Annotated in this window: 61 protein-coding genes, 3 tRNA genes and 2 pseudogenes; 58 read left to right on the top strand and 8 right to left on the bottom strand. The window is 61.8% G+C overall.

Going from position 1 to position 55,323, the window contains the following annotated elements; translation table 11 throughout:
- Positions 1 to 113 precede the first annotated feature (113 nt).
- A pseudogene (gene glgX, locus DDF78_RS03115) lies at positions 114 to 2,333 on the bottom strand (glycogen debranching protein GlgX); the annotation flags it as partial.
- Between the two features lie 438 nt (positions 2,334 to 2,771).
- On the opposite strand from glgX, the gene adhE reads away from it, so the two are divergent.
- The 32 genes from adhE to rsmD all read left to right on the top strand — a co-directional run bounded on the left by adhE (position 2,772) and on the right by rsmD (position 22,924).
- Entirely contained in the window at positions 2,772 to 5,510 is a 2,739-nt protein-coding gene (gene adhE / locus DDF78_RS03110) for a bifunctional acetaldehyde-CoA/alcohol dehydrogenase (protein ID WP_152580338.1), read from the top strand.
- Between the two features lie 410 nt (positions 5,511 to 5,920).
- Positions 5,921 to 6,667: a hypothetical protein gene (locus DDF78_RS03105; RefSeq protein WP_152580337.1), complete on the top strand. Its 747-nt coding sequence runs from the start codon at positions 5,921 to 5,923 to the stop codon at positions 6,665 to 6,667.
- A 365-nt stretch (positions 6,668 to 7,032) separates the two neighbouring features.
- Positions 7,033 to 7,341 carry a 30S ribosomal protein S10 gene (gene rpsJ / locus DDF78_RS03100; protein ID WP_003827292.1) on the top strand — a complete coding sequence of 103 codons (309 nt, stop codon included), beginning with the start codon at positions 7,033 to 7,035 and terminating at the stop codon, positions 7,339 to 7,341.
- Positions 7,342 to 7,358: 17 nt separating this feature from the next.
- Entirely contained in the window at positions 7,359 to 8,009 is a 651-nt protein-coding gene (rplC, locus tag DDF78_RS03095) for a 50S ribosomal protein L3 (RefSeq protein WP_152580336.1), read from the top strand.
- Positions 8,010 to 8,013: 4 nt separating this feature from the next.
- On the top strand, positions 8,014 to 8,679 hold the full coding sequence (gene rplD, locus DDF78_RS03090; RefSeq protein WP_152580335.1) for a 50S ribosomal protein L4: 666 nt from the start codon (positions 8,014 to 8,016) through the stop codon (positions 8,677 to 8,679).
- Between the two features lie 5 nt (positions 8,680 to 8,684).
- Positions 8,685 to 8,981 (top strand): 50S ribosomal protein L23, encoded by a 297-nt coding sequence (gene rplW, locus DDF78_RS03085; protein ID WP_152580334.1) that lies wholly within the window; start codon positions 8,685 to 8,687, stop codon positions 8,979 to 8,981.
- 35 nt (positions 8,982 to 9,016) lie between these two features.
- Complete coding sequence (gene rplB, locus DDF78_RS03080) at positions 9,017 to 9,847, top strand: 50S ribosomal protein L2 (protein WP_152580333.1); 831 nt, start codon at positions 9,017 to 9,019, stop codon at positions 9,845 to 9,847.
- Between the two features lie 15 nt (positions 9,848 to 9,862).
- Positions 9,863 to 10,141 (top strand): 30S ribosomal protein S19, encoded by a 279-nt coding sequence (rpsS, locus tag DDF78_RS03075; protein WP_024464333.1) that lies wholly within the window; start codon positions 9,863 to 9,865, stop codon positions 10,139 to 10,141.
- 16 nt (positions 10,142 to 10,157) lie between these two features.
- Positions 10,158 to 10,517 (top strand): 50S ribosomal protein L22, encoded by a 360-nt coding sequence (rplV, locus tag DDF78_RS03070; RefSeq protein ID WP_152580332.1) that lies wholly within the window; start codon positions 10,158 to 10,160, stop codon positions 10,515 to 10,517.
- A 2-nt stretch (positions 10,518 to 10,519) separates the two neighbouring features.
- On the top strand, positions 10,520 to 11,344 hold the full coding sequence (gene rpsC / locus DDF78_RS03065) for a 30S ribosomal protein S3 (RefSeq protein WP_152580331.1): 825 nt from the start codon (positions 10,520 to 10,522) through the stop codon (positions 11,342 to 11,344).
- Between the two features lie 5 nt (positions 11,345 to 11,349).
- Positions 11,350 to 11,769, top strand: coding sequence for a 50S ribosomal protein L16 (rplP, locus tag DDF78_RS03060; RefSeq protein WP_152580330.1), 420 nt, complete (start codon positions 11,350 to 11,352; stop codon positions 11,767 to 11,769).
- On the top strand, positions 11,769 to 12,026 hold the full coding sequence (gene rpmC, locus DDF78_RS03055) for a 50S ribosomal protein L29 (protein WP_152580329.1): 258 nt from the start codon (positions 11,769 to 11,771) through the stop codon (positions 12,024 to 12,026). The genes rplP and rpmC overlap by 1 nt, the downstream gene beginning before the upstream one ends.
- Before the next feature lie 2 nt (positions 12,027 to 12,028).
- Positions 12,029 to 12,295, top strand: a complete 267-nt coding sequence (gene rpsQ, locus DDF78_RS03050) for a 30S ribosomal protein S17 (RefSeq protein WP_152580328.1) — start codon at positions 12,029 to 12,031, stop codon at positions 12,293 to 12,295.
- Positions 12,296 to 12,366: 71 nt separating this feature from the next.
- Entirely contained in the window at positions 12,367 to 12,735 is a 369-nt protein-coding gene (rplN, locus tag DDF78_RS03045) for a 50S ribosomal protein L14 (protein WP_152580327.1), read from the top strand.
- A 1-nt stretch (position 12,736) separates the two neighbouring features.
- Entirely contained in the window at positions 12,737 to 13,072 is a 336-nt protein-coding gene (gene rplX / locus DDF78_RS03040) for a 50S ribosomal protein L24 (protein ID WP_152580326.1), read from the top strand.
- Positions 13,069 to 13,641: a 50S ribosomal protein L5 gene (gene rplE, locus DDF78_RS03035; RefSeq protein ID WP_152580325.1), complete on the top strand. Its 573-nt coding sequence runs from the start codon at positions 13,069 to 13,071 to the stop codon at positions 13,639 to 13,641. Before rplX ends, rplE begins: the two co-directional genes overlap by 4 nt.
- A gap of 1 nt (position 13,642) precedes the next feature.
- Positions 13,643 to 13,828 carry a type Z 30S ribosomal protein S14 gene (locus DDF78_RS03030; protein ID WP_024464342.1) on the top strand — a complete coding sequence of 62 codons (186 nt, stop codon included), beginning with the start codon at positions 13,643 to 13,645 and terminating at the stop codon, positions 13,826 to 13,828.
- Positions 13,829 to 13,922: 94 nt separating this feature from the next.
- Entirely contained in the window at positions 13,923 to 14,321 is a 399-nt protein-coding gene (gene rpsH / locus DDF78_RS03025; protein ID WP_152580324.1) for a 30S ribosomal protein S8, read from the top strand.
- Between the two features lie 16 nt (positions 14,322 to 14,337).
- Positions 14,338 to 14,877, top strand: coding sequence for a 50S ribosomal protein L6 (rplF, locus tag DDF78_RS03020; RefSeq protein ID WP_152580323.1), 540 nt, complete (start codon positions 14,338 to 14,340; stop codon positions 14,875 to 14,877).
- A 1-nt stretch (position 14,878) separates the two neighbouring features.
- Positions 14,879 to 15,250 (top strand): 50S ribosomal protein L18, encoded by a 372-nt coding sequence (gene rplR, locus DDF78_RS03015; protein ID WP_152580322.1) that lies wholly within the window; start codon positions 14,879 to 14,881, stop codon positions 15,248 to 15,250.
- Positions 15,247 to 16,050, top strand: a complete 804-nt coding sequence (rpsE, locus tag DDF78_RS03010; protein ID WP_152580321.1) for a 30S ribosomal protein S5 — start codon at positions 15,247 to 15,249, stop codon at positions 16,048 to 16,050. The genes rplR and rpsE overlap by 4 nt, the downstream gene beginning before the upstream one ends.
- Entirely contained in the window at positions 16,050 to 16,232 is a 183-nt protein-coding gene (gene rpmD, locus DDF78_RS03005) for a 50S ribosomal protein L30 (RefSeq protein ID WP_152580320.1), read from the top strand. The genes rpsE and rpmD overlap by 1 nt, the downstream gene beginning before the upstream one ends.
- A 2-nt stretch (positions 16,233 to 16,234) precedes the next feature.
- Complete coding sequence (rplO, locus tag DDF78_RS03000; protein WP_152580319.1) at positions 16,235 to 16,693, top strand: 50S ribosomal protein L15; 459 nt, start codon at positions 16,235 to 16,237, stop codon at positions 16,691 to 16,693.
- Positions 16,694 to 16,887: 194 nt separating this feature from the next.
- Positions 16,888 to 18,219, top strand: coding sequence for a preprotein translocase subunit SecY (secY, locus tag DDF78_RS02995; RefSeq protein WP_152580318.1), 1,332 nt, complete (start codon positions 16,888 to 16,890; stop codon positions 18,217 to 18,219).
- Between the two features lie 140 nt (positions 18,220 to 18,359).
- The gene (locus DDF78_RS02990; protein ID WP_152580488.1) at positions 18,360 to 18,920 is read left to right on the top strand and encodes an adenylate kinase; all 561 of its coding nucleotides are present in this window, start codon (positions 18,360 to 18,362) and stop codon (positions 18,918 to 18,920) included.
- A 148-nt stretch (positions 18,921 to 19,068) separates the two neighbouring features.
- On the top strand, positions 19,069 to 19,287 hold the full coding sequence (gene infA, locus DDF78_RS02985) for a translation initiation factor IF-1 (RefSeq protein ID WP_003808114.1): 219 nt from the start codon (positions 19,069 to 19,071) through the stop codon (positions 19,285 to 19,287).
- 36 nt (positions 19,288 to 19,323) lie between these two features.
- Positions 19,324 to 19,437 (top strand): 50S ribosomal protein L36, encoded by a 114-nt coding sequence (rpmJ, locus tag DDF78_RS02980; RefSeq protein WP_024464351.1) that lies wholly within the window; start codon positions 19,324 to 19,326, stop codon positions 19,435 to 19,437.
- 132 nt (positions 19,438 to 19,569) lie between these two features.
- The gene (gene rpsM / locus DDF78_RS02975) at positions 19,570 to 19,947 is read left to right on the top strand and encodes a 30S ribosomal protein S13 (RefSeq protein ID WP_152580317.1); all 378 of its coding nucleotides are present in this window, start codon (positions 19,570 to 19,572) and stop codon (positions 19,945 to 19,947) included.
- An 87-nt stretch (positions 19,948 to 20,034) separates the two neighbouring features.
- Positions 20,035 to 20,433 (top strand): 30S ribosomal protein S11, encoded by a 399-nt coding sequence (gene rpsK / locus DDF78_RS02970; protein ID WP_024464353.1) that lies wholly within the window; start codon positions 20,035 to 20,037, stop codon positions 20,431 to 20,433.
- A gap of 78 nt (positions 20,434 to 20,511) precedes the next feature.
- A complete protein-coding gene (locus DDF78_RS02965; RefSeq protein WP_152580316.1) occupies positions 20,512 to 21,507 on the top strand; it encodes a DNA-directed RNA polymerase subunit alpha in 996 nt (331 codons plus the stop codon).
- Between the two features lie 83 nt (positions 21,508 to 21,590).
- A complete protein-coding gene (rplQ, locus tag DDF78_RS02960; protein WP_152580315.1) occupies positions 21,591 to 22,235 on the top strand; it encodes a 50S ribosomal protein L17 in 645 nt (214 codons plus the stop codon).
- 113 nt (positions 22,236 to 22,348) lie between these two features.
- Positions 22,349 to 22,924, top strand: coding sequence for a 16S rRNA (guanine(966)-N(2))-methyltransferase RsmD (gene rsmD, locus DDF78_RS02955; protein WP_152580314.1), 576 nt, complete (start codon positions 22,349 to 22,351; stop codon positions 22,922 to 22,924).
- 53 nt (positions 22,925 to 22,977) lie between these two features.
- On the opposite strand, the gene trmD is transcribed toward rsmD, so the two are convergent.
- Positions 22,978 to 23,847: a tRNA (guanosine(37)-N1)-methyltransferase TrmD gene (trmD, locus tag DDF78_RS02950; RefSeq protein WP_152580313.1), complete on the bottom strand. Its 870-nt coding sequence runs from the start codon at positions 23,845 to 23,847 to the stop codon at positions 22,978 to 22,980.
- Between the two features lie 171 nt (positions 23,848 to 24,018).
- On the opposite strand from trmD, the gene DDF78_RS02945 reads away from it, so the two are divergent.
- From DDF78_RS02945 to DDF78_RS02855, 18 genes are all read left to right on the top strand, one after another.
- Entirely contained in the window at positions 24,019 to 25,149 is a 1,131-nt protein-coding gene (locus DDF78_RS02945; protein WP_152587862.1) for a 3-deoxy-7-phosphoheptulonate synthase, read from the top strand.
- Between the two features lie 228 nt (positions 25,150 to 25,377).
- On the top strand, positions 25,378 to 26,577 hold the full coding sequence (locus DDF78_RS02940) for a 3-deoxy-7-phosphoheptulonate synthase (RefSeq protein WP_202613184.1): 1,200 nt from the start codon (positions 25,378 to 25,380) through the stop codon (positions 26,575 to 26,577).
- Positions 26,578 to 26,696: 119 nt separating this feature from the next.
- Positions 26,697 to 27,476 (top strand): 5'-methylthioadenosine/S-adenosylhomocysteine nucleosidase, encoded by a 780-nt coding sequence (mtnN, locus tag DDF78_RS02935; protein WP_152580310.1) that lies wholly within the window; start codon positions 26,697 to 26,699, stop codon positions 27,474 to 27,476.
- Positions 27,477 to 27,484: 8 nt separating this feature from the next.
- A complete protein-coding gene (locus DDF78_RS02930; protein ID WP_152580309.1) occupies positions 27,485 to 28,750 on the top strand; it encodes a sensor histidine kinase in 1,266 nt (421 codons plus the stop codon).
- 90 nt (positions 28,751 to 28,840) lie between these two features.
- Positions 28,841 to 29,545 (top strand): response regulator transcription factor, encoded by a 705-nt coding sequence (locus DDF78_RS02925; protein WP_152580308.1) that lies wholly within the window; start codon positions 28,841 to 28,843, stop codon positions 29,543 to 29,545.
- Positions 29,546 to 29,781: 236 nt separating this feature from the next.
- Positions 29,782 to 30,909 (top strand): phosphate ABC transporter substrate-binding protein PstS, encoded by a 1,128-nt coding sequence (gene pstS / locus DDF78_RS02920; protein ID WP_152580307.1) that lies wholly within the window; start codon positions 29,782 to 29,784, stop codon positions 30,907 to 30,909.
- A 161-nt stretch (positions 30,910 to 31,070) separates the two neighbouring features.
- Complete coding sequence (gene pstC / locus DDF78_RS02915; RefSeq protein ID WP_152580306.1) at positions 31,071 to 32,024, top strand: phosphate ABC transporter permease subunit PstC; 954 nt, start codon at positions 31,071 to 31,073, stop codon at positions 32,022 to 32,024.
- A complete protein-coding gene (gene pstA / locus DDF78_RS02910) occupies positions 32,025 to 33,032 on the top strand; it encodes a phosphate ABC transporter permease PstA (RefSeq protein WP_152580305.1) in 1,008 nt (335 codons plus the stop codon).
- 109 nt (positions 33,033 to 33,141) lie between these two features.
- Positions 33,142 to 33,921: a phosphate ABC transporter ATP-binding protein PstB gene (gene pstB / locus DDF78_RS02905; RefSeq protein WP_152580304.1), complete on the top strand. Its 780-nt coding sequence runs from the start codon at positions 33,142 to 33,144 to the stop codon at positions 33,919 to 33,921.
- A 433-nt stretch (positions 33,922 to 34,354) separates the two neighbouring features.
- Positions 34,355 to 35,713, top strand: coding sequence for an NCS2 family permease (locus DDF78_RS02900; protein ID WP_152580303.1), 1,359 nt, complete (start codon positions 34,355 to 34,357; stop codon positions 35,711 to 35,713).
- Between the two features lie 313 nt (positions 35,714 to 36,026).
- A complete protein-coding gene (locus DDF78_RS02895) occupies positions 36,027 to 36,692 on the top strand; it encodes a hypothetical protein (RefSeq protein ID WP_152580302.1) in 666 nt (221 codons plus the stop codon).
- A 221-nt stretch (positions 36,693 to 36,913) separates the two neighbouring features.
- Positions 36,914 to 37,306: a VOC family protein gene (locus DDF78_RS02890; protein ID WP_152580301.1), complete on the top strand. Its 393-nt coding sequence runs from the start codon at positions 36,914 to 36,916 to the stop codon at positions 37,304 to 37,306.
- Positions 37,307 to 37,567: 261 nt separating this feature from the next.
- Positions 37,568 to 38,917 (top strand): L-fucose:H+ symporter permease, encoded by a 1,350-nt coding sequence (gene fucP / locus DDF78_RS02885; protein ID WP_152580300.1) that lies wholly within the window; start codon positions 37,568 to 37,570, stop codon positions 38,915 to 38,917.
- Positions 38,918 to 39,496: 579 nt separating this feature from the next.
- Entirely contained in the window at positions 39,497 to 40,018 is a 522-nt protein-coding gene (rplJ, locus tag DDF78_RS02875) for a 50S ribosomal protein L10 (protein ID WP_152580299.1), read from the top strand.
- Positions 40,019 to 40,131: 113 nt separating this feature from the next.
- Complete coding sequence (rplL, locus tag DDF78_RS02870) at positions 40,132 to 40,512, top strand: 50S ribosomal protein L7/L12 (protein WP_152580298.1); 381 nt, start codon at positions 40,132 to 40,134, stop codon at positions 40,510 to 40,512.
- 304 nt (positions 40,513 to 40,816) lie between these two features.
- Positions 40,817 to 42,472 (top strand): variant leucine-rich repeat-containing protein, encoded by a 1,656-nt coding sequence (locus DDF78_RS02865; protein ID WP_162000927.1) that lies wholly within the window; start codon positions 40,817 to 40,819, stop codon positions 42,470 to 42,472.
- Positions 42,473 to 42,479: 7 nt separating this feature from the next.
- On the top strand, positions 42,480 to 46,109 hold the full coding sequence (locus tag DDF78_RS02860) for a PDDEXK-like endonuclease domain-containing protein (protein ID WP_152580296.1): 3,630 nt from the start codon (positions 42,480 to 42,482) through the stop codon (positions 46,107 to 46,109).
- Entirely contained in the window at positions 46,106 to 46,306 is a 201-nt protein-coding gene (locus tag DDF78_RS02855) for a hypothetical protein (RefSeq protein ID WP_152580295.1), read from the top strand. Before DDF78_RS02860 ends, DDF78_RS02855 begins: the two co-directional genes overlap by 4 nt.
- 236 nt (positions 46,307 to 46,542) lie before the next feature.
- On the opposite strand, the gene DDF78_RS02850 is transcribed toward DDF78_RS02855, so the two are convergent.
- The 5 genes from DDF78_RS02850 to DDF78_RS02830 form a co-directional block, all read right to left on the bottom strand.
- Positions 46,543 to 47,310: an SAF domain-containing protein gene (locus tag DDF78_RS02850; protein ID WP_162000671.1), complete on the bottom strand. Its 768-nt coding sequence runs from the start codon at positions 47,308 to 47,310 to the stop codon at positions 46,543 to 46,545.
- Positions 47,311 to 47,459: 149 nt separating this feature from the next.
- Positions 47,460 to 47,960, bottom strand: coding sequence for a hypothetical protein (locus DDF78_RS02845; protein WP_152580293.1), 501 nt, complete (start codon positions 47,958 to 47,960; stop codon positions 47,460 to 47,462).
- On the bottom strand, positions 47,953 to 48,183 hold the full coding sequence (locus tag DDF78_RS02840) for a helix-turn-helix transcriptional regulator (protein ID WP_152580292.1): 231 nt from the start codon (positions 48,181 to 48,183) through the stop codon (positions 47,953 to 47,955). Before DDF78_RS02840 ends, DDF78_RS02845 begins: the two co-directional genes overlap by 8 nt.
- A 358-nt stretch (positions 48,184 to 48,541) precedes the next feature.
- The gene (locus tag DDF78_RS02835; RefSeq protein WP_152580291.1) at positions 48,542 to 48,739 is read right to left on the bottom strand and encodes an FmdB family zinc ribbon protein; all 198 of its coding nucleotides are present in this window, start codon (positions 48,737 to 48,739) and stop codon (positions 48,542 to 48,544) included.
- Positions 48,740 to 48,876: 137 nt separating this feature from the next.
- Positions 48,877 to 49,500, bottom strand: coding sequence for a 5-formyltetrahydrofolate cyclo-ligase (locus DDF78_RS02830; protein ID WP_237564524.1), 624 nt, complete (start codon positions 49,498 to 49,500; stop codon positions 48,877 to 48,879).
- Between the two features lie 161 nt (positions 49,501 to 49,661).
- Here DDF78_RS02830 and DDF78_RS02825 point away from each other — a divergent pair, with 161 nt between their 5' ends.
- The 8 genes from DDF78_RS02825 to rpmG all read left to right on the top strand — a co-directional run bounded on the left by DDF78_RS02825 (position 49,662) and on the right by rpmG (position 54,364).
- Positions 49,662 to 50,324 carry a GNAT family N-acetyltransferase gene (locus DDF78_RS02825; protein WP_415482561.1) on the top strand — a complete coding sequence of 221 codons (663 nt, stop codon included), beginning with the start codon at positions 49,662 to 49,664 and terminating at the stop codon, positions 50,322 to 50,324.
- Between the two features lie 40 nt (positions 50,325 to 50,364).
- Positions 50,365 to 51,831, top strand: coding sequence for a hypothetical protein (locus DDF78_RS02820; RefSeq protein ID WP_152580290.1), 1,467 nt, complete (start codon positions 50,365 to 50,367; stop codon positions 51,829 to 51,831).
- Positions 51,832 to 52,124: 293 nt separating this feature from the next.
- Positions 52,125 to 52,418, top strand: a complete 294-nt coding sequence (gene groES, locus DDF78_RS02815; RefSeq protein WP_152580289.1) for a co-chaperone GroES — start codon at positions 52,125 to 52,127, stop codon at positions 52,416 to 52,418.
- A gap of 182 nt (positions 52,419 to 52,600) precedes the next feature.
- Positions 52,601 to 53,680 (top strand): histidinol-phosphate transaminase, encoded by a 1,080-nt coding sequence (locus DDF78_RS02810; protein WP_152580288.1) that lies wholly within the window; start codon positions 52,601 to 52,603, stop codon positions 53,678 to 53,680.
- 234 nt (positions 53,681 to 53,914) lie between these two features.
- Positions 53,915 to 53,996 (top strand) — tRNA-Tyr (locus DDF78_RS02805).
- Position 53,997: 1 nt separating this feature from the next.
- Positions 53,998 to 54,069, top strand: a tRNA-Thr gene (locus tag DDF78_RS02800).
- A gap of 4 nt (positions 54,070 to 54,073) precedes the next feature.
- A tRNA-Met gene (locus tag DDF78_RS02795) sits at positions 54,074 to 54,147 on the top strand.
- 46 nt (positions 54,148 to 54,193) lie between these two features.
- Positions 54,194 to 54,364, top strand: a complete 171-nt coding sequence (rpmG, locus tag DDF78_RS02790) for a 50S ribosomal protein L33 (RefSeq protein WP_024464311.1) — start codon at positions 54,194 to 54,196, stop codon at positions 54,362 to 54,364.
- 156 nt (positions 54,365 to 54,520) lie between these two features.
- On the opposite strand, the pseudogene DDF78_RS02785 reads toward rpmG, so the two are convergent.
- Positions 54,521 to 55,162, bottom strand: a pseudogene (locus DDF78_RS02785) (transposase family protein); the annotation flags it as partial.
- Between the last annotated feature and the right edge of the window lie 161 nt (positions 55,163 to 55,323).

Raw genomic sequence — 55,323 nt, 5'->3', positions numbered from 1 at the left:
ATATCGTAGTGCCGCAGCGTCGACGCCGCCACGCCGCCCCCCTACAAGATCTGCTGCATCAGGCTGATGCAACGCCCGGGGATATCCCAGCTCTGCGTGTGCCCCTGCGTGTGCCCGGCGAATGCCGCAGCCGCATCGTCGCCCGCCGAAGTCCACAGGCATCGCCAATCGCTGTCCGTGGGCAGGCGGAACTGCTGCGTATCCGCATCGCCGTTGATGACGATGAGGACGTTCACCTCGTCATTCGCGGTCAGGCGCATGGTGAAGGCGCGTATCTCGCTGTCGAACCAGTCGCGTTCCATCGGCGTGGTGCCGTCGGGCAGGAACCATTGCACGCGGCTGGACTGCTTGAACAGGCCCAGCTGAGTGAGCCTCGTGAAGAAGTCCTCGTGGTGGTAGAGGTCAAGGGATTTGCGAATCGAGATGAGCTGCGCAACCGATTGCATGCGTCGGGTCTGCGCGCCGGATTCGCCCTGCGCGAGCCAGTCCCATTGCAGCCACGAGATGTCGTTGTCCTGGCAGTACGGATTGTTGTTGCCTTGCTGCGTGTTGCCGAATTCGTCGCCCGCCTCCAGCATCGGCGTGCCGAGCGAGAGCAGCAGCGTGCCGAGCATATTCAACGCAGCGCGTTCGCGGCTCGCGCATATCGCTGTGTCATCGCTGGGGCCTTCCACGCCGAAATTGGCGGAATTGTTGATATCCGACCCGTCGGTGTTGTTCTCGCGGTTGGCCTGGTTGTGCTTGCGCGAGTACATGGTCAGATCGCTCAGCGTGAAGCCGTCATGGCTTACGACGTAGTTGATCGAGGAAGTGGCGCCGCGCCCTGGCTCGGTGGCGAACAGATCGGCTGAGCCGCACAGCCTGGTGGCCATATCCTGCATGCCCACGGTGCCGGCTGTGGCGGCTTTTTCGGCGTCGGAAAGCCAGAACTTGCGCGTGGCGTCTCTGAATCGGTCGTTCCATTCGGCGAAGGGCGAGCCGAACTGCCCGGTCTGCCACCCGGCGTTGCCCAGGTCCCATGGCTCCATGATGAGCTTGAGGTTGCCGAGCAGCAGATCGCTGCGCAGCGCGTACAGGAAGGGGTGGTGGTGGGTGAATTCGCCGTCGAGCCGCGCCAGCGAGGCCGCCAGGTCGAAGCGGAAGCCATCGATGCCGATGCGCTTGGCCCAGTAGCGCAGCGAGTCGATCGCATAGGTGATGATATGCGTGTTCGTGAAGTCCAGCGTGTTGCCGCAGCCGGTGGTGTCCTCAAGCAGGCCGGGATTGTCCTTCCTGCGGCGGTAGTACGAGAGCTCGTCCAAGCCGCGCCAGCACACGGTGGGGCCTTCCGGACCGCCTTCGCAGGTGTGGTTGTAGACCACATCCATGATGACTTCCAGCCCGGCTTCGTGCAGGGCGTGCACCATGTCGATGACTTCCTGGCGCACGGCTTTGGCGCCCTTGCTGCGCGCGGCCTCGGTCGCGTAGGAGGGCTCGGGCGAGAAGTAGCCCAGTGTGGAGTAGCCCCAGTAGTTGGTCAGCCCGTTCTCGCGCACGTGCAGCTCGTCCTGCTTGGCTTGAATGGGCAGCAGCTCGATCGAGGTGACGCCCAGCCGCTGCAGGTACGACAGCGTCTGCGGGTGCGCCAGCCCGGCGTAGGTTCCGCGCAGTTCCTTGGGCAGCCACGGCGCGTTCGCGGTGAAGCCCTTGACATGCAGCTCGTAGATTACCGTCTTGCTCCACGGCACATGCGGATGCGTGGGGTCGCCTACATGCTTGGAGGTGTCGCGGTCGTCGATGGCGACGGACATCGGCACCGAGCCCAGTGAGTCGATGGTGCTCATCCCGTCGAATGCGGAGCCTTTGACTACATTGTCGACAACGTCGCAGGCGTAGGAGAACGCCGCCGGAGTGAGGTCCATCTGCCCGTCGATGCCTTTGGCGTATGGGTCGAGCAGCAGCTTGTACGGGTTGAAGCGCACGCCGTGCTTCGGGTCCCAGGCCCCGTCCACGCGGTAGCCGTAGCGCATGCCGTCCCAGGCTTTCGGCAAGTGGACGTACCACAGGCCGTAGTTGGGGCCGCTCATGCGAAACAGCGTCTCGCGCACGCCGAGCGAGCGCACGATGCGCGTGCTGATATCGTGGGCGCGGATGTGTTTGAGTATGGCGGCGGCATCGCCGTCAAGTACCTGGATGGAGTCGGAGTAGAACGCGGAAGGCCGGGTGACCGGCTCGTAGACGCACAGCCATACCTGATCGGAGGTTTCCGAGCGGACGATGGCATCGGCGCCGCCGTCCTCGGTGAAGTACAGTCCTGGTCGTGTCGCGTAGCGGTGAAGTGGTGGATTGAGCATGCACCCATTGTAGATTGCGGAACTGTACCTTGCCGCAGCAAGGCGCGGCTGCGGTGTTGGCGGCGTTTTTGGCGCGCAATTGTCACGTTTCGGCGCGGTGCGACAGCGGCGAGGAAACAGCGAGGCAACGGCGTGAGCGAAACCGTTGCGATTATGTGAACTGTTAGCGTGAACATTGGTGCTATTCCAACAGACCGTATGCCAAATGAAACGAAACCGCTCATAGTTGATAGTAAATGAACATTTTTTATAACAAAAGATATACAGCAACGAACAAATGTCACTCGGCTTCACTCATGACACGCTCAAAAAATGGCAGCCTCGACAACGTGCAGAAGATTCGCTAATTTGTGATGCAAGTCACAGACGCATGCTCTGCGGCTGGACTCTCAAACTGCGTGCGAATGGTCGTATGACCATATCCAAAGGAGGACACAAGTGACCGACGCGAAGAAGAACAACACCGCAGCCAAACCCAGCGCCGAGGACAAGCAAGCTGCGGCTCAGTCCGAGGTCGATGCCTTGGTGAAACGAGGCCTGAAGGCGCTCGAGGAATTCGAGGAGCTGGACCAGGAGCAGGTGGATAGGATCGTGGGCAAAGCCTCGGTCGCCGCGCTCAAGAACCATCTCGTGCTCGCGAAGATGGCCGTCGATGAGACCGGGCGAGGCCTGGTGGAAGACAAGGCGACCAAGAACATCTTCGCCTGCGAGCATGTGACCCACTATATGGCGGGTCAGAAGACGGTGGGCATCATCAGCGAGGACGACGTGCTGGGCATCGACGAGGTCGCCGAGCCGGTCGGCGTGGTAGCCGGCGTCACCCCGGTGACGAACCCGACATCGACCGCGATCTTCAAGTCGCTGCTTGCCTTGAAGACCCGCTGTCCGATTGTGTTCGGCTTCCACCCCTTCGCTCAGAAGTCCTCGGTCGAGGCCGCACGCATCGTGCGTGACGCGGCGGTCGCAGCCGGCGCTCCGAAGGACTGCATCCAGTGGATCGAGCATCCTTCGATCGCCGCGACCGGCGCGCTGATGCAGCATCCCGGCATCGCCACCATTCTGGCCACCGGTGGCCCGGGCATGGTCAAGGCCGCATACACCTCCGGCAAGCCGGCCCTCGGCGTGGGACCGGGCAACGCTCCGGCCTATGTGGACAACGATGTTGACGTGGTGCGCGCAGCCAACGATCTGGTGCTGTCCAAGCACTTCGACTATGGCATGATCTGCGCCACGGAGCAGGCCATCATCGCACATGCCGACATCTACGATCAGCTGGTCGCTGAGCTCAAGCGCCGCAAGTCCTACTTCGTCAACGAGGAGGAGAAGGCCAAGCTCGAGCAGTACATGTTCGGCTGCACCTCCTACTCCGGCGGCACGCCGAAGCTCAATTCGATCGTTCCGGGCAAGTCGCCCCAGTTCATTGCCCACGAGGCCGGGTTCGAAATACCTGACGACGTGACGATTCTGGTCGCCGAATGCCGCGAGGTCGGTGAGATGGAGCCGCTGACGATGGAGAAGCTCTGCCCGGTCCACGCACTGCTCAAGGCGAAGGACAAGGAGCAGGCCTTCGAGATGTGCGAGCAGATGCTGGTGCACGGCGCGGGGCACAGCGCGGCTATCCACACGAACAACCAGGAACTCGTGCGCGAATACGGCCTGCGTATGCACGCCTGCCGCATCATCTGGAACCAGCCCTCGTCGCTGGGCGGCATCGGCGACATCTACAATTCGATCGCGCCTTCGCTCACCCTGGGCTGCGGCTCCTACGGCGGCAACTCCGTGGCGGGCAACGTCCAGGCCGTCAACCTCATCAACGTCAAGCGCATCGCACGAAGGAACAACAACATGCAATGGTTCAAGGTTCCGGCCAAAACATATTTCGAGCCCAACGCCATCCGCTACCTGCGCGATATGTACAACATCCGCAGGGCCGTCATCATCTGCGACAAGGTGATGGAGCAGCTGGGCGTCGTCGACAAGATCATCGACCAGCTGCGCGCACGTCCTGAGCTCGTCACCTTCCGCATCATCGACTACGTCGAGCCCGAGCCATCGGTGGAGACCGTGGAGCGCGGCGCCGCCATGATGCGCGACGAGTTCGAGCCCGACACGATCATCGCCGTGGGCGGCGGCTCGCCGATGGACGCCGCGAAGATCATGTGGCTGCTCTACGAGCACCCGGAGATCTCCTTCGACGATGTGCGTGAGAAGTTCTTCGATATCCGCAAGCGTGCGTTCAGGATTCCGCCGCTAGGCAAGAAGGCGCGGCTCGTGTGCGTGCCGACCTCCTCCGGCACCGGTTCGGAAGTGACGCCGTTCGCGGTGATCTCCGATCACAAGACCGGCTACAAGTACGCAATCACCGATTACGCGCTGACGCCGACCGTCGCCATCGTCGATCCCGTGTTGGCCCGCACCCAGCCGCATACGCTGGCGCAGGACTCCGGCTTCGATGCGCTCACGCACGCGATGGAATCCTTCGTGTCCGTGTACGCGAACGATTTCACCGACGCGATGGCGCTGCACGCCGCGAAGCTGATCTGGGACAATCTCGCCGATTCGGTCAATGCGGCTCCCGGCCTGCGCAGGACCGAGGCCCAGGAGAAGATGCACAATGCGGCTACGATGGCCGGCATGGCCTTCGGGTCCGCGTTCCTAGGCATGTGCCACGGCATGGCGCACACGATCGGCGCCCTGTGCGGCGTCGCCCACGGGCACACCAACGGCGTGCTCCTGCCCTATGTGATTCGCTACAACGGCAGCATTCCGCAGGAGGCCACGAGCTGGCCGAAGTACAACAAGTACGTCGCTCCGGCGCGTTACCGCGAGTTCGCGAAGGTGCTCGGCGTGGACCCGGGCGCCACGGACGCCGAGGGTGTGGAGAATCTCGCCCGTGCGGTCGAGGACTACCGCAGCAACAAGCTCGATATGGACAAGAGCTTCCAGGCGTGCGGCGTGGACGAGGACTACTTCTGGAGCATCCTCGACCAGATAGGCATGCGCGCCTACGAAGACCAGTGCACGCCCGCGAACCCGCGCGTCCCGATGATCGAGGACATGAAGGACATCGCCATCGCCGCCTACTACGGCGTGCCCCAGGCCGAAGGCCACCGGCTGCGCGCCGAGCGCCAAGGCGCATCCGCCACGGTCGAGGCTTCGCAAGTAGCCAAGGGCTGAGTCGAGCTGAGTCAGGGTTCGCTGAGTCTCTGAGTCCCGTTGGTGTTGCCGGCACAGTGTCATCGCTGTGCCGGCAACACCAACGGGACTCTTGCATGTTCTGCCCGTTCTGCCCGTACTAGGCGTCGGGCTCGGCCGGTCAGCGTACGTTTTCTGGCACGCTCACGCAGTCTGTATTGGAAAACGTACACTGAGTGCGGGTGAGCGTACGTTTTCCAATACAGACTGCGTGAGCGTGCCAGAAAACGTACGCTGACACGCGCTGCGTGGCGCACATGAGCACCCGCGGCGTTGGGGGGGCATCGTAATCGCGCTGGATGCCGGGCCCCGGCGTGTCGAATTGGCCAGCCTTCGACCACATTGGCCGGTTGCGCTATGCAGGGCAGGCTCGGCTCCGATAGCGTCGCAGTATGAGACGAAATACGAAACTTGAAGCCATATTCGCTGGGGCCGAGGCGAGCCGCCGCTGCCTATGGGCCGAGAACGATGCCCAGCGCCGGATGCTGCGGCGAAGAGCCGACTGCGGCGAGCTGGTGCAGCTGCATGGACACTACTATGCGCGGGCAGTGTATTGGGAGACGCTAGGCATGGGCGAGCAATACCGCCACGTCATCCGATCGCACGCAGTGCTCCAACCGAATTGGGTTTTCTGCGATATGACCGCCGCGGCGATGCATGGCCTTGCTGTCGGGCCAGCGGATACTATGGCACTGGCCGAAAATACGGCATCGCCTGATGGCCCTGATAGCACAGCGCCGAGCCATGCGAAGCTGCGTGCAGAGTCATGGCATGGTGCAGGGTCACGGCGTCGTGCAGAGTCACGGTGTAGTGCAGAGTCGCCAGCTGCACTGCCGCAGCACATGAATCAGCTGCATGTCACCACGACGAGAAACGGTCGGGCCAGGGACTGCGAGTCGATCAAGTACCATTACGCATGCGCGCTCCGCTACGAAACCGTCGACGGGGTCAAGGTAACCGGCCTGCGGCAGACGCTATTCGACTGCGCGCGGCACCACGAGCTCAATGACGCGCTCCCTGTCATCAAATCCGCGCTGCACGGCGGCTTCGTGGCGCAAGCTGACCTCGCCAACGATTTCGACACCCTGCCCGGCCGCCATCGCGCCCACGCCCTATCGGTCCTCCTCCATGCGATATAAGGTATGCCACGAAAAACGGCGATAAATGCGACACCGTTAAGCGGGCAGTCCAGTGGACTGCCCGTAGGTAACGCTGAGGCCCCGCTAAGGGGACGAAGTAAGAAAGACGATTTGCGCGACACGCGCAAATTCCTCATATACCCCCTCAATGCTTTAATAGAGAAGTTGCCTGTTTTGGGCTCGCATATTGGAATCAAAAAAGCGAGTGCGGCGGCGGGTTCATCGTGTGGATGCATATGGTGAACGTCGCGTGCTGCACACTGATGCGTTGGACCGCGGGGTCGTACCCGGGGGTCCCGTGCGCCGGTGTCCTTGAAGAGCAGGCTGGTAAACAGTAAACGAATCGCTAGAAAGGGCGGACGGCAATGGCGGGACAGAAAATCCGCATCAGGCTTAAGTCCTATGACCATGAGGTCATCGACCAATCGGCGAAGAAAATCGTCGAGACGGTTACGAACGCGGGCGCCACTGTGGTGGGCCCGGTTCCTCTGCCGACCGAGAAGAACGTGTTCTGCGTGATCCGCTCTCCTCATAAGTACAAGGATTCTCGCGAGCATTTCGAGATGCGCACGCATAAGCGCCTCATCGACATCGTGGACCCCACGCCCAAGGCTGTGGACTCCCTGATGCACATCGATCTGCCTGCAGATGTCAATATCGAGATCAAGCTGTAGGGGAGGAGGAAACCGCAATGTCGCAAAAGACTAATCGCACCGCGCTGCTGGGCAAGAAGCTTGGCATGTCGCAGGTCTGGGATGAGAACGGCTTCTTCGTTCCCGTCACGCTCGTCGACGTCTCCACCAACGTGGTCACGACCGTCAAGACCGAGGAAAGCGACGGCTACAACGCCGTGCAGCTCGGCTACGGCCAAATCGACCCGACCAAGGTGACCAAGCCCCTCGCGGGCCACTTCGCCAAGGCCGGCGTGACCCCGCGCCGTCACCTCGCCGAGGTGCGCACCGAGAACGCCGCCGAGTTCGAGGCCGGCCAGGAGCTGAGCGCCGAACTCTTCGGCGAAGGCGCTGTGGTGGATGTCACTGGCACCACCAAGGGCAAGGGCTTCGCAGGCACCATCAAGCGCTGGGGCTTCAAGTCCTATCGTCGTACCCACGGCTCGCACAAGAACGAACGTCGCCCCGGTTCCGTCGGCGCGTGCGCCACGCCGAGCCGCATCCTCAAGGGCAAGCGCATGGCTGGCCGCATGGGCCACGTCACCTCCACCGTGCAGAACCTCACCGTGGTTTCCACGGATGTGGAGAATGGCATCATCGCGATCAAGGGCGCCGTTCCCGGCCCCAAGGGCGCTATCGTGCTTGTCCGTTCCGCAGTGAAGGGAGCCTGAGACAATGGCTAACGTTACTTTGAACGTCACTGACGCCAAGGGCAAGTCCGCCGGATCCGTCGAAGCTCCTGCCGATATCTTCGGCATCTCCGACGAAGACGTGCAGGCGCATGTCCCGCTGATTCACCAGGTGGTCATCGCGCAGCTCGCGGCGGCCCGCCAAGGCACGCACGCCACCAAGAATCGCGGTGCGGTCTCCGGCGGCGGCAAGAAGCCATGGAAGCAGAAGGGCACCGGTCGTGCTCGTCAGGGTTCGATCCGTGCGCCGCAATGGGCTCACGGCGGCATCGCCCACGGTCCGGTTCCGCGCAGCTACGAGCAGCGCACCCCGAAGAAGATGAAGGCCAGCGCCCTGCGCTACGTCCTGTCCAATCGGGCCAACAACGATCGCATCGCCATCGTGGATCTGGGCATCACCGATACCCCGTCCACCAAGACCGCGATCGCCGCACTCACCCCTGTGACCGAGAACAAGTTCACCACGGTCGTGCTTTCGCGCGACAGCGTGAACGAGTGGCTCTCCGTGCGCAACATCCCCACCGTGCATGTGATCTTCGCCGATCAGCTCAACACGTACGATGTGGTCACCGCTCAATACATCGTCTTCACGAAGGAAGGCTTCGATGCCTTCGTCGCCGCGAAGACCGAGCCGACCGTCAAGGAGGTCTGATCACCATGGTCGCTATTCACAAGCCAGCACATGACATCATCCTCAAGCCTGTCGTCTCCGAGAAGAGCTATGCGGCATCCGATCGCGGGCAGTACACCTTCGTGGTGGCGCCCACCGCGAACAAGGTGCAGATCAAGCAGGCCATCGAGGAGATCTTCAAGGTCAAGGTGACGAACGTCAACACCCTCAACCGCTCCGGCAAGCGCCAGCGCACCCGCTCGGGCTTTGGCCAGCGTGTGAGCCAGAAGCGCGCCATCGTGTCCGTGGCCGAGGGCCAGACGATCGACATCTTCGGTAACTGAAGGTTAGCCGAGAAAGTCAAAGGAAGAACTACATTATGGCTATCCGTACATATAAGCCGACCTCTGCGGGCCGTCGCAACGCTTCGGTTTCGGATTTCTCCGAGATCACGCGCTCCACGCCTGAGAAGTCGCTCGTTCGCAAGCTGTCCAAAACCGGCGGACGCAATTCTTACGGCCGTATGACCTCCCGCCATCGCGGCGGCGGTCACAAGCGCCAGTATCGTCTCATCGACTTCAGGCGCTGGAACAAGGACGGCGTGCCGGCCAAGGTCGCTCACATCGAGTATGACCCCAACCGCTCCGCCCGCATCGCACTGCTGCACTATGCCGACGGCGAGAAGCGCTACATCATCGCGCCCGAAGGCATCAGCCAGGGCGACGCGATCGAGACGGGCGCCCAGGCCGATATCAAGCCGGGCAACAACCTGCCGCTGCGCAATATCCCGACCGGTACCATCGTGCACGCCATCGAGCTGCGCCCCTTGGGCGGCGCGAAGATCGCGCGTTCCGCAGGCGCCGGCGTCCAGCTGGTCGCCAAGGATGGAGCCTACGCTCAGCTGCGCATGCCGTCCGGCGAAATCCGCAACGTCGACGCCCGCTGCCGCGCCACCGTCGGTGAGGTCGGCAATGCCGATCACGCCAACGTGGAGCTCGGCAAGGCCGGTCGCGCCCGCTGGAAGGGCAAGCGCCCAATCGTCCGTGGCGAGTCCATGAACGCCGTCGACCATCCGCACGGTGGCACCACACGCGGCGGTCGTCCGCCCGTGTCGCCATGGGGCAAGGGTGAAGTCCGCACGCGTCATCCGAAGAAGGCTTCGAACAAGATGATCGTTCGTCGTCGTCCGAATGGTAAGAACCGCAAGTAAGGGAGTGTCGAGCAGATGACTCGAAGCATCAAGAAGGGCCCCTTCGTCGACGCCCACCTACAGAAGAAAGTCGACGTTCAGAATGAGAAGGGCACGCACAACGTCATCAAGACGTGGTCGCGCCGTTCGATGATCACGCCTGATTTCATCGGGCACACCTTCGCCGTTCATGACGGCCGCAAGCATGTCCCGGTGTTCGTCACCGAGGCCATGGTCGGCCACAAGCTCGGTGAATTCGCCCCGACCAAGACCTTCCGAGGCCATGTGAAGGACGACAAAAAGGCACGCCGCTAAAGGAGAGCAGAGACTTATGGAAGCTAAAGCAATCGCTCGTCACGTACGCGTGACGCCGCGCAAGGCTCGCCGCATGGTCGACCTCATCCGAGGCAAGCAGGCGACACAGGCCATCACCACCCTCAAGTTCGCCCCTCAGGACGCTGCCACTCCGGTGCGCAAGGTTCTGGAGAGCGCTATCGCGAACGCTCGCGTCAAGGCCGACAAGGCCGGCGAGGCGTTCCATGAGAACGATTTGTATATCACGGAGACGTATGTGGACGAAGGCGTGACGCTCAAGCGTTTCCGCGCTCGTGCACAGGGCCGGGCCGCTCGTATCAACAAGCGCACCAGCCATATCACGGTCGTTGTCGCCAACAAGGAAGGAGCCCGCTAAAGATGGGTCAGAAGATCAATCCCTTCGGATACCGCCTGGGCATCACCGAAGACCACCGTTCCAAGTGGTTCTCAGATTCCAACAAGGCCGGCGAACGCTACCGTGATTTCGTCCTCGAAGACGATGAGATCCGCAAGGTCATGAGCAAGGACCTCGAGCGTGCGGGAGTCTCCCGCATCATTATCGAGCGCACTCGCGACCGTGTGCGTGTGGACATCCACACCGCGCGTCCGGGCATTGTGATCGGCCGCCGCGGAGCTGAAGCCGAGCGCGTTCGCGCCAAGCTCGAGAAGCTCACGGGCAAGCAGGTCCAGCTCAACATCTTCGAAGTGAAGAACGCCGCGCTCGATGCGCAGCTGGTCGCTCAGGGCATTGCCGAGCAGCTGACCAACCGCGTCACCTTCCGCCGCGCGATGCGCAAGGCCCAGCAGGATGCTATGCATGCTGGCGCCAAGGGCATCCGTATCAAGCTCTCCGGCCGTCTCGGCGGCGCGGAAATGAGCCGTTCCGAGTTCTACCGCGAGGGTCGCGTTCCGCTGCAGACCCTGCGCGCCCTGATTGATTACGGCTTCTTCGAAGCCAAGACCACCTACGGCCGCATCGGCGTGAAGGTGTGGATCTACAAGGGCGACATGACCGAGCACGAGTTCGAAGAGCAGCAGGCCCAGCAGGGTGCGAGCCGCCCCGGCCGCCGTGGTGGCGATCGCCGCCCGCGCCGTGGACAGCGCCCCGCCTCGCAGCACAGGACCGACGCCGCGCCAGCGACCGAAGCCCCGGCTGCAGCTCCTGCCGCTGCGGCTGCTCCTGCTACAGAAGTGAAGGAGTGAGCTAAATGCTTATCCCAAAGAGGACCAAGTATCGTAAACAGCAGCGTCCGACCCGCCGTGGCATGTCCAAGGGCGGCAACGAGATCGCCTTCGGCGATTACGGCATTCAGGCGCTTGCTCCCGCATACGTGACCAACCGCCAGATCGAGGCCGCTCGTATCGCCATGACCCGCTACATCAAGCGTGGCGGTCGTGTGTGGATCACGATCTTCCCTGATCGTCCGCTCACCAAGCACGCGCTTGGCTCGCGAATGGGTTCAGGTAAGGGCGTGCCGGAGTTCTGGGTCGCCAACGTGCGCCCCGGGCGCGTCATGTTCGAGATCGGCGGCGTTACCGAGGACATCGCTCACGAGGCCCTGCGCCGCGCGATCGACAAGCTCCCGATGAAGTGCCGTATTATTGCTCGCGAAGGCGGTGACATCTGATGTCAGTCGGAACTGCAGACTACACCATCAAGAATCTCAACGAGAAGACCAATGACGAGATCGAGGGCTTCCTCAAGAAGTCCAAGGAAGAGCTGTTCAACCTGCGCTTCCAGAACGCCACGGGCCAGCTCGACAACTCCGCTCGTCTCAAGGCCGTCAAGCGCGATGTCGCCAGGATGTACACCGTCCTGCGCGAACGCGAGCTGGGCATCAGCCAGGCTCCTGAGGCAAGCGAAACCAAGACCGAGGAGAAGTAAGCATGGCTGAAAAGCAAGAGCGCAACTTCCGCAAGACTCGTAGCGGCTATGTCGTGTCCGACGCTATGGACAAGACGGTCACCGTCGAGCTCGAGCAGCGTTCGACCCACCCCCTGTACGGCAAGGTCGTGCGTACTACCCGTACGGTCAAAGCCCATGACGAACACAACGACGCCCACGTTGGCGACCTCGTGAGTATCATGGAAACTCGGCCTCTGAGCAAGACCAAGCGTTGGCGCGTCGAATCAATCGTCGAGCGCGCCAAGTAACAAGTTCGGCAAGGCTCCGCGAGACACCTGCAAGGGTGCTCGGGGAGAACCAGCTCGGCTAAGGAGAATCAATGATTCAGCAGGAAACGCGGCTTCATGTCGCCGACAACACGGGTGCCAAGGAGATCTTGGCCATCCGCGTGCTCGGCGGGTCGAAGCGACGCTATGCCGGCATTGGCGACGTGATCGTCGCCTCCGTCAAGGATGCGATCCCTGGCGGGTCGGTCAAGAAGGGCGACGTGGTCAAGGCCGTCGTCGTCCGCACTGTCAAGGAGCACCGTCGCACCGACGGCTCCTACATCAAGTTCGACGAGAACGCCGCCGTCATTCTCGGCTCTGGCCGTGAACCCAAGGGCACTCGTATCTTCGGACCGGTCGGTCGTGAACTGCGCGACAAGCGCTTCATGAGGATCGTGTCCCTCGCCCCGGAGGTGATCTGAGATGGTAGCCAAGATCAAGTCCGGCGATCAGGTCAAGGTCATCCGCGGCAAGGACCGCGGCAAGGAAGGCACCGTCACCAGCGTGCTGTCCAACGACCGTCTGATCGTCGAAGGCGTGCAAATCGTCAAGAAGCACGTGCGCGCCACGCAGCAGGGCCAGCAGGCCGGCATCGTCTCCGTCGAGGCACCGATCCATCGCTCCAATGTGATGCTGATCGACCCCGAGACCAAGGAGCCCACTCGCGTGGGCGTCGCGGTCAATGAAGAGGCGCGTGAAGGCAAGGTCAAGGTCGTGCGCACCCGCGTCGCCAAGAAGTCTGGAAAGGAGCTGGCATGAGCGCCACAGCAGTTGAAGCCTCAGCGACTCCGCGTCTGAAGCAGAAGTACAACGACGAGATCATCGCCGAGATGGAGAAGGAGTTCAACCACTCCAACCCCATGCAGATCGCTCGTCTGAAGAAGATCGTCGTCTCCATGGGCGTCGGCGCCGCGGCTCGCGACTCCAAGCTCATCGAAGGCGCCGTCAAGGATCTCACGCTGATCACCGGCCAGAAGCCCAAGGTCACCAAGGCCAAGAAGTCCGTCGCGCAGTTCCATCTGCGTGAGGGCCAGGCCATCGGCGCCTATGTGACGCTTCGCGGCGACCGCATGTGGGAGTTCCTCGATCGTCTGCTGACCCTCGCCCTGCCCCGCATCCGCGATTTCCGCGGCATCAACGGCAAGCAGTTCGATGGCCAGGGAAACTACAACTTCGGCCTCACCGAGCAGTCCATGTTCCATGAGATCGATCCCGATTCCATCGACCACCAGCGTGGCATGGACATCACCGTGGTGACCAGCACCAAGGACGACAAGGAAGCAAGCGCGCTGCTGAAGCACCTGGGCTTCCCCTTCAAGGAGAACTGATATGGCAAAAACCGCTCTTAAGAACAAGGCGGCCGCGAGCCCCAAGTTCAAGGTGCGCGGCTACACCCGCTGCCAGGTTTGCGGGCGTCCCCATTCCGTGTACCGCAAATTCGGCCTGTGCCGCATCTGCCTTCGCGAGAAGGCACACCGTGGCGAGCTGCCCGGAGTTACGAAGTCCAGTTGGTAAACATCGACGCTGAAGGTCCGTCCGGAGCGACGCTGCGCTTTATGCGCAGCGGAGAACCGGCGGAAACCACGGCGAGAAAGGGCGTACGCCCACAATGACAATGACAGATCCCATCGCAGACATGCTTACGCGTCTGCGTAATGCGAGTGCGGCAAAACACGAAACCGTGGACATGCCGTACTCCAAGTTCAAGGCGAATATCGCCGAAATCCTCAGGCGCGAAGGCTACATCAAGGATTTCTCGGCGAAGGAAGCCAAGGTCGGCCAGACCTTGGAGATCGCCCTTAAGTACGGCCCGACCGGGGAGCGCTCCCTGCAAGGCATCAAGCGCATCTCGAAGCCGGGACTGCGCCGTTACGCGAAGTCGGACTCCCTGCCCATGCCTTTGGGCGGACTCGGCATCGCCATCATCTCGACCAGCTCGGGATTGCTGACTCAGAAGGAATGCCTCGACCGGGGCATCGGCGGCGAAATCGTCGCCTACGTGTGGTGAGAAAGGAGAGCTGAACATGGCATCGCATATTGGCAAGCTCCCCGTCGCCATCCCGGCAGGCGTGGAGGTCTCCATCGAGGGACAGAACTTCTCCGTCAAGGGCTCCAAGGGCTCTGACTCCTACACGATTCCCGAAGGCATCACCGCTGCTCTCGAAGGCTCCGAAGTCATCCTGACTGCGGCCGACGACGAGCGCCAGACCCGTGCATACCACGGTCTGAGCCGTTCGATCATCGCTTCGATGGTCAAGGGCGTGCACGACGGGTACACCAAGACGCTTGACATCATCGGCACGGGCTACCGCGCGCAGATGAAGGGCAAGGGCATCGAGTTCTCGCTCGGCTACTCGCACACCATTACCGTGCAGCCGCCGGAAGGCATCGAATTCGAACTGCCGAACGCCAACCAGGTCATCGTGAAGGGCACCGACAAGCAGGTCGTCGGCCAGGCTGCGGCGAACATCCGCAAGCTGCGCGCGCCGGAACCCTACAAGGGCAAGGGCATCAAGTACAGCGACGAGCACATCCTTCGCAAGGCTGGAAAGGCTGGTAAGTGATATGAGCGTGAAGATTTACGGCAAGGGCAAGTACGTCGCACGACTTCGTCGCCACGCCCGCCTGCGTAAGCACATCTCCGGCACCGCCGAGCGTCCGCGTCTCGTGGTCACCCGTTCGAACCGCCACATGGTCGCTCAGATCGTGGACGACACCAAGGGCATGACCCTGGCGAGCGTCTCCACGCTGCAGTCTGACTTCAGCGATTTCGAGGGCACCAAGTCCGAAGCCGCCAAGAAGGTCGGCGAGCTGATCGCCGCGAAGGCGAAGGCCGCTGGCATCACCGAGGTCGTCTTCGACCGCGGCGGCAACAAGTACCATGGTCGCGTCGCAGCCGTTGCAGACGGCGCCCGCGAGGGAGGTCTGGCACTGTGAGTGACAACACTGTACGCGTCAACGATAAGGAAACTCAAGTGGCGCAAGATACGCAGAACACCCAAGGCTCCGCCCAAGGCAGCAGCGACCAGCACGGGGATTCCCGTGACGGCCGTCGTGGCCAGCGCGGCGAAGGCCAGCGCGGTGACGGTCGCCGTGGCGAAGGCCGCGGGGATGGTCGTCGTGGAGGCCGTGGCGGCCGTCGCGAGGAGAATCGCGGCGACGAGCTGCTCGACCGCGTGGTGACCATCAACCGTGTGTCCAAAACCCATAAGGGTGGACGTACCTTCAGCTTCGCCGCCCTCGTGGTGGTAGGCGACGGCAACGGCACGGTCGGCGTTGGCTACGGCAAGTCCCGCGAGGTCCCTGCGGCCATCGCCAAGGGCCAGCTTGACGCCAAGAAGCATATGTTCAACGTTCCGCGCGTTCGCGGCACGGTCACCCATCCGGTGATCGGCCATGACGCTGCGGGCACGGTCCTGCTGCGTCCTGCGGCCCCCGGCACCGGCGTTATCGCCGGCGGCCCGGTGCGCGCCGTCATGGAGTGCGCTGGCATCTCCGACATCCTCACCAAGTCGATGGGTTCCACCACGGCGGTGAACGTCGTGCGTGCCACCGTGGACGCCTTGAAGAACCTTGAGGAGCCCGAGGAGATCGCCGCACGTCGTGGCGTCGCCCTCGAGGAAGTGGCTCCCGATGCCATGCTGCGCGCTCGTGCGGCCGGCATCGCCGAGGCTCGCAAGGCCCGTGAAGAGGCTCAGGCCAAGAAGGCCGCCTCCGAAGCAAAGGATGGTGAGTGATGGCTCAGCTTAAGATCACTCTCGTGCACGGCCTGGTTAACAGGAAGCCCGCACAGCGCGAGACGGTCAGGACCCTCGGTCTTCACAAGATCGGCCAGAGCGTCGTCCGTGAGGATTCGCCCGCCAATCGTGGTCTGGTGCACGCCGTGCGTCACCTGGTCACCGTCGAGGAGGTCGACTGATTATGGCAAACGAAGAAAATGGCATCCTGCAGATGCATGATCTGCACCCTGCTCCCGGCGCCAAGAAGGACCGCATTCGTGTGGGCCGAGGCGAAGGCTCCAAGGGCAAGACCTCGGGCCGTGGAGACAAGGGCACGAAGAAGCGCTATCAGGTTCGGATGGGCTTTGAAGGCGGCCAGTTGCCGCTGTACATGCGCCTGCCGAAGCTGCGTGGCTTTAAGAGCCCCTTCAAGAAGGAGTTCCAGGTCGTCAACATCGCGACGCTTGCCGAGCTCTTCCCCAAGGGCGGCGAAGTGAGCGTCGAAGACCTGATCGCCAAGGGCGCTGTGCGCTCCGGCTACCCGGTCAAGGTGCTCGGCGACGGTGAGACCGAAGCCTCCTTCACGCTCAAGGGCGTCAAGGCATCGGCCTCGGCCAAAGCCAAGATCGAAGCCGCAGGCGGTTCCATCTCCGAGGACTGAGTGCCTCTGGGGATATGCTTGATATGAAGCAAAGGATATGGCCCTCCCCGCATTGCGCGGGGAGGGCCATATCCGTTTTTGCCACGCCTTGGCTAGGCATGCGTCTTTCGTAGATGCTCTACGCTAGACTCGCCGATTAGAGTCTGTTTGCATGGGTGCGTAAGCTGCGCACGATACAGGGAAGGAAACCCCAGGTGAGGACGTTAATCCAGGCCTTCAAAACCAAGGAGCTCAGGAACAAGATCCTGTTCGTCTTTGGCATGATCATCATCTACCGCATCGGTTCGTTCATCCCCACGCCGGGAGTGGATTACAAAGTGGTGCGCCAGTGCGTCTCCACGCTGTCCTCGAACCAGGAGAACTTCATCGGCCTGGTGAATCTGTTCTCCGGCGGCGCGATGCTGCAGCTGTCGATCTTCGCCCTTGGCGTGATGCCCTACATCACTGCATCTATCGTGATTCAGCTGCTGCGCGTCGTCATCCCGCGCTTCGAGGCGCTGCACAAGGAAGGCCAGTCCGGCGAGGCGAAGCTCACCCAGTACACGCGTTACTTGACCATCGGCCTTGCCATCCTGCAGTCCACCACGATTCTGGTCACCGCACGCTCCGGCGCGCTGTTCAACTACCAGTGCTCGCAGGTCATCCCCGACGGCTCGGTGTGGAACCTGACCGTCATGGTGCTGGTCATGACCGGCGGCACCGGCCTGATCATGTGGATGGCCGAGCTCATCACGGAGAAGGGCATCGGGCAGGGCATGTCCGTGCTTATCTTCATGTCCATCTGCTCCGGCTTCCTGCCGCAGCTGTGGGAGATCGGCTGGGGCACCAACGGCAAGAACGGCGACTGGGCCAAGTTCGGCATCGTCACCGCAGTGCTGCTGGTCATCCTCATCTTCGTGGACTTCGTGGAGCTGTGCCAGCGCCGCATCCCGGTGCAGTACACCCGGCGCATGATCGGGCGCAAGATGTACGGCGGCTCCTCGACCTACCTGCCGCTGAAGATCAACATGAGCGGCGTCATCCCGCCGATCTTTGCCTCCTCGATTCTCGCCATCCCGACGCTGATCGCGCAGTTCGGCAAGGACCAGTCCTGGGTCAAGTGGATCAATGCCAATCTGGCCAACACCACTTCCGTGTGGTACATCGGCCTGTACTCGCTTATGATCGTCTTCTTCTGCTTCTTCTACACCGCGATCACCTTCAACCCGGACGAGACCGCCGACAATATGAAGCAGTACGGCGGATTCATCCCCGGCATCCGCGCCGGCAGCGCGACCAGCCGCTACCTGAGCTACGTGATGAACCGGCTCAATACGGTCGGCGCCGTCTACCTGCTCTTCGTGGCGCTGATTCCGACGGTGCTGATCATGGCGCTTAAGCTTAATGCCAAGCTGCCCTTCGGCGGCACGACGATTCTGATTATCGCCGGCGTGGGCCTCGATACGCTGCGCCAGGCGAAGGCGCAGACCGAGCAGTTCCAATACACCGGATTCCTCTTCGAAGGCACCGACCACAAAGAGGGCTGACCTGCACGATGCGCCGGTTCGCTGCGGCTTTGGCTGTGGCGAACCGGCGTTCGTAACGGCCCCCGTCCGTAACGACAGACATTACAAGCGTTACAAGCATTACAAGCATGACAAGAACCACATCAAGCAAAGGATATGATATGCGACTGCTGATCATGGGCCCGCAAGGCGTGGGCAAAGGCACTCAGGCCGCGCTGCTGAGCGAGCATTACGGCATCCCGGCGATCTCCACCGGCGATATCTTCCGCTACAACATCAAGAACCAGACCGCGCTCGGCAAGGAAGCCCAGTCCTACACGGACAAGGGCGAGCTGGTGCCCGACGAGGTGACCAACCGCATCGTCAAGGACCGCCTGGCGCAGGATGACGTCAAGAACGGCTGGATCCTCGACGGCTACCCGCGCAACGCCGCCCAGGTGCAGGCGCTTGACGAGATGCTGGAAGCGCTCGGCACTCCGCTCGACTATGCGGTCGCGCTCGAAGCCGACCACGATGTGCTTATGGAGCGCATGAGCAAGCGCGCCGAGCAGGAGGGCCGCGCCGACGACACCCCCGAGGCGATCGCGGAGCGACTGGCGATCTACGAGCGCGAAACCGCGCCGCTGATCGATATCTACAGGAGCCGCAAGCAGCTGGTCACGGTCAACGGCGTCGGCGACATCAAGGAAATCAACGCCAAGATCGTTGAGCTGCTTGGCTGATTGACAGCGGCTTTATAGCATAGCAAACCACAAAACGGGAGACACGACACGCCCGGCGTGCCATGTCTCCCGTTTTGCTGTATGCTTTGAGCTTGGTGTGTTTTCGCAACACCCATAAGTAAGCAGGCCAAGGAACGGATTGAGGCTCATGGCAAAAGACGGTGTGATTGAAGTCGAAGGACAGGTAGTGGAGGCACTGCCGAACGCGATGTTTCGCGTCGAACTCGAGAACAAGCATATCGTGCTCGCCACCATCTCAGGCAAGATGCGGAAGAACTACATTCGCATTCTGCCGCAGGATCGTGTGGTTTTGGAAATGAGCCCGTATGATCTCAACCGCGGTCGTATTACGTACCGTTACAAGTAACTGTACACAGTAACTGTACACAGCAAAAGGAAAACCATGAAGGTCAGCCCTAGCGTGAAGAAGATCTGCGAGAATTGCCGCGTGATCCGTCGTCACGGTCGCGTCATGGTGATCTGCTCCAACCCGCGCCATAAGCAGCGTCAAGGCTGAGCAATCCCAGCGACAACTAAAATAATACGCTAAGTCGCAGCACTCTCGAAGTGCTGAACCCCGAGCTCGCAGGCTCGGGCCGGATATCCGGATGACTTGGTGCAAGACCTGCGGAAAACAGAAGGAATCGCAATGGCACGTCTTGCCGGAGTCGACATCCCCAATGAGAAGCGCATCGAGATCGCCCTCACCTATATCTTTGGTGTAGGCCGCACTCGTGCGAAGGAAACCCTCGCCGCGACGGAGATCAGTCCCGATACGCGCGTGAAGGATTTGACGGATGAGCAGCTGATTACGCTGCGCGACTATCTTGAGTCCAACTACAAGATCGAAGGTGATCTGCGTCGCGAGGTCGATGCGGATATCCGTCGCAAGATTCAAATCAATTGCTACCAAGGCCAGCGTCATCGTAGGGGACTCCCTGTGCGCGGTCAGCGCACCAAGACCAACGCCCGTACCCGCAAGGGCCCGAAGCGCACGGTTGCAGGGAAGAAGAAGGCCACCAAGTAGTCGGTGGCATGATCTGGGCCACGAGAGGCTTCATGCATCTCATCGTCCGGACAACCAAATAGTTCGTTACAAGGAAACGAGGGTCAGTTGGCAGCTCAAAAGCAAGCCACGCGCAAGCCGCGTCGCCGGGATCGCAAGTCGGTGCCGGTCGGGCAGGCGCATATCAAGTCCACATTCAACAACACCATCATCTCGATCACCGATCCGTCCGGGGCCGTCGTGTCCTGGGCGTCCGGTGGCGATGTCGGCTTCAAGGGCTCGCGTAAGTCCACGCCGTACGCCGCAGGCATGGCCGCGGAATCCGCAGCCCGCAAGGCGATGGAGCACGGCGTCAAGAAGGTCGACGTCTTCGTCAAGGGTCCCGGCTCCGGCCGCGAGACCGCGATTCGCTCCCTGCAGTCCGCAGGTCTTGAAGTCGGTTCGATCACCGACGTCACCCCGCAGGCACATAACGGTGTCCGCCCCCCCAAGCGCCGTCGCGTCTGAGCACTCAAGAATCCATCCATCCAACCCGCCTATGGCCGGTGAGTGCACCACCGATCAGAAGCTGAAAGGATAACCATAGTGCTTATCGCACAGCGTCCGACATTAACTGAGGAATCACTCAATCCGCAGCGTTCCCGCTTTGTCATCGAGCCGCTTGAGCCTGGCTTCGGTTATACGCTCGGCAATTCGCTGCGTCGCACGCTCCTGAGCTCCATCCCCGGAGCCGCTGTGACTTCGGTGCGCATCTCTGGTGCCCTGCATGAGTTCACCACTCTGCCCGGCGTCGAGGAGGATGTGACCGAGATCCTGCTGAATATCAAGGGCATCGTGCTCACGAGCGAATACGACGAGCCGGTTGTCATGTATCTGCGCAAGAGCGGCAAGGGCGAAGCGCTCGCAGGGGACATCACCCCTCCGGCCGGCGTCACCATCGCCAACCCTGATATGCATATCGCGTCGCTCGCGGACGATGGGGAGCTCGAGATCGAGTTCACCGTCGAGCGTGGCCGCGGCTATGTGCAGTCCCAGATGAACAAGTCGGATGGCGACGAAATCGGCCGTATTCCGGTTGATTCCATCTACTCCCCGGTGCTCAAGGTGAGCTACAAGGTCGAGGCGACGCGCGTGGAACAACGCACGGACTTCGACAAGCTCATCATTGACGTGGAGACCAAGCCGGCGATTTCGCCGCGCGATGCGGTCGCCTCTGCAGGATCCACCCTGGTGGAGCTCTTCGGCCTGTGCCGCGAGCTCAACACGCAGGCGGAGGGCGTCGAAATCGGCCCCGCGCCGGTCGCCGAGGAGACGAATCCGGAGATGGCCGTGCCGATCGAGGATCTCAACCTTACGCAGCGCAGCTACAACTGCCTCAAGCGCGAGGGGATCCACACCATCGGCGAGCTGGTCGCCCACACGGAGCAGGATCTGCTGGACATCCGCAATTTCGGTATGAAGTCGATTGATGAGGTCAAGGAGAAGCTGCAGACGCTCGGTCTGTCGCTCAAGGCCTCGCCGCTTGGTTTCGATACCAACAACCTTGAAGGGGGCACGTTCTTCTCGCCGGAAGACGAGTGACGCGCAGCCATTCATCAAACCGCCGTCGGATCCGGACGCTCGGGCAGCTGCCCACCTGGATCCCATGGCAATAAGGAGTAATAATGCCTACACCCAAGAAGGGCCCGCGTCTGGCTTCGAGCCCGGCGCACGAGCGCTTGATGCTCGCGAACATGGCGACCAGCCTGTTCACCAACAGCCACATCAAGACCACGCTGCCCAAGGCCAAGCGTCTTCGCCCGCTGGTCGAGCGTCTGATCACCTTCGCCAAGCGCGGTGACTTGCACTCGCGTCGTCGCGTGATGCGCGTGATTCGCAACAAGTCCATCGTCCACAAGCTTTTCACCGAGATCGCCGAAGAGATGGAGCAGCGTGAGGGCGGCTACACCCGCATCATCCGCATTGCCCCGCGCAAGGGCGATGCCGCGCCGCAGGCCATCATCGAGCTCGTCACCGAGCCGGTGAGCCCCAAGCAGGCCATCGTGAAGGAAGCTGAAGCTGCGGCCAAGACCGCTGCCGACGCCGATGCCCAGGTCGTTGACGCTGCTGCTGATGCCGCTCGCGCCGAGGGTGCTGCGGCCGATGCCACCGAGCAGGCTGTCGAAGCCAATGAGGCTGGCACGGACACCACCGCTGCCGACGAGGCCGCCGTTGAGCTCAACAAGGTCGCCGAAGAGGCGGACGCTGCTGAGCAGGCTGCCGAGGAATCCGCGGATGTGGCCGACGAGGCCGCTGCTGCTGAGAAGTGAGCATAAGGGCCTGACGGTCCGTTGCTGACATACTTGCACAACCAAAACCGGTTGCCGGAGTTATTTATGACTCTGGCAACCGGTTTCCTTTATGAAACGGTAGAGTACGAAGCATGCGTGTTATTGCTGGACGATTCAAGGGCGTGACCCTGCCTGCCGCCAAAACCGGGACACGGCCGACGACCGACCGGACGAAGGAGGCGCTGTTTTCCCGGCTGGATGCGCTTGGCCTGATTGAGGATGCGCGGGTCCTTGACCTGTTCGCCGGCACCGGGGCGCTCGGCATCGAGGCTTTGTCTCGCGGCGCGCAGGAGCTGGTGGCCGTGGAATCCGCAGGCCCTGCAGCGGCTTTGCTCACAACAACCCTAGGCACTCTGCGCCATCAGCGCGGATGGCAGCCGGATATGTCGGCCCGGGCAGTGCGTCGTCGCGCTGAGCGGTTCGTGGCGGACTATGCCGGAGCGCCGTTTGCATTGATTCTCATCGACCCGCCATATGCCTTCGCAACCGCCGAATGCGAGGAGTTGCTTGCAGCGCTGGCCTTAGGCGAGGCGACCGATGCTCGCAGCACCATTATTCTGGAACGTTCCACACGCTCGCAGGACCCCAAGCCGCCAGAGGGCTGGGCCATCACTGATCAGCGCCATTACGGCGAAACCGCGGTGTTCGTCATCGAGGCTCTTCATTGAGCCGTCAGTGATATACAGATGCGGTAAGCAGCGCGTCTGGGCAATGCGTTCTGCTAATCAATCCGCCGTGGATGTGCGCCGGATACTTCCCAGCCGAGTGCCATCAGGGTTTTGCGGTCGGGCTTGTCGAGCTGCTTGCAGTCAAGCGCCTCGATGAGATCCGGTCGGATCGCGTTGGTGCGTTGCAGTGCTTCGTCGCGGCGGAAGCGATTGACCTTGCCGTGGTCGCCGCTGAGCAGGATGTCTGGCACTTCCAAGGAACGCCAGAGAGCAGGTTTGGTGTACTGGCGATGTTCGAGCAAGGCGTTGCCGCCGGTGTAGGACTCCTCCACGATGGACTCGGGATTGCCCATGAAGCCCGGCAGCAGCCGCGTAATTGCCTCAAGCATCACCGATACGGCCACCTCGCCGCCATTGAGCACGTAGTCGCCAATCGAGTATTCGCGCACGTTGACGCCCTGCGCGCGGTAATGCTCGGGGATGCGGGCATCGTAGCCCTCGTAGCGGCCGCATCCGAAAATCAGCCGATCGGCGTGCGAAAGCTCGGTGGCATCACGCTGGGTGAACAGCGGTGCCGAAGGGTTGGGGAAGATAAGCACAGTGCCGTCATGCTTGGCGGCTGATTCGACAGTGTCGGCTGATTCGATCGCGTCGCCTGCCTCACTATTCTGATTGTCGTCGCTGTCGTCGCCACGCAGCCCCAGCAGCCCATCGAGGCATTCTCCCCACACCTCGGGCTTCATCACCATGCCAGCTCCGCCGCCGACCGGCGTATCGTCCACCGAATGATGCACGTCATGGGTCCAGTCGCGCAGATTATGCGCAGCCACATGCACCAGGCCATTGTCCTGGGCCTTGCCGAGCAGGGAGAGCTGCAGCACGTCGAAATATTCGGGGAACACGCTGACGATATCAATATCCATAAAGTACAACAGTACCGGCAGCCCGAATAGTCAGCGGCCGATTCGTGCCATGAGTGAGCAGTTGGGCGCGCCGCCCACAATTCCACCATGCAATCACTCGTTGTGCATATATGGCCATTCCCATATACTGTGAAGGTTCGTTACGCATATGGCGACAAGGAGAGAAAGACAATGGCAGGTCTTCGTGGTCCGGACAGTTCCGAGGATAAGCGGCGGTTTGACGATCGCGCGGTGCTTCCGGAGACCGTGGATGTGAATATCCGGCAGCTTGACCCGATTCCCGCGCCGCGTGCGTTCCTGAAGGAGCTGCCGCTGCGCGACGAGATGAGGGATCTGGTGCTCTCCTCGCGTCAGGCGATTCGCGATGTGCTGGATGGGCGCGATGACCGGCTGCTGGTGATCGTTGGGCCGTGCTCTATTCACGATCCCAAGGCGGCGCATGAGTATGCCGCGCGTCTTGCGGCAGTGAACAAGGAGCTGGATGACCGGCTGCTTATCGTGATGCGGGTCTATTTCGAGAAGCCGCGCACGACCATCGGCTGGAAGGGCCTGATCAACGATCCGGATCTTGACGGGCAGTTCAACATCCGCAAGGGCATGTGGCTGGCGCGCAAGGTGCTCACCGACGTGCTGGCTCTCGGACTTCCTACGGCGACCGAGTGGCTGGACCCGATCACGCCGCAGTACCTGTGCGATCTGATCAGCTGGGGTGCCATCGGCGCGCGTAATACGGAAAGCCAGGTCCATCGCGAGCTGGCGAGCGGCCTATCGATGCCGGTCGGCTTCAAGAACTCCACCGACGGCTCGATCAAAGCGGCGGCTGATTCCTGCTACGCCGCGTCCTGCGAGCATCATTTCCTCTCCATCAATCTGGACGGGCGCGTGATCGCGGCGGAGACCAAGGGCAACCCCGACTGTCATCTGGTGCTGCGCGGCTCAAGCCAGGGGCCGAATTATGACCGGCAATCCGTGGCCGATGCCATGGCCGCGCTCAAGGCTTCGAAGGCCGGGGGGCCGAGCGAGCACGGGCTTGTTATCGACGCCGCGCACGGCAACTGCGGCAAGGATGAAACGCGCGAGGCGCAGGTCGTGGAGGAGATTGCGGCGCGCGTCGCCACTGGCGAGCCGGGCATATCGGGCATCATGATGGAGAGCTTCCTCGAAGGCGGGCATCAGAAGCCGGCCCCGCTGAGCCAATTGGTCTACGGGCAATCCGTGACCGACGCCTGCGTGCCCTGGGACCGGACCGAGGAGCTGCTGCACACCTTGGCCGCTGCGGTGGCCTCGCGCAGGGCGGCCTGATTCGCACTACGCGGAGTGGCCCGGGAATAGTGCGCATCAAACGAACACTCCATGTTCACTTCGTTATGGCGGTATTCGTTGAGGTTGCGTCATTATGCGATAGGAATCTACCACGGTGCCTGTTCGTTTCGCTCGCACTACGCGTAGCGACTCGCGAGTAGTGCGAGCCGCTTCTCGTTCATACATGGCCTTATCCTTGGCAGCAGTATGAATGTCAAGGAGAATGCGATGTCGTCTGTCCCAACGCCCCGGCCGTTGAACACCCCCGAGGAGCTGCATGCCATCCGCGCTGCCGTGCGCGAGGGCAAGAATCCGCTGATCGCCACCGATGTGCCTCGATGGGAGGATGAGGTCGGCGTCAGTCGAATCATCAATCGCCGCGTGCTCGAACTCGAGCCGCTGCCGATGCCGGCGCAGGTGCTCGGCGAACTCTCGATGTCGCAGCAGTCGCAGGATCTGGTGGCGACATCGCGCGACGAGATTCGCGCCTGCCTGTACGGCCAGGACGACCGGCTGCTGGTGATTGTCGGGCCATGCTCGGTGCATGACCCGTCTGCGGCGCTCGATTACGCGCATCGGTTGGCGGCGCTGTCCCGCGAAGTATCTGACGAGCTGCTTATCGTCATGCGGGTCTACTTCGAAAAGCCGCGCACCACCGTGGGATGGAAAGGGCTTATCAACGACCCCGACATCGACGGCACCAATCAGATTCGCAAAGGGCTGCTGCTGGCGCGCAAAACCCTGCTCGGCGTGCTGGACGAGGGGCTGCCCGCCGCCACGGAGTTCCTGGAACCCACTTCGCCGCAATACCTCGCGGACGCGGTGAGTTGGAGCGCCATCGGGGCGCGCAACACCGAATCGCAGATTCACCGCCAGTTGGCGAGCGGGCTGTCGATGCCGGTCGGCTTCAAGAACGCCACCGATGGCTCGGTGAGCGCGGCGGTCAATGGCTGCTTCGCGGCGGCGCAATGCCATACCTTCTTCGGCGTGGACCATATGGGTCGCGCCTGCGCCGTCGAGACGCTGGGCAATCCGGACTGCCATGTGGTGCTGCGCGGCTCGAGCCACGGCCCGAACTACGACGCCGACTCGGTGGCACAGGCCATGCGCGACGTGCGCAAGACGATGCCCGCCGACAGCGCAGCCGCGCAAGGGCTGATCATTGACGCGGCCCACGGCAACTGCGGCAAGGACGAGAAGCGCGAGGCGCAGGTGGTGCGTGAGATCGCCGAGCGCCTGGCAGCGGGGGAGCGCGGCATCGTCGGCGTGATGATGGAAAGCTTCATCGAAGGCGGCCACCAGAGCGCGGCTCCGTTGAGCGAGCTGATATATGGCAAGTCGATAACCGATAGCTGCATCGCGTGGCCCGACACGCGCGACCTGCTGCACGAGCTCGCCCGCGCGGTCGGCGCACGGCGCTGGCGCTAGATCATGCACTCATGCGCCGCGACCGTGAGCTGCCATTTGCCAAGACGTCAGCCGTGCTGTCAGCCATGGAATGCTACGAAATGCTGTGAAACCTTGCATGAGCAGAAGGAAGCAAGCCTATGAAAACGATAGCCATCATCGGAGCCCTCGAGGAGGAGGTCGCGCATATCGCGGCCTCGCTCAGCAACGTGCGCCACGACCACGGCGCAAGTCTGGACGTCGCCTACGGCACGCTTGAATCGGCCGGGCCGGCTAAGCAGTCTGAGTCGGCTAGCTCGGCGTCATCGGCGGACCCAGCGGCATTGTCTGGGCCGGCGGCAGCAGCGGCAGCATCCAGCGAGCAGATCGCCGTTGCCGCAACCGTCGGCGGCATGGGGCTGGTGAACGCGGCCGCGACCGCGCAGCGCCTGATCGACGCCTACCGCCCCGATGCGATCATCTTCTCGGGCATCGCCGGCAGCCTGAACAAAAGCCTGCATATCAACGATGTCGTACTCGGCGGCACCTTGCGCTATCTGGACAGCGACATGCGCCTGATCGCCCAGTGGAAGCCGCAGACCGAGGAGTTCCACAGCGACCCGAAGCTACTTGGCGTGGCCGAACATGCGCTGGACGCGATGGGCATCACGCATATCACGGGCATCATCGCCTCGGGCAACTACTTTGTCGACACGCCGGAGAAAATCACGCAGGTCATCACGCAGACCGGTGCCGACGCCGTCGAGATGGAGGGTGCGGCCGTGGCGCATGTCGCGGCGCGCAACGACGTGCCGGCGCTGGTCATCCGGGCGCTGAGCGACAATGCCGACACGGATTACGAGGTGTTCAAGGACTTCGACATCAGCGAATACGCCGACACCGCCGCCCGCCTCGCCATTGCCATCGTCAAGCGATTGTAAGGCTGCGCATGTTGGCCGGTATCACTGTGGCGCAGTTCCTCGTCCTTGCCGCGCTGATCGTCGTCGTGGCGACGATTGCGCTCACCTGGCTTGTCGTCTCCGTGCGGGATCGCAACAGCGAGCGCGCCGATGATGCGCCGTGGAGCCCAGGGCAACGGCTGTTCGACGACGAATCGCTGTCGCCGCATGTCGTGCATCGGATGATTGAGGCGATGCCCAACGCGCTGATCGTCTGCAGCTCCCAGGGACTGGTCAGCTACTTGAGTCCCGGTGCGGCGCAGCTGGGGCTGGTCGATCGTGACCGGCTGGCTGCGCCTGAGCTCATGGATCTGCTCGCTCAGGTGGATTCGGATGGCGTGCTGCGCGAGCGAGAGCTCACGACGGGTGCCGGCGAGCAGGCCACGCATACGCGCGTGCGTATCGGAGCCATCGATGACGATGCGTATGCGGTGTTTCTTGACGATGTCAGCGAGCAGAGGCGTTTCGAGGAGGTGCGTCGCGATTTCGTCACGAATGTCTCGCACGAGCTCAAAACGCCGTCCGGGGCCATCGCCCTGCTCGCGGAGACCATCAGCGACGCAGTCGATGACCCGGATGCGGTGCGGTATTTCGCCGGACGCATCACGAAGGAATCGGAGCGGCTCAATCAGTTGGTGCGCCATCTCATCGATTTGCAGCGCGTGCAGGATATGAGTGCCATGCAGGCCACGCAGCGGGTCGACGCGCTTGCCGCAGTGCGTGAGGCCATCGAGCTGAACGCCACGTCGGCGCAGGAGAGGCAGATCGATGTGCGGCTTACGGTCGATGGGCAGATGCATCAGATGCCTCAGATGCATCCCTCGGCGTCATCAGACAGCCGTTTCGAAGTGCTTGCCGACCGCGAATCGCTGACGACGGCGGTCAGGAATCTTGTCGAGAACGCGATTCGCTATTCGCCGCAGCATGGTTCGGTCGTCGTGGTGCTTGAACGGGCTGGGGACACTGCGCCTATTGACGCTGCGTCTACTCACGCAGTGCCTACTCACGCAGTGCGCATTCGTGTCGTTGATCAGGGCATCGGCATTCCCAAGGATGCGCAGGCGCGCGTTTTCGAGCGTTTCTACCGCGTCGACGCCGCCCGTTCTCGTGCGACAGGCGGCTCAGGTCTGGGTCTTTCGATTGCCAAGCACGGCATCGAGGAGCATGGCGGCAGCTTAAGCATGTGGTCCCACGAAGGATTCGGCTCGACCTTCACCATCGAGCTTCCGGCGGCTCCCGAAAACACTGAAGCGTAACGAGCACGATTAGCGCAATCGTCCACCGTACCTGTATAACTGCTTGTGGAACGGTTTGGAATGGTTCGCCACTCATGGAAGGCATTAGGCATGACGAGAATTCTTATCGTCGAGGACGAGGAATCCTATCGGGAACCGCTGATTTATCAGCTCACCCGGGAAGGCTATGCGGTGAGCGCTGCGGCGACCGGCGAGGAAGGGCTGTCGCTGTTCACGCGCGGCGGCGTCGATCTGGTACTGCTCGACCTTATGCTGCCCGGCATCGACGGGGTCGAGCTGTGCCGGCGCATCCGCGAGCAGAGTCGGGTGCCGATTATCATGGTCACCGCTAAAAGCGCGGAGATCGACACCGTGGTCGGGCTGGAAATCGGCGCCGACGACTATGTGACCAAGCCGTACTCCTTCCGGGAGCTGCTGGCGCGCATCCACGCGGTGCTGCGTCGCAATCAGGTCGATGAGGAGGATGCACAGGCGCATGACGACGGCGTGACGCTGCGCTGTGGCGATATCGCGATGCATGTCGGCAGGCACGAGGTCACCGTGCACGGGGAGCCGACCTTCTTCCCGCTCAAGGAATTCGAGCTGCTGCAGTACCTGCTGCAGAACAAGGGCCGGGTTATGACGCGCCACCAGCTCATCGACCGCGTGTGGGGCTCGGATTATGTCGGCGACACGAAGACGCTCGATGTGCATGTCAAGCGCATCCGCAGCAAGATCGAGGAGGATTCCGCGCATCCGCACTACCTGATCACGGTGCGAGGCTTGGGGTATAAGCTGTCAGATGAAGAGCGCTAAAACGCTGAACCATCCATCCCTCTGATCCCATCCCTCCGCGCCCTCTCACACCCAGCCCCTGCACTCAATTCCCAAATGTTCATCTCCCGTTCACCTAGTTCGGCCACGGCCCCGCATGAAGCGTTTTACGCTAGATATGTCATGAAAACACCGTGTGAGTCGGATGACGACGTGGCAACACGAAGGCGATTCGCACACGTTGGCGGCATATGCCGCCGGTTGATGAGGGAAAAGAAATGCGCAAGAATGCACTGACTCGTGTCCTCGCCGTAGGATGCGGCCTGACTATGATGGCCGCGCTCGCGGCCTGTGGCAACAACACCGCCACCACCAGCGACTCCGGAAGCGCGTCCAGCGAATCCACAGCCAAGATCTCCGGGCAGTTCTCGGGCGCGGGCTCCTCCGCGCAGCAGGCTGCCGTCGAGGCGTGGATCGCCAGCTATCAGGGGAAGAACCCTGACGCCAAGATCTCCTACAACCCCACCGGTTCCGGTGCAGGCGTCACCACCTTCCTGACCGGTGCCACGGCTTGGGCCGGCTCGGATGCCGCGTTGAGCGCGGACGAAGTCAAGCAGTCCTCGAGCGTATGCGCCTCGGGCACCGCCTTCGACATCCCGGTCTACATCTCCCCGATCGCCATCGTGTTCAACCTCAAGAGCATCTCCGGCAAGGGCAAGCACCTGAATCTTGACGGCCCGACGATCGCGAAGATCTTCGACGGCAAGATTACCACCTGGAACGACCCGGCCATCAAGAGCAGCAACCCGAAGGTGGAACTGCCCAGCACGCCGATCACGGTCGTGCACCGCTCCGACAAGTCCGGCACCACCAAGAACTTCCTGAGCTACGTCAAGGACGTTGCTGGCAGCGACTGGAGCTACGAGGTCGGCGAGAACTGGCCGAACCAAGTCGGCCAGGGCGCCAAGGGCACCGATGGCGTGGTCAACACCGTTTCGCAGGCTGACGGCACCATCGGATACGCCGATGCCTCCAAGGCTGGCGATCTGGGCACGGCAGCCGTCAAGGTCGGCGACGCCTATGTGCCGTACTCGGCCGAGGCCGCAGCGAAGGTCGTCGACGCCTCGCCGCTCGACAAGACCGCCACGGAGAAGAACCGCGTGGTCGTCGCAGTGGATCACGCCACCACCGCAGCCGGCGCCTACCCGGTCGTCCTGGTCTCCTACGGCATCGCCTGCCCGGCTTACAAGGACGCCAACACGGCCAAGTTCGTCAAGTCCTGGTTCTCCTACATCGTGAGCGCGGAAGGCCAGAAGGTCGCCGCTGACAACGCCGGCTCGGCCCCGATGAGCGACTCCCTGCGTCAGAAGGTCACCACCTCCATCGACGCCATCGCCACCAAGTAAGCACGGGCTTTAAGTCCCGATGATCGTCATCACCGCGCATTCGTCGATGGCACGCGACACGTCTGATTCGCAACAGCGAGACGTGAACCGTGCCGGGTGCAGCACTTCGCTGCTGCACCTTCGGCGGGTGCGCATGGCGATGCGAGAAATGAGGAGAACTGGTGAGTTCGCAAACTAGCGGTGCCAAACCGCACGGCGACGGAAAAATCGCCGACAATGTCTTCAAGGCCGTCGTCTACGCCTGTGGCATTCTGATACTCGTCGCGCTTGCCGCCGTGACGCTGTTCCTGCTCTTCCGCGCCTGGCCACTGATCGGAGGGGATCAGGGAGCGAACAAGGCGACCATAGAGTCCTTCACCGGCGGCGGCGCCCACAACTTCTGGCAGTACGTCGGTCCGTTGGTCTTCGGCACGGTGCTCGTGGCCGCGCTGGCTCTGGTGATTGCCTTCTTCATCGCTGTCGGCATCGCTCTGTTCATCTCGCATTACGCGCCCAAGCGCGTGGCCACGGCGCTCAACTACGTCGTGGACCTGCTCGCCGCGATTCCCTCGGTCATCTACGGCCTGTGGGGCGGCCTGGTGCTGGTGCCGGCGATTCATCCCTTCTGGGACTGGGTCGCCACCTATCTGGGTTGGATTCCGATTTTCGCCGGTCCTGCCGCCAACCCTTCGCGTACCGTGGCTTCGGTCGCCGTGGTGCTTGCAGTGATGATCCTGCCGATCATCACCTCGATGTCGCGCGACATCTTCGTGCAGACCCCGCGTCTGCAGCAGGAAGCCGCGTTGGCTCTGGGCGCCACGAAGTGGGAGATGATCAAGCTCGCCGTGCTGCCGTTCGGCCGCTCGGGCATCGTCTCCGCTTCGATGCTGGGCTTGGGCCGCGCGCTTGGCGAGACGATGGCCGTGCTCATGATCCTCTCCCCGGGGCTCAAGTACTCGGTCAAGATTCTCCAGGCTTCGCAGAACCAAACCATTGCGGCCAATATCGCCGCGCAATACCCCGAGGCGAACGCCCTTGGCGTTTCCACGCTGATCGGCACCGGTCTGGTGCTGTTCGTGATCACCTTCGCCGTCAATGCGCTTGCGCGGGCCGTCACGCGAAAGGCAGTTGCATAAATGTCACAGCAAACTTCGCAACCGGTGGGCGATTCCGCGCCCCAGGGCGACGCCCCGGTCATCGACTTCGATAAGTTCAAGCCCTCGCGATCCTACACGGCCGCACGCAAGCGCAAGGATCTCTTCATGCGCGTGCTGATCGCCGCGGCGTTCGTCGTCGCGCTCGTGCCGCTGGTATCGGTGCTGTGGACCGCCATATCCAAGGGCGTCAAGCGGCTCAACATCAACTTCCTGACGTACAACATGGAAGGCGTGATCGGCGGCAACCCGACTTCTTCGGGCGGCTACGGCGGCATCCTGCACGCCATCATCGGCACGCTGCTGGTCACCTTCGGTGCCATGCTGATTTCGATTCCGATCGGCCTGCTGTGCGCGGTCTATCTGGTCGAGTACGCGCACAACGGCAAGCTCGCGAAATCCATCGCGCTGCTGGTGGACGTCATGAGCGGCATCCCGTCCATCGTGGCCGGCCTGTTCGCCTTCTCGATGTTCACCATCGTGTTCGGCCCCGGCTCGCTCAGCGGCTTCCAGGGTTCGGTGGCCTTGTCGCTGCTCATGATCCCGACCGTCGTCAAATCGAGCGAGGAGATGCTCAAGGTCGTTCCTGCTGATTTGCGCGAGGCGGCGTATGCGCTTGGCGTCACCAAGCAGCGCACGATAACCAAGATCGTGCTGCGCACCGCGCTTCCGGGCATCGTGTCCGGCGTGATTCTGGCCATCGCCCGCGTGATTGGCGAGACCGCGCCGCTGCTGATGACCGCCGGCTACATCTCGTCGACGAACCTCAACCTCTTCTCCGGCCAGATGACGACGCTTCCGGTGTACGTCTATCAGGAATACAGCAAGCTTACGGTCACCTGCCCGGCATCTGCTAACGCGAACTGCGTCACCACCATCCCCATGGAACGTGCATGGGCCGGTGCGCTGACGCTGATCGTCATCGTGCTGCTGCTGAACCTGCTGGGCCGCCTGGTCGCCAAGGTCTTCGCCGTGAAGACCGAACGGTGATGCCCATGCTGCGAGAACAAGGCGCAGCAGGCGTCGGCTTCGCGCCGCGCACGGTTCATCCAGATGCCGCAGCGGCGAGTCGACTGCGATAAATACGAAAAGGAATATTATGGGACAACGCATTGATGTCAATCATCTCAACATCTACTACGGCGACTTCCTGGCCGTCGAAGATGTCAATATCGCGATCCAGCCCAACAAGGTCACCGCGTTCATCGGACCCTCCGGCTGCGGCAAGTCGACGGTGCTGCGCACGCTCGACCGCATGCACGAGATCATCCCGGGCGCGCATGTCAAGGGCGAAGTGAAGCTCGAAGGCCGCAATCTGTACGCCAAGGACATCGATCCGGTCGAGGTTCGCCGCGACGTCGGCATGGTCTTCCAGCGCGCGAACCCCTTCCCGACCATGTCCATTCGCGAGAATGTGCTGGCTGGGGTCAGGCTCAACAACCGCAAGATCAACAAGTCGGACGCTGACGAGCTGGTCGAGTGGGCGCTGCGCGGCGCGAACCTGTGGAACGAGGTCAAGGATCGCCTCGACAATCCCGGCATCGGCCTTTCCGGTGGCCAGCAGCAGCGTCTGTGCATCGCACGCGCCGTGGCCGTCCACCCGCAGGTGCTGCTCATGGACGAACCCTGCTCGGCGCTCGACCCGATTTCGACGCTGGCCGTGGAGGACTTGATCAACGAGCTCAAGAACGACTACACGATCGTGATCGTGACCCACAACATGCAGCAGGCCGCCCGCATCGCGGACTACACGGCTTTCTTCAACCTCAAGGCCGTAGGTGAGCCCGGGCACCTGACCTACTTCTCGGATACGAACACGATGTTCAACAACCCGCAGAACGAAGAGGCCGAGCGCTACATCTCCGGACGATTTGGGTGACGAATAGCCCTGTGGGCTATTCGTAGCCGGGCGCGATGTACGAGCGCCCGCGCAGGGTACAGTCGCCGCCGCAGGTGGCGTCCGTATCTATGTCTTGCAGACTGCTCGTAGCCGGGCGCGATGTACGAGCGCGCGTCGCTGTGTTCTGTCTGTCGCCGCGTAAGCGGCGTCCGCTGATCGAGCAAGCCTGCTAGGCAACGCGAAGGGCGGGGCGAACGATGCTATTGCAGCATCCGTTCGTCCCGCCCTTTGCGTTGTCTGCAACTGCCTGCGTAAGCTGCATACACGCACTCTATGAAAGAACTCTGGAATCCGCATGTAATATGCCTGACTGCTGTGGGTGGTATGGTCTCTCTGTCCGCATCCGGCGGACGAGTCGCAGTAACCTCGGCACGGTTCAGCCCGTGCGCAAACCAAGGAGCAGAAAGCAGTAATGGAACATTTCTTCCATCTGAAGGAGAACGGCACCACGGTCTCCACTGAGATCATGGCCGGCCTGACCACGTTCTTCGCGATGTCCTACATCATCATCGTCAACCCGCAGATCCTGAGCAAAACGGGCATGCCGTGGGGCGGCGTGTTCCTGGCGACCATCATCGCTGCGGTCATCGGCACGCTCGTCATGGGCCTGTTCGCCAATGTGCCTTACGCCCAGGCCGCAGGCATGGGCCTCAACGCCTTCTTCACCTACACGGTCTGCCTCGGCCTGAAGTTCACCTGGCAGGAGACCATGTGCATGGTGTTCCTGTGCGGCATCATCAACATCATCATCACCGTCACCAAAATCCGAAAGATGGTCATCGAGGCCATCCCCGAATCGCTGCAGCAGGCGATCGGCGGCGGCATCGGCCTGTTCATCGCCTACGTCGGCATGCTCAATGTCGGCTTCCTCAACTTCAAGGCCGGCGTCCCCGCGCTTTCCACGCTCAACCAGCCCGTGCTGTGGGTGTTCCTCATCGGCCTGATTCTCGCCATCGTGCTCAATGTGCTCAACGTCAAGGGCGCGATGCTCATCACCATCGCGGTGACGGCCATCATCGGCATTCCGCTCGGCGTGACCAACTTCGGTGCCTCCCATTCCCTGGGCCAGACCTTCTCCGAGCTGCCGACGACCCTCGGCGCGATCTTCACCGAGCAGGGCTTCCCCGCGCTGTTCTCCAACCCGGCCAGGCTGCCGCTCGTCATCGTGACCATCTTCGCGTTCTCGATGTCCGATACCTTCGACACCATCGGCACCTTCATTGGCACCGGCCGTCGCACCGGCATCTTCTCCGAGGAAGACGAGAAGGCCCTGGAGAACGGCTCCGGCTTCAGTTCCAAGATGGACAAGGCGCTCTTCTCCGACTCCATCGCCACTTCGATCGGCGCGATCTTCGGCACTTCGAACACCACGACCTACGTCGAGTCCGCTGCGGGCATCGGCGCTGGCGGTCGCACCGGCCTGACCTCCGTGGTGGTCGCTGCCTGCTTCGTGCTCTCCATCTTCCTCGCTCCGGTCGTCTCCGCGATTCCTGCGGCGGCCACCGCAGGCGTGCTCGTCGTGGTCGGCTGCATGATGGCGGCCAGCCTCAAGGACGTCAAGTGGGACGAGCTCTCCGAAGCGGTTCCCGCCTTCTTCGCGGCCGTGTTCATGGCGTACTCCTATTCCATCTCCTACGGCATCGCCGGCGGTTTCATCATGTACTGCCTCGTGATGACCTGCAAGAAGAAGGCCAAGGAGGTCCACCCGATCATCTGGATCGTCTCGGCCCTGTTCATCCTCGACTTCGTGACCATGGCCATTCTGGCCTGATCGCCTGCATGCTATGCGTATCGGGCCTCTTCGACGTGTTCGGGGAGGCCCGATACGCATTGCTATAGGCATTTCCGTTCCGCGGGCATACGCATACGTATTTCATAGGCATAGCTCATAGGCACAGGTGTGGGAATAGGCGCTGCTTGCATTCGGTCACTGCGCGCAATTAAGCTGGTGACTCGGCCGTGAAGACAGGCTGTGAAGCCACGCAACCGCAATATACGCAATATATACGACTATATGAGACTGCAATGTGCAGATTCGCAACGGTTGCAATCTGCCGCATCCGCCAAGACATCCGGGAGGGAATGTGTCATTGGGAAGCGTCGAATACGCCATCAAGCCGTGGAAGCACAACCATGCCGTGGACGGCAGCGCGCCGCACGGCTACGCGCTGGTGATGCCGGGAACCGGGTACACCTGCGACCGGCCGCTGCTGTACTGGTCCGCGCAAATGCTGGCGCAGACCGGCTGGCATGTCGACCTGCTTAATGTGCACAACACCAAGGACGATCTCTCCGAGGTGACGCCGGTCATCGAAACCGCCATCGACGAATGGCATGCTGCGGCACAGGCACAGGCCGCCGACGCCGGATTGCCGCAGCCGCGCATGCTGCTCATCGGCAAATCGCTCACCACGCTGGCGTACGGCCACGCCCGCAAGCTTGGCATCCCTATGGCGCTGTTCACGCCGGTGCTCAATCCGGCGCCCTTCGACTCCAGCGGCCAGCGCATCGCCGTGCCGAGCCGGGAAGAGGACGCAGGGGCAGGGGTCGAGACAGCGCGCAAGCCGCTTATCTGCGCGGGAAGTGCCGACCCGTATTACGATGCGGACCGCGCCCATGCGCTCAGCGAGGATGTCCATGAATTCCCCGGCGCGAATCATTCCATCGAGGTGCCCGGCGACTGGCAGCGTTCGCTCGAATATCTCTCCGGCACCGTGGCCGCGCTCGCGCGCTATGCCGCCGCGTTGTAGGCTCGCGGCAGGTTTCCCAGCAGGCTTTATTTACGGTATTGCAAGCCGCGCAACAGCTGAGCAGCGGCGCTCGGCGAAGACGGCGTCGGGGACGTGGCTGACGCCGGGCGCCGACACTCTTGTTTGCAAAATATGTGATTCGTATTACAGTGATGCTGTAAGGTTCACGCCAGACAGTCGTGAGCCGGATGTGCAATGCAAAAGGGGCGATGAAGCTACTTATGACGAATATCACGACGTATCTCAATGGGGTTCAGCACGTCGGCATTCCTACGACTGATCTGCAAAAGACCATCGACTACTACGACAAGCTCGGCTTCGAAGTCGCGGGCAAGTATCCCAACGGCGAGAGCACCTGCGCATTCCTGCGCCTGGCTAATCTGACGCTTGAGGTGTGGACTGTTGACGAGGCGGCCGGCGTGACCGGAGCCATCAATCATTTCGCACTTGACGTGACCGACATCGACAAGGCTTTCGAAGAGGCGCAGAAGCTGAACCTGGACTTTGTCGAAGGCTCGGTCCAGTACATTCCGACGTTCTGGCAGAAGGGCATCCGCTACTTCAATGTCCTCGGCCCGAACCACGAAACCATCGAGTTCTGCCAGATTCTGTAATCGGGCGGGCTTGAGCTTGCGTATGTTGAACCTTCGTCCGCCTTCGCCAAAAGCGACCGGCGGCAAGAAAGCTGTACGGGCTGTGCGACGCAGCGCAACCTGAATTATCTGGCATTGGTTATCCAGTACTGCATTACCCACCATGTGGTCAGACGCGCCAATACGGACTAGCGCCGTCATGCGCCTGATCAGGCGACGGGCCTCGGGCGAATTCGCCCTTCGTTCGATCGTCAAGCAACTGTCAAGAAAGAAGAAGAAATAATGGCAGCAAAATCAGTCTCGTGGAAGGAGCAGCCAGACGGATATCTCGACCGCACCCCGGTCCTGCAATTCGTGCTGGTGTCCATCCTGTTCGCCATGTGGGCGATCGCATCGAGCCTCAACGACATTCTGATCACGCAGTTCAAGGTCGTGTTCAACCTGAGCGATCTGGCGACCGCCTTCGTGCAAAGCGCCTTCTACGGCGGCTACTTCATCATCGCCATCCCCGCCTCGCTGTTCATCAAGAAGTCCAGCTACAAGATGGGCATCATCGCCGGCCTGGCCTGCTTCGCCGCAGGATGCTTCATCTTCTTCCCCGCGTCCCGTATGGCGACGTACGCGCCGTTCCTGTTCGCCATCTTCGTTGAGGCCATCGGCCTGAGCTTCCTGGAGACCTCCGGCGACACCTATGCGACGCTGCTGGGACCGCGCCGACTGGCGACCGTCCGACTGAACATCGCGCAGGTGATGAACGCGGTCGGCCTGATTATCGGCATCCTGCTGGGCAAGTACCTGATCTTCCAGGACTCGAACCTCAAGACCGAAATGGCCAAGATGACGCCTGAGGCCGCTCACGCCTACGGCATCGAGCAGCTGGGCCGCACGCTTTCGCCGTACAAGTACGTGCTGATCGTGCTCATCGTCCTCATTCTGGCCTTCGCCGTCACGAAGTTCCCCTCCGGCCGCCCGAAGACCGCCGAGGGTGCCGATGCGCATGCCGGCTTTGGCGAGACCATCACCCATCTGCTGCACAACCGCCGCTACTGGGGGGGCGTTGCCACCCAGTTCATCTACATCGGCGCGCAGACCGGCATCTGGTCCTTCACCATGCGTCTCGCCCTCAACATGTTCCCGCACTTCACCGAGCGTGACGCGGCCGACTTCATGCTGTGGAGCTACGGCTTCTTCCTCGTCGGTCGTTTCCTGGCGAGCTGGCTGCTCACGAAGTTCCGTGAGACCCGCGTGCTGTCCGTGTATATGATTCTCGGCACCCTGATGCTGCTCGGCACCGTTACCATCCACAGCGTCGTCGCCGTATGGATGGCCGCCGGCGTCAGCCTCTTCCTCGGACCTGGCTGGCCGACCATCTACTCCAGGACCCTGGAGACCGTCGAGGATCGTCGCTACACCGAGACCGCCGGCGCCATCATCGTGATGGCCATCGTCGGTGGCGCGGTGCTGCCCGCCGCTCAGGGCGCGCTCTCGGATGCCGCTGGCATGAAGGTCTCCTTCATCCTGCCGGCCATCGAGCTGCTTATCGTGGCGATCTACTTCCTCTTCGAGATGCGCCATGACAAGCTCACCCCGAAGCAGAAGCGCGATTTGGCGCTGCAAGGTCAGACGGCCTGATTGCGACCATCTGATGGCTGCAGCAGATATCTGACATAGGTATCTGACATAGATATTGTCGTAGATATCTGCCGCAGCGGCTGCAAACCGCCTGTCGTTTCCCGGCATCGTTGCCGAACCGGGAAGTGGCAGGCGGTTTTGCTTGGGGCCGCTTGCTTGGGGCCGCTTGCGTACTGCTGCCTGTACGTTGGCATCTGTGTTGAAATCTGTTGTTGGTATCTGCGTGCTGCCATCTGCATGCCGTTGTATGTATGCCGTTGTGTGCACGTCGTTGTATGTCCTGATGACTCGCGGTGCAGCCAACGACACGCCGTGGGAACGATCTTTGTGTTTCCAAAGTCCCTGCGCTCGCATACAGTATATATCTTGTAAACCACAGACCGTTGGTTAGAGGTGCAAGCCTCTCGAAGTTTGGTTCGCCAAGCCAGCGCAGGTTGAGATGAATGGCTCTTGTGCATCGCTGAGAGTCTGCCGCTTGCGGCCATGTTCGCTCTGCCTGTGCGCAGGGCTTTTTTTATGCCTGCAAGGCGGCATCGCGCCGAACTTCCCCAGCCAATGGTCGACTTAGGAAGGAACGCCATGAAAAGGCCCGAAAAGGCAGCGGTGATCGCGCAGCTTACGGAGCAATTCCGTAATGCTGATGCGATCTACCTGACCGAGTACCGCGGGCTTACTGTTCCGCAGATCTCCGATCTGCGCGAAAAGCTAGGCCGCGATACTTCCTATGCCGTGGCTAAGAACACGCTGGCTCGCATCGCCGCCAAAGAGGCCGGAATCGAAGGTCTCGATGAGACCCTCGCCGGTCCGACCGCCATCACCTTCGTGAAGGGTGACTACGTCGAGGCTGCGAAGACGCTGCGTGACTTTGCCAAGGTCAACAAGCCCCTCGTGCTCAAGGCCGGTTTCGCTGATGGAACCGTCTATGATGCCGAAGGCGTCAAGAAGCTTGCGGATCTCGAATCCCGCGAGGTGCTTCTGTCCAAGATGGCTGGCGCGCTCAAGGGCACGATGGCCAAGGCCGCCTACCTGTTCGTCGCGCTGCCCACCAAGGCCGTGCGCACGATCGACGCCCTGCGCGAAAAGCAGGAAAAGGCCGCCTGATTCCGTTCTTCGCGGCTTGCGCCGCGATACGAATCAGCATAAGTAAACAACATATTGTTGGCGACGGGTCAACATAACCACCATCCCGCCGCCGTGAAAGAAAGGAAGCCATCATGGCTAAGCTCTCCAACGAGGAGCTCCTCGACGCGTTCAAGGAAATGACCCTGGTCGAACTCTCCGAGTTCGTGAAGACCTTCGAAGAGGAATTCGACGTCGAGGCTGCCGCCCCGGTCGCCGCCGCTGCCGCTGCTCCGGGTGCCGCTGCTCCGGCCGAGGAAGAGAAGGATGAGTTCGACGTCATCCTCGCTTCCATTGGCGACAAGAAGATCCAGGTCATCAAGGCCGTTCGCGCCATCACTTCGCTCGGCCTGGCCGACGCGAAGGGCCTGGTCGACTCCGCCCCGAAGGCCGTCCTGGAGAAGGCCAAGAAGGAAGATGCCGAGAAGGCCAAGGCTCAGCTCGAAGAGGCTGGCGCCACCGTCGAGCTCAAGTAGTCGTCGCGGCTTTTGGCCGCATGATTGCAGAGTTGCAAACCCCGCCGTCCGTGACTGTTCACGGCGGCGGGGTTTTGCGTTATGGTGGACCGATAAGCTCTGGCTGCGTGAGTGCTATGCGCTGCAAGGGACTGTGCAATGGGCTGTTGGGCTGTGCAATTGGCTGAATGAGGAGCCAAGAATCAGCGCCGAATGCGTGAAAGTTGTCAATTCATGAGGGTAATCCGCGACGTTCGGATGAAAACATGACACAATAGCAAATAGTGTGCGTATATGGGCGTATATGGGAAGGAAGGCCGATACGGTGAGCGAGCAACGGATTGCACGGCGGTGGATCGTCAAGGCCAATGGTGCCGAGCAGACCGAAGTGGCGGTGGGCGAGAGCGTGGAGATTGGGCGAAAGCCCTTGCGGCCGCTGGCCGACGACGGCTTCGAGCGCATGGAGATCGAGGATTCCTCACGCTCGATGTCGAAGCGGCACGCCGTATTCTCGGTTGACGAGCACGGTGCTGCGGTGCTGCGCGATCTCAATTCCACGAACGGCAGCTATGTCGTAGGCGACCGCGGTGGGCTGATGCGGCTGCAGGGCGGAGCAGACTTCCCGCTGCCCATGTCGCCGTTGCGCATGCAGTTCGGCGATGTCCCTGTGGACTTCGTGCAGGTGGAGGAAGCGGTCGATGGCGAGGAAGAGGAGCAGCCAGCCGAACAGACGCCGAATTTGTTCTCCTACGCGGCTGCCGAACCGAAGCCCGCTGAGCCGGGCATGGCGGATATGTCCGTAGACGACATCCTCAACCTGCGCGCAGGCGAGCCCACGACGGCGATTTCCACGGCGACGGTCGCCGGCAAAGTGAACGCCTTGAAAGCCAGTGCGGCATTCTCCTTCCCGCCGACTGATGATGTATCGGCGGATGATGTAGCTGCGGACGATGCGGATGGGGACGATGCGTTTACTGATGGGGCGGCTGCTGATGATGCGGCTGCGGACGCAAGCGTAGCTGAGCATGAGCGAGCTTCGCATGAAGCACCTTCGGCTGAGGCGGGTACAGAGTCACCGGTCGAGAATGCCGCAGAGAAGGCATCGTATGAGGAAGCAGCTACGGGGAATGCGGCTGCGGCGGCTGCGGCTGCGGAAGCAACTGCGGCTGAGGCGGCTGACCCTGGCAAGTCTGACGATCAGACCCGCGCCCTGCCGCAGGGCAGCGCTGCTGCACATGACGGACAGCCGGCGGGTGATGCCATGCTCGGCCATGCCGCAACGCATATTTCGGTGAACGTCGTGCAACCAGGCCAGCGCGACGCAGTGCGTCAGCGCGATCTCTTTGTCGACGCGCTCAGCGATGGCAACGACGATAATGACGTTCAGGCTGGTGCTGTCGCTGGCAATGCGGACGAACCGCGCGGCGAGGCTCAGCCGGGCTCGCAGCAATCAGAGGATTCTGGGCATGCCGAGCATGCTGGGCATCCGGAATTCGCGGGGCGCGAGATTGGCGTCGGTGAGATTTTCAGTGCCGTGAACCGCAATCGGGGCGCGTCCGACGAGCGTGCCGAGCAGCCTGATCAGTTTGTGCAGCCTGAGCAGTCCGAACCCAGTCAGGCAGCGGTGCAGGAGATCACACAAGGTGTATCAAGCGGTTCGTATGGTGATGAAACCGCAGCGTTCACGCCGGTGTTCGAACCTGGCTCGGTGTTCGAGCGGGTGTCCAAAGGCGACTTCGGCAAACGCGAGCCGGCGGTCGACATCGACGGTCTGACCTCGGACGATGCGAAGCGCACCGGGGATTTCACGCAGCAATTTGAGATGGCGAAGCACCCGCAACTGCTGCCTTTCCTCGCAATGAATCCGTCGCTCTACGACGATCTGTACGCATGGCTGGCGGCACTGGGAGACAAGGACATTGACGCGGCGCTGTCGCGCAACGCCGGATATGAGGAATACCGCACAGCGGTAGGGAAGTGAGCGGGGTATGAGCGAAACCATGCAGTCCGGATTCTCCGGAGCAGGCTTGGAACGCATCCGTCGGTGGCGTGAGGAATACCGCACCGGCCTGAACCCGTCGCCGCTTGAGGATGTGAGCCAGCTGACCGCGCAGCTGGATATGACCCATGCGCATCCTTCCGGCATCGCGCAGCTATTCGCCAGCGGGCAGGCCACGCTCGACGCGCTGTTCCGCGACTCGGGCATGCTACGCGCCGCAGGGAGGCGATTGGAGCGCGTCCTGGACGATCGCTCCGCGAAGCGCAGGCTCAGCGGCGTCGCGCCGTTGTCGATGATCGTAGGCGTGGCGACGTGGACCGGCGCAAGCGTCCCGGTGCTTATGTACCCGGTCGACGTGGTACGCAAGCCGAACGGCAGGGAAACCGATGCCACGATTCGATTCACCGGGCGTGTGCGGCTCAACCCGAGCTTCGTGGCCGCGTTGCATGAGCAGGGCGTCGACCTCGATGAGGACGAGCTGTTCGATGGCAGTAACTATGCCAGCGGGACTCCCGAGACCTCGGCTGTTTTCGAGGCCATCACACGGCAGGCCATCGGCGTGTTCGCCGATTTCGATATCGAACGCGACATCGTGCTGGGCTGCTTCATCGATCCCGCATCGCAGATACTGCTGGAAACGCGCCGGATCATCGACAAGCTTGAACATGGCGGTTCCGGCAGCACCGTGCTGGACGCGCTCGCCGGCGACGAGCAGGCGGCGGCTGCGCTCAAGGGCGCTGAACCGCTGTCGTACAGTCCTTTCGATGGTGATCCGCACAACGAGTACGAGATCGGCGATGTGGACAACACCGTGCGGTACGCGGCGAATATGGTGGCCGCTGGAAACTCGTTGTTCATGGACGTCTGCGCCGGGCGCGACACCGCTTTGGAATCGGCGGCCATCGCCTCGCGCTGCGTGATGAACGGTCGTTCGGTGCTTTATGTGCCCTGCGTGGCCGAGCAGAAGCGCCGTTTTCTCGGTGCGATCAATGCCGGCGAACTGGAAGGACAGGTGCTGGACGCCGCGGACGAGCACCTCAACCACAGCCTGGACCAGCAGCTGATCGAGGCGGTCGGCTTTCAGCCTGGCGTGGCGACCTCGCGCTTCAACCAGCTCGCCGACGAGCTGGTCGGCGTCAGGTCGCGTCTGGCGCGCTACCTGGGCGATCTGCATGGGGTGAGCGAGCAGTGGGGGGTCTCCGCCTACCAGACCATTCAGAATCTGGCGACCATCGCCATGCTTCCCACGCATCCGGCGACGCATGTGCGGCTGAGCAAGACTGCAGCCCATGCGCTCGGCGAGCATATGGACGAATGGGCCGCCAAACTCAGGCAGGCCGGCGAATTGGGCGAGTACACCGTCGGGCCCGAGGACACCGCCTGGTACAAGGCATCGGTGATGAGCGAAGGGGATGCCGTCGCGGCATACCGTCGCGTCGGCGACGTGCTGCGCAAGCTGCTGCCGGCGACACGCTCCCAAGTTGCCTCCACGGTGCAGACCTGCGGATTCCCGATTCCCACCACGGCTCAGGAGTGGAGCCGTCAGACGATGGTGCTGCGCAATCTGCGCCGCGTGCTCGACGTGTTCCAGCCCGAGATATTCGAACGCGACATCGACGCGATGATCGAGGCCAGCAAGCCCAAATCGGTGCGCAAGGCCGAAGGCACGTCGATGGGCTTCTGGGAGCGGCGTCGACACATCAAGGAGGCCAGAAGCCTGCTGCGCGTCGGCGCGCAGATCGAGGATCTGCATGAGGCGCTTAAAGTCGTCGCCAGGCAGGCCGAGCAATGGCATATGTTCGTGCCGCACGGCGGCTGGCCGGTGCTGCCCGCCAAGCTCGACGTGACGCTTGAAACGCAGGAGGCGCTGATGGAGAACATCACGGCGCTCGACGCCGTGCTCGCCACCACACCGCTTGGCGCGAACCTGGAAACGCTCGATTTCAACACGCTCGAAGAACGTCTCAAGGCCTTGTACGACGACCATCTGGCGCTGGACACGCTGCCCGGGCGCTGCCGTTTGGAACGCGAATTCCAGACCGTCGGTCTCATGGAGCTCGTGGACGATCTGCGCAACCGCGGCGTCGCCACCGATGCGGTCGAAGGCGAGCTGCAGCTCTCATGGTGGACGACCGTCTTCGAGGATATCGTGCGCTCCTCGGCGATCATCTCCAATCAGGACGGCTCTGCGATGCAGGCCGCCGCCGACCGTTTCGCGCAGGTCGATGTCGAGCATGTGCGCTCGATCGGGCCGATGGTTCGTCAGGAGGCTATGCGGCGGCTGTGCGATCTGCTGTTCTCGCGCACCCAGGAGGCCAACCAGCTGCATACTGTGCTGGCCGGCACTTCGCCCGTGCAGCTCAGCAGGCTGTGGCGCGACCATCCGCAGGTCCTCGCTGCGGCTAAGCCCATCATCGTGGGCACGCCGTCCACGCTCGCCGCGCTGAGCGACCCATCGCCGCTGTGCGATGTGGCGATTATTGATGCTGGCGCCCACCTGCCTTCCATTCAGCTCCTGTCGGTTGTCAGCCGTGCGCGTCAGGTCGTGGTGCTTGCGCACCGCGACACCGTGACCTCCGATGCCTTGGCCGTGCTGATCGATATGCTTCCCGCCGTCAAGACCGCAGCGCGTCCGATGCGGCGTTCGCCGCAGCTCGCCGCTTTGCTTGAGCGGCAAGGCTATGGGCCGGCGCCGAGCGATCTGACAACCGAATCCATGCAGGGGCACGTCGCCTTCCACAGGGTTGAGGCGGTCGGCGTCCCGGTGATGTCCAGCGGGCTGGTGGAGAGCAGCCAGCAGGAGATCGATGAGGTCATACGTCTCATCACGCAGCGCGCCTCGAGTTTCACCATCGTGCCGGCCGGCTATGTGCTGGGCGTCATCACATTGACCTCGGTGTTCAGAACGCGGCTGGGAGCCGAGCTCAAATCGCTGGCGACGAAGAATCCGGCGATGGGTCGTTTCCTGCGCCATGTGCGCCTCATCAGCATCACCGAAGTGACCGGAGCCCGGGCCGATGACGTGATCATCTCCCTGTGCTACGCCAAAACCTCGCATGGCCGCCTCCTGCAGCAGTTCGGCCATCTCGAAGGCGAAGGCGGGCGCGGCCTGCTGCTTGACGCGCTCGCCTTGGCTGACCGCAATGTCGACATCGTCTCCGCATTCGGTGCCGAGGACCTTGACGACGAGCGCCTGCATCAGCCCGGCCCACGGCTGCTCAAAACCGTGCTGCTCTGGGCTGAGCAGCAGGACGATGACGAGCCGATATGGCCTGCGGCCAAGAAGACGTCGGACAATGTGCTGTTCAACGATTTGGCCGATCGCATCCGCGCTCGCGGGCTGAATGTGGCGGTGGATTACGGCTTCGCCAACGGGGCTCATATCCCGCTGGTGATAGGCCTGAAGGGCAAGCCCTATGCACTTGCCATAATCACGGATGATTCGCGCTTCATGAGCGTGCAGTCGACCCGTGCGCGTCACCGCGTCCTCACGCAGGATTTGGAGGCGCTTGGCTGGTCGGTCATGAACGTATGGAGCGTGGGCGCCTTTGTGAACCCCGACAAGGAAGTTGACCGAGTTGTCGAACGCATCAGTGAGATCTATCGGGATGTACGATGAGCGCGTACGATCCTTTCCGTCGCAAGCCCCGCGCCCACACCCGTGTTGTGCGGGCGGGATCCGAGCATTTTGACGCGGACGGCGTCAAGCTCGAACCTGGCGATATGCGTACCGAGAGCCAGCGCGAGGCCGACGACGACAGGCGCATACTCACCGAGCTTCCCCCGCACTGGGGCGTGTTCGCCGAGCGCGACTGAGGGTATGGTGGGGCTTGGGGCTTGGGGCTTGGGGCTTGGGGCTTGGGGCTGGACTTGGCTTGGTTCTGCGGCTAAGGTAGCGCTCTTGACTTGATTGAGATTTCAGAGGGTCGCGCAGCTAAGGGTCGCCGCCGTGTATCTTGGCGTAGACGCGTTAGCCTTTCTTTATGTCCACGCTCGTTGAGCAGCCCTTTCGAGTTGTCGTATTGATTCCTCCTGTCGAGTCGCTGTTGTCATCACTTGGCTACGGCCATAATCGCCCCTCGCTCCTGCACAGACAACATGGTGACAGCGTCGCGGGGTGGAAGCGCGAGCGGTACGGAAACGCCTGCGCCCACGCCGGCATCGTCACGCTGTGCCTCGCCCATGACGATGGCTGTTGCGACGATCACGCAGGTGCCGTCATCCCGTCCGGCAGCATTGCCGTTGCCTTGTGCGTTGCTGTCAGCTTGCGCGTTGCCACCGGTCTGCGCACCGTCGGCTTGCGCATGGCCGTCAGTCTCCGCTGCCTGTTGCACGGGGCATCCGGTTGATGCCGCCAGCGACACTTCGTCGCCGAGCCGCATGCCCAAGGATGCGCCGGCCAGACGGGCTTCGACCACGGTGAAGCCCTTGGGCACCACGGGCGATCCTCTGATCATGGTGTCCAGCAGCGGCTGCCCAGGTTTGATGTCGATTTGCGCGATGCGGCCGTTCACCTCAGACGGGCTTCGCGCCGCGGACTGCCACGCGGCTGCGGATGGAACTGTACGCATCTCGACGTCTGCGGGGCGTATGTGCGTGCCTTGGCGCAGCGACCGGGCGGCTACGAGCACTTCCTGCGTCGCTGTGGCGGAGGCTACGCTGTGCAAGGCGAAGAACACAGCGAGTCCGGCCAGCAGCGGTATCAGCACGCGCCGCAGTGTGGCGATAGCCCGGCGCTGGCGCAGCCCAGGGCGAGGAGGCGGCTGGCCATCTCGTCGGCTGAGAATCCGCGGCAAAGGCATATGAAATAAGGTTGTCATACCTGCCATGATGACTGTAGCCACTCGCTCAGTCCATTCCAATCAGGTCATGTGGTCGAACGCTTCGAGTTATCCACATTCCGGGCGTGTCGCGCTGAACCGTTAAGCGAACAGTTTTGCTGAGCTGTTAAGTCAGCACCTGTCCGAAGCTACAGCCGATTATCGTAGTATCGGTTGAAGGCAATCAGTGAGGTCAAGAAGATAGCCAATGATAAGGCCATGCCTGCAGCGATGAAATACAAGACGGTGAGTTTCAGCATTTCAGCCAGAATGACCAATGCGACGGCGAATGCCGTGTTGACGAGCAGCATCACGCGGGCGACTGCTGAATTTGCCTTGATACGAATAAGCTCGTCTCGCTCGTCGCGGTGAATAGTGACTTCAAGCGTCCTGCGCGGCCAGATGAATGTTGCTGCTATCAGTGCGATGCCCGCTACGATCAGTGCCGCGCAGCCAATGCCAGCGGCGGCGGGTGGCAGTTTCAGTGCTTTGGGCTTTTCGGCAAGCACGCCGCCGACGGTGACGCCAAGCATCAGCATAACGACTCCGCTGACTGCGGTGGAGCCTCGCGCCTGACCGCGTGCTGATTTGCGCGAGTTGTGGTTCGATGCTTCTTCAGCCTTGTCTTCCTCGTCGACTGTCTTATGCATAGCCGTTCTCCTCATCATCGAGTCGTTTGTTCGCTTCGAGTTGGCATATATCTTCGACGGTCGTGGCGAATGCCCGCGCCAGCCGATAGGCGAGCATGAGCGAAGGATTGTACTGTCCCTTTTCGATTGAGATGATCGTGCGTGACGACACATGCACTGCGTCCGCCAGCTCCTGCTGCGTCATTCCCGCCTGATTACGATATTCGCGGATTTTGGTTTTCACTGATTTGCACCACCCCGTCCCTCAATGCGCGTCTGTCGCTAAACAGCTAAGATATGAAGCTACCTTCATGTGAAGGTAGCTTCATAATATATCGTGTTCCTGTGGCTGTCAACGAGGAGCCATTGTGGGTAGTAAGCAGGCTATTGCGAACTATTTTCCATGTAACTGGAACGATTCGGACGCTTACGTGCGGGCAGCGTCCGAATCGTTCCATTAATCCGGGCCTACTGGGAGAAATACGCCACTGACGCGCGGTCAGTGGCGTATTCCTGCCAATATCATGCAGTTAGGAACGGAGCAGAAGGACGGGCCAAAGGCCGGCTCTGCGAAACCCGCAAAACCTACGAAACCTGCGAAATTACTTCGAGCCTTTTCCGCTGCCGCTATCCGTGCGGTAGAAGCCGTGGCCCTTGAACTCGATCGGCACCGCCGAGAACACCTTGCGTATCTGCTCTTCGTGGCAGCTCGGGCATATGGTGATCGGGTCGTCATCGAACGATTGGTATTCGGTGAAGTCATACCCGCAGTTCTTGCAACGGTAATGATAGGTTGGCAACGGTCTTCCTCCACAGGCTCAGGTCAGCTGATTGATTGAAATTCAATCCGTTCATATCCTAGTACCAGCCTCGACACGCGAAGTTTCACCAGTCGTGAACGCTGCAGGCCCACTGCTAGGTCAGCCGTCGCAACGCGTCACATATCGCCCAGCTCAAGCATCTCGTCGACCGCGATGTCGTGGCTTTCGCGTGGCAGGGGCTCGCTCGTTCTCTCCCAAGGCCAGCAGACGGCCACAATGTGTGCGCGCGGCCCGCGTTCGATGAGCGCGCGATCGTACCAGCCCCCGCCGCGTCCCAGCCGCATGTTGCTGCCATCGACCGCCAAGGCGGGCACGAAGATCATGCTCGCCTCGCGCAGAGCGTCAGGCCCGAGTACCGGACTATGCGGCTCGCGCGGGCGCATGCCGCCCGAAGTCGTGCGGGGCATGGGTTCAAGCGCGCCTGAATCGCCCAGCTCGCTCCACCCGATGTCCAATCCGGAGCCGAGCCGGGGAACTAGCACGCGCATGCCGCGCTGCTGCAAGGCCGCAATCATGGGCATCGTCGGAATCTCAGTGCCCATAGATATATACGCGGCAATCGTGCTGCGCGCCGGCAGCTCCTCGACGCGCCGTAGCGCGGCCCGCATCAGCAAGTCGCCGGCGTGTTCGAACTCGCTCGATTCGATGGCTCGGCGTCGCGCCAGCGCGGCTTTGCGCAGGGCCTTTTTCGCAGCTTTCGCAGCCTTCGCATCATCATCCATAGTCATCCTCGTTCCCATTTCCTCGTCTCGCCTCGAAATGCGCAACATATCGTATTGCCCGCTCTGTGTCATTCGCAAGCGGCGGCTCATGTCTGTGTCGCAGCTCTTCTCCTAGTCTAGAGTCCGGCCCTGCGCACGGTTATCGAAAAGAATCATCAAAGCCGTGGGAGAATGGGGCCGTGTCATTATTACGGTCATTGCGCGAGGTGTTCGCGCCCGAAGTCGGCGGCATCACCATGCCGGATGCGCTTGCCGCCCCGGCGGGAGCGGTGCCCATCACGCTGCGTCCGCTGGATGCGCAGGATTACGATGAGTGGAACGATGTGCGCCGGCGCAACCATGAATGGCTGGAACCTTGGGAATCAGGCGATCCGCAGCATGGGCCGGGCCTGAGCTTCAACGCCTGGCTGCAGCGCCAGCATCGCGACGAGAGCAACGGCACGGGCGCGCTGTTCGTGATTGAATACCAGATGCATATCGTCGGGCAGATTTCGCTGGGCGCGATCAGCTATGGCTCGATGCGCACCGGTGTGGTCGGCTATTGGGTCGATCAGCGACACGCCGGGAAGGACATCGCGCCGACGGCTGTCGCGCTATTGGCTGATTGGGCGCTGCTCGACCCCAGCGGACCTGACCTGCACCGGCTGGAAATCGCCATCCTGCCGCACAACGCCCGGTCCCGGCGCGTGGCCGAGAAGCTCCACGCCCACCATGAGGGCATACGGCCGCGCTACATGTACGTCGATGGCGCTTGGCGGGACCACGATACATTCAGCTTGCTGTCCGAAGACGCTCCGGAAGGGTTCGCAAAACGGCTTATCAGCCGACACGCCCGGGAATAATCATCCCAAAGTGCCAAAAAGTCTTCTATTGTTAGGACACATGGGTTACGAATCGTTGAGCACCGTCATAGTCCTCGCGATTCTCGTGATCGTGATGGTCGGTTGGCTGCCTGGCAAGACGGTCGACAGCATGAAGCGAGTCGTCGAACGCCGGCAGGACAGGTTTTCGTCATCGCTGCATCTGGTCGATGAGAACAGCGGCATGCGGTTTTCCGATGGACGTACATACGAGGTGAAAGAGGCGGTTATGCAGCCACAGCAGTCACGAGGCGCTCAGGCGTACCGTGAGCATGTCGCGCAGGTGCGCAAGTTGCGGCGCGAGGCGATCCGCCGTCGCAGAATTCTCGTGCTCACGTTGGCTGTGCTCACGCTCGCCGTATTCGGCATGTCATTCGTATGGCACTTCAATCCGTTGTTCGCGCTGATCCCCTTGCTGCTGCTGGCGATGACGCTTGCTCTGGGCGTACGCGCCGCGAGGCAAGCCCAGGAGTGGGAGCGCCACGTTGCGGCGCATCGCGCAGGCGTGTCGCGCCACAAGGCCGGTGCTGCGCTCGAGACGCACGCTGATTCCTCCGATGAACGCAGGAACATTGACACTGGCCGCGCGCCACAGGCTGAACGCGACGATGCTCAGGGCAACGCAGAGAACGCGCAGAACGCACAAAACCGCGATGATGCGCCGACGGATATTATGGGGCAGCGCGAAATACGGCGTGCGCTCAGGCGCGCACAGGAGGAGGGCAAGGCGGCCCGTCTTCAGCATCAGTCGCATGCAGCATCCTCGGCTGATGCCGCAGTTGGAGAGTCGGCTCGCAAGGTAGCTGACAAAATGGCCGACAAGGCGGCTGAAGCAACCGTGCCTTCCGTTGAAGCAAAAGCGAATGCGGACGCTTCCGCCAAGAACGAGTCCAGGGAATCCGCGCAATCCACAGGTGTTGCGGATGCAGCGGATGTCGCGGCGCGCAAGACCGCAGCGAAGCAGTCCTCGGCGCAGAAAACTTCAGCGCAGTCCGATACGGGTCATATGGCCGATGCATCCGATGCCACGTCCGAGCTGGAACGTGTCCATGCCGCCGCAGCGCTTGATGCCTTCGATATGGCTACGCAGCAGGATCTCATCTCCTTCTCGCTGGGTGCCCCTCGCAACGTCGAGGAGTCTGCGCAGGAGCCCCCCGAAAGTCTGGAAATCAAATCAATGCGGCAGGTGGCCAAGGCCGTGCCTCAGGATGTGCACGATGCAGATGCCGCATCCGCTGTCGCTACGGCACCATTTGACGACGCCGTACCGGATAATGACGCTGCGCCAGCTATCGACGATGCCGATCAACCTGCATCGGAGCAGCCTGCGGACACCACGAAAGCTGTGTCACAGGCCACAAAGCGCCCGGTGAACGACGCGCAGGCCTTCCACCGCGCCGAAGTCGAAGCCGACGTTGAGGTGCCCGATGCGACCTCGGACTCGCTCGGCAGCGGTATCGAGGCGGTGCTCGCTCGCCGCGCCTCCTGAGCTGGCTGTAGTCGCGCCGCAGCAATTGCCGTAGCCGCTTGTTCTAACGGCGTTGGCGCAATATGGTGCCTAGGTGATTTCTGCCCGCAATTCCCAGTAATTCCCTTGCAATTCCCTGCAAGGACAATGGTTTCACTCTCAGCGTTAGCACTCGAGTTGGCAGAGTGCTAATTTTCGCGCTACGATAAGGCACGAGCGCAACGGGACGATGCGGACAGTGATCGTCAGCCCTGGAAGCGGTGCCCCCGCGCGGGAACAATCGATTTCTCTCACATAGAAAGAGGAGGTCCACAGTGTCGATCTCACTCACACCGTTGGAAGACAAGATCATCGTCAAGCAGGCTGAGGCCGAGACGCAGACCGCTTCCGGCCTGTTCATCCCGGACAATGCCAAGGAGAAGCCCCAGCAGGGCGAAGTCCTGGCCATTGGCCCCGGCCGCCGTGATGATGACGGCAGGCGCATCCCCGTGGATGTCAAGGTCGGCGACAAGGTGCTGTACTCCAAGTACGGCGGCACCGAGGTGAACTACAAGGGCGAGGATTACCTGATCGTCGCCTCTCGCGACGTGCTCGCCATCCTGAACTGATCAGTTCCGACAGCTCGCGTTCGTTTCGGCCCCGGACGGCTTCGTGCCTTCCGGGGCCGAAGCATATCTGCGTATGCAGTTTGGTCGGCATGCGGTTGGTTGATGTGCGGTTGTGACCGGCGTGCCGCGCCTATCACACTTGCCGTGTGTGGAATGCGGCGGGAAGGGATTACGATGGACGCATGACATATAAGCATCGTGCGATCATCGACAGCATCCCCGGATACAAGCAGGGCAAGCCCGCCCCTGTAACGCAAGGGCAGCGCAGCTTCAAAATATCCAGCAATGAGAACCCCTTCGAGCCGCTTCCCAGCGTGGTGAAGGCCATTGAGCAGCAGGCTTTGGGCACCATCAACCGCTACCCCGACATGCGCGGCTGGGAGTTGGTCGAGCGCTTGGCCGCGATGGACGGCGTCGAGCCGGAGAACGTGGTGCTGGGATGCGGTTCGAGCGAGGTCATCACGCAGCTCGTGTCGCTGGTCGCAGGGCCCGGAGATGAGGTCATCTACCCGTGGCGCAGTTTTGAAGCGTACCCGATCATCGTTGCAGGAGCCGGCGCATCCAGCGTGCAGGTGCCGAACCTGCCGGACGGCTCGCACGACATCGATGGCATCATCGGCGCGCTGAACGAGCATACCCGTCTGGTCATCCTCAACAATCCCAACAATCCCACCGCGACTTCCCTGAGCGACGCGGACGCCCGGCGCGTCATGGAAGCGGTGCCGTCGGACGTGCTCGTGCTCTTCGACGAGGCGTATTTCCAGTTCAACACCGAGCCGAACACCAATGTCGCTATGGATCTTTTCCGCGAGTATCCGAATATTGTGGTTGCGCATACCTTTTCGAAGGCCTATGGCCTGGCTGGGCTGCGCGTGGGGTATGGGGTGGCACCCGCCGATGTGATCGACGGCATGCGCAAGGTGTCGCTGCCCTTCGCCGTAAGCGATGTGGCCCAGCGTGCGGCGAAGGCCTCGCTGGATGTTTCGGTGGAGCTTGGGGAGCGTGTGCAGGCAATCATCGCCGAACGCGACCGTGTCGTGGCGGCGTTGCGCTCCCAGGGCTGGGACTTCGCCGAGCCGTATGCGAACTTCTTCTGGCTGGCGCTGGGAGAGCGGACCGATGAGGCTGCGGCGATCTTCACCCAGGCCGGGCTGTCGGTGCGCGTGTTCAGCGGCGAGGGCATTCGCATCACTATCGGCGAGCCGGAGGCGAACGACACCGTCATCGACGTATGCCAGCAGTTGAAGACGCAGGGATTCTGAACCACAGGGATTCCGAATCTCCTGAATCGCAAGGGTTCTGAATCGCAGAGGTTCTAAAGACGGACGCAGAGGTGCTGAATCGCAGGGGCTGCGAGGCAGGACTTCAGCAGCTCGGCATCGCGCGAAGTGAAGCTGCCGGGAGCAACACGGCGTGTCTCTGACTTGCGCATGTCGGGCAAACGTGGCATTATAGCCAAGTTGCCAATTTACGGCTTACGTCGTGAGCGGCAGCATGCCGGATTTCCCAAGCGGTCAAAGGGAGCTGACTGTAAATCAGCCGTCTACGACTTCAGTGGTTCGAATCCACTATCCGGCACGCCTCGATAGCTCAGTGGTAGAGCACTTCCTTGGTAAGGAAGAGGTCGTGAGTCCGATTCTCACTCGAGGCTCTCTGGCGGGGTAGCTCAGCTGGTTAGAGCGTACGACTCATAATCGTAAGGTCAAGAGTTCGAGTCTCTTCCTCGCTACAAAGACTGGCATACGCCAGTACCAACGACCACAGAGGTGAACGAAATGGCAAGCAAGAGCGCGGATATCCGTCCCGGCATCACGCTGGCATGCACTGAGTGCAAGGAACGCAACTACATCACGACGAAGAACCGTCGCAACACGCCGGATCGTCTTGAGCTGAAGAAATTCTGTCCGCGCTGCGGCAAGCAGACCGCGCACCGCGAAACCCGCTGACGTCTGCTATTTCGCTGTAGCAAAGTATTCTTTTCCAAGACGGGGTAACTGCTGTTGCAGTATACCGCCTCATTGCAAAGCCTGACTTCGGTCGGGCTTTTTGCGTTTGCAGACCCATGAGCTGGTGGCTTATAGGTCATAAAGTGTGTCTGTGTGTCAGTCGGTTCCATCTGGGTATCTGGTGGTGGTGTGGAATTCGTTCCAGTTGATGCCGGTGCCGTATCGGTTGGGGATGCCGTAGGTCTCGTATGCTCCTTGCGGGCTTGATTCCCATGCCTTGCGGTAGAGCTCCTCGATGTGCTGGTCGGTGATGGCGTTAGCGGCGAGCCATGCGGCGGGTTGCGGGTGCTGGCTGTGCTGGTGGCACCACCAGCAGATGGCCTTGATGCGCCGGATGAGGCGCAGGCCGCGGTGGTGGCGCATCATGTCGCGCAGCCGCGCGTTCCAGGATTCGATCTGGTTGTTCGTGGCCGGGACCGGCCCTTCCTTCGTGAGCTCGTCGTCCAGGAACGTGAACAGGTGCTGCTCCCTGATGCGCTTGCGGATCATGCGCCGGGCCTTGACGAGCCGCCGGTGGGTGTCCTCCATGCTGCCGTCCCCGTAGCGGCTCTGCTCGTCGAGGAACCCGGCGAAGTCCTGCTCCCACTGGTTGCATGCCGCCAGCCATGCGGCGGCGTCGTCCCGGGTTTTGGCGCGCGAGAGCCGCACGGCGATTCTCCTCAGCCGCTTGCCGGCCTCCAGGAGCGGCCGCATGCCGGTGAGCTCGCTGATGTTCATGCACACGTGGAGCAGGCAGCGCGGGTTATAGGAACAAACGTGTTGGTTTAGACTGTGGTTTTTAGCTGGTGTTGTTGGGGTATGGGGTGCTGGCGTGCAGTTCGTTCCAGTCGACGCCGCTGCCCGGGGCTGGCTCGTCGCCGGTATGCCGTTCGCTTTCCCGTTCCTGCTGCGCTTTGGCC

It is taken from the genome of Bifidobacterium tibiigranuli (genome assembly GCF_009371885.1).
GTDB lineage: Bacteria > Actinomycetota > Actinomycetes > Actinomycetales > Bifidobacteriaceae > Bifidobacterium > Bifidobacterium tibiigranuli.
Note: the sequence above shows the minus strand (reverse complement) of the source record. Positions and strands in the feature narration are given on the sequence as shown.

What these genes read in the sequence shown, in the direction of transcription:
- DDF78_RS03105 (WP_152580337.1), top strand. Translation starts at nt 5,921, where the DNA reads ATGAGACGAAATACGAAACTTGAAGCCATATTCGCTGGGGCCGAGGCG.
- rpsJ (WP_003827292.1), top strand. Translation starts at nt 7,033, where the DNA reads ATGGCGGGACAGAAAATCCGCATCAGGCTTAAGTCCTATGACCATGAG.
- rplC (WP_152580336.1), top strand. Translation starts at nt 7,359, where the DNA reads ATGTCGCAAAAGACTAATCGCACCGCGCTGCTGGGCAAGAAGCTTGGC.
- rplD (WP_152580335.1), top strand. Translation starts at nt 8,014, where the DNA reads ATGGCTAACGTTACTTTGAACGTCACTGACGCCAAGGGCAAGTCCGCC.
- rplW (WP_152580334.1), top strand. Translation starts at nt 8,685, where the DNA reads ATGGTCGCTATTCACAAGCCAGCACATGACATCATCCTCAAGCCTGTC.
- rplB (WP_152580333.1), top strand. Translation starts at nt 9,017, where the DNA reads ATGGCTATCCGTACATATAAGCCGACCTCTGCGGGCCGTCGCAACGCT.
- rpsS (WP_024464333.1), top strand. Translation starts at nt 9,863, where the DNA reads ATGACTCGAAGCATCAAGAAGGGCCCCTTCGTCGACGCCCACCTACAG.
- rplV (WP_152580332.1), top strand. Translation starts at nt 10,158, where the DNA reads ATGGAAGCTAAAGCAATCGCTCGTCACGTACGCGTGACGCCGCGCAAG.
- rpsC (WP_152580331.1), top strand. Translation starts at nt 10,520, where the DNA reads ATGGGTCAGAAGATCAATCCCTTCGGATACCGCCTGGGCATCACCGAA.
- rplP (WP_152580330.1), top strand. Translation starts at nt 11,350, where the DNA reads ATGCTTATCCCAAAGAGGACCAAGTATCGTAAACAGCAGCGTCCGACC.
- rpmC (WP_152580329.1), top strand. Translation starts at nt 11,769, where the DNA reads ATGTCAGTCGGAACTGCAGACTACACCATCAAGAATCTCAACGAGAAG.
- rpsQ (WP_152580328.1), top strand. Translation starts at nt 12,029, where the DNA reads ATGGCTGAAAAGCAAGAGCGCAACTTCCGCAAGACTCGTAGCGGCTAT.
- rplN (WP_152580327.1), top strand. Translation starts at nt 12,367, where the DNA reads ATGATTCAGCAGGAAACGCGGCTTCATGTCGCCGACAACACGGGTGCC.
- rplX (WP_152580326.1), top strand. Translation starts at nt 12,737, where the DNA reads ATGGTAGCCAAGATCAAGTCCGGCGATCAGGTCAAGGTCATCCGCGGC.
- rplE (WP_152580325.1), top strand. Translation starts at nt 13,069, where the DNA reads ATGAGCGCCACAGCAGTTGAAGCCTCAGCGACTCCGCGTCTGAAGCAG.
- DDF78_RS03030 (WP_024464342.1), top strand. Translation starts at nt 13,643, where the DNA reads ATGGCAAAAACCGCTCTTAAGAACAAGGCGGCCGCGAGCCCCAAGTTC.
- rpsH (WP_152580324.1), top strand. Translation starts at nt 13,923, where the DNA reads ATGACAATGACAGATCCCATCGCAGACATGCTTACGCGTCTGCGTAAT.
- rplF (WP_152580323.1), top strand. Translation starts at nt 14,338, where the DNA reads ATGGCATCGCATATTGGCAAGCTCCCCGTCGCCATCCCGGCAGGCGTG.
- rplR (WP_152580322.1), top strand. Translation starts at nt 14,879, where the DNA reads ATGAGCGTGAAGATTTACGGCAAGGGCAAGTACGTCGCACGACTTCGT.
- rpmD (WP_152580320.1), top strand. Translation starts at nt 16,050, where the DNA reads ATGGCTCAGCTTAAGATCACTCTCGTGCACGGCCTGGTTAACAGGAAG.
- rplO (WP_152580319.1), top strand. Translation starts at nt 16,235, where the DNA reads ATGGCAAACGAAGAAAATGGCATCCTGCAGATGCATGATCTGCACCCT.
- DDF78_RS02990 (WP_152580488.1), top strand. Translation starts at nt 18,360, where the DNA reads ATGCGACTGCTGATCATGGGCCCGCAAGGCGTGGGCAAAGGCACTCAG.
- infA (WP_003808114.1), top strand. Translation starts at nt 19,069, where the DNA reads ATGGCAAAAGACGGTGTGATTGAAGTCGAAGGACAGGTAGTGGAGGCA.
- rpmJ (WP_024464351.1), top strand. Translation starts at nt 19,324, where the DNA reads ATGAAGGTCAGCCCTAGCGTGAAGAAGATCTGCGAGAATTGCCGCGTG.
- rpsM (WP_152580317.1), top strand. Translation starts at nt 19,570, where the DNA reads ATGGCACGTCTTGCCGGAGTCGACATCCCCAATGAGAAGCGCATCGAG.
- rplQ (WP_152580315.1), top strand. Translation starts at nt 21,591, where the DNA reads ATGCCTACACCCAAGAAGGGCCCGCGTCTGGCTTCGAGCCCGGCGCAC.
- rsmD (WP_152580314.1), top strand. Translation starts at nt 22,349, where the DNA reads ATGCGTGTTATTGCTGGACGATTCAAGGGCGTGACCCTGCCTGCCGCC.
- trmD (WP_152580313.1), bottom strand. Translation starts at nt 23,847, where the DNA reads ATGGATATTGATATCGTCAGCGTGTTCCCCGAATATTTCGACGTGCTG.
- DDF78_RS02945 (WP_152587862.1), top strand. Translation starts at nt 24,019, where the DNA reads ATGGCAGGTCTTCGTGGTCCGGACAGTTCCGAGGATAAGCGGCGGTTT.
- DDF78_RS02940 (WP_202613184.1), top strand. Translation starts at nt 25,378, where the DNA reads ATGTCGTCTGTCCCAACGCCCCGGCCGTTGAACACCCCCGAGGAGCTG.
- mtnN (WP_152580310.1), top strand. Translation starts at nt 26,697, where the DNA reads ATGAAAACGATAGCCATCATCGGAGCCCTCGAGGAGGAGGTCGCGCAT.
- DDF78_RS02930 (WP_152580309.1), top strand. Translation starts at nt 27,485, where the DNA reads ATGTTGGCCGGTATCACTGTGGCGCAGTTCCTCGTCCTTGCCGCGCTG.
- DDF78_RS02925 (WP_152580308.1), top strand. Translation starts at nt 28,841, where the DNA reads ATGACGAGAATTCTTATCGTCGAGGACGAGGAATCCTATCGGGAACCG.
- pstS (WP_152580307.1), top strand. Translation starts at nt 29,782, where the DNA reads ATGCGCAAGAATGCACTGACTCGTGTCCTCGCCGTAGGATGCGGCCTG.
- pstA (WP_152580305.1), top strand. Translation starts at nt 32,025, where the DNA reads ATGTCACAGCAAACTTCGCAACCGGTGGGCGATTCCGCGCCCCAGGGC.
- pstB (WP_152580304.1), top strand. Translation starts at nt 33,142, where the DNA reads ATGGGACAACGCATTGATGTCAATCATCTCAACATCTACTACGGCGAC.
- DDF78_RS02900 (WP_152580303.1), top strand. Translation starts at nt 34,355, where the DNA reads ATGGAACATTTCTTCCATCTGAAGGAGAACGGCACCACGGTCTCCACT.
- DDF78_RS02890 (WP_152580301.1), top strand. Translation starts at nt 36,914, where the DNA reads ATGACGAATATCACGACGTATCTCAATGGGGTTCAGCACGTCGGCATT.
- fucP (WP_152580300.1), top strand. Translation starts at nt 37,568, where the DNA reads ATGGCAGCAAAATCAGTCTCGTGGAAGGAGCAGCCAGACGGATATCTC.
- rplJ (WP_152580299.1), top strand. Translation starts at nt 39,497, where the DNA reads ATGAAAAGGCCCGAAAAGGCAGCGGTGATCGCGCAGCTTACGGAGCAA.
- rplL (WP_152580298.1), top strand. Translation starts at nt 40,132, where the DNA reads ATGGCTAAGCTCTCCAACGAGGAGCTCCTCGACGCGTTCAAGGAAATG.
- DDF78_RS02860 (WP_152580296.1), top strand. Translation starts at nt 42,480, where the DNA reads ATGAGCGAAACCATGCAGTCCGGATTCTCCGGAGCAGGCTTGGAACGC.
- DDF78_RS02855 (WP_152580295.1), top strand. Translation starts at nt 46,106, where the DNA reads ATGAGCGCGTACGATCCTTTCCGTCGCAAGCCCCGCGCCCACACCCGT.
- DDF78_RS02850 (WP_162000671.1), bottom strand. Translation starts at nt 47,310, where the DNA reads ATGACAACCTTATTTCATATGCCTTTGCCGCGGATTCTCAGCCGACGA.
- DDF78_RS02845 (WP_152580293.1), bottom strand. Translation starts at nt 47,960, where the DNA reads ATGCATAAGACAGTCGACGAGGAAGACAAGGCTGAAGAAGCATCGAAC.
- DDF78_RS02830 (WP_237564524.1), bottom strand. Translation starts at nt 49,500, where the DNA reads ATGGGAACGAGGATGACTATGGATGATGATGCGAAGGCTGCGAAAGCT.
- DDF78_RS02820 (WP_152580290.1), top strand. Translation starts at nt 50,365, where the DNA reads ATGGGTTACGAATCGTTGAGCACCGTCATAGTCCTCGCGATTCTCGTG.
- DDF78_RS02810 (WP_152580288.1), top strand. Translation starts at nt 52,601, where the DNA reads ATGACATATAAGCATCGTGCGATCATCGACAGCATCCCCGGATACAAG.
- rpmG (WP_024464311.1), top strand. Translation starts at nt 54,194, where the DNA reads ATGGCAAGCAAGAGCGCGGATATCCGTCCCGGCATCACGCTGGCATGC.